This window comes from Arthrobacter melezitosi (assembly GCF_054511055.1).
The window spans coordinates 56453-112221 of sequence record NZ_JBTNDJ010000006.1 but is presented as its reverse complement, the minus strand read 5'-3'; the positions used below and the strand labels follow the sequence as shown (position 1 = coordinate 112221).

The 55769-nt window shown below is 69.7% G+C and carries 55 protein-coding genes and 2 tRNA genes (2 of these 57 running past the window's edge); 20 read left to right on the top strand and 37 right to left on the bottom strand.

Features of this window, described 5'->3' with window-relative positions; genetic code table 11:
• The 4 genes from dxr to ACX80W_RS08965 form a co-directional block, all read right to left on the bottom strand.
• Nucleotides 1-1200, bottom strand: partial view of a 1-deoxy-D-xylulose-5-phosphate reductoisomerase gene (gene dxr / locus ACX80W_RS08980; RefSeq protein ID WP_459282423.1) — the 5' portion only. Its footprint begins 96 nt before the window's first position; the window shows 1200 of its 1296 coding nt (coding positions 1-1200); the start codon lies at nt 1198-1200; its stop codon lies beyond the left edge, outside the window.
• 54 nt (nt 1201-1254) lie between these two features.
• Nucleotides 1255-1929, bottom strand: coding sequence for an SDR family oxidoreductase (locus ACX80W_RS08975; protein ID WP_459282421.1), 675 nt, complete (start codon nt 1927-1929; stop codon nt 1255-1257).
• A gap of 64 nt (nt 1930-1993) precedes the next feature.
• Nucleotides 1994-2434, bottom strand: coding sequence for a MarR family winged helix-turn-helix transcriptional regulator (locus ACX80W_RS08970; protein ID WP_459282419.1), 441 nt, complete (start codon nt 2432-2434; stop codon nt 1994-1996).
• Nucleotides 2431-2811: a hypothetical protein gene (locus tag ACX80W_RS08965; RefSeq protein WP_459282417.1), complete on the bottom strand. Its 381-nt coding sequence runs from the start codon at nt 2809-2811 to the stop codon at nt 2431-2433. The genes ACX80W_RS08970 and ACX80W_RS08965 overlap by 4 nt, the downstream gene beginning before the upstream one ends.
• 157 nt (nt 2812-2968) lie before the next feature.
• Between ACX80W_RS08965 and ACX80W_RS08960 the strand changes: the two genes are divergently transcribed.
• From ACX80W_RS08960 to ACX80W_RS08950, 3 genes are all read left to right on the top strand, one after another.
• Nucleotides 2969-4291, top strand: coding sequence for an HNH endonuclease signature motif containing protein (locus ACX80W_RS08960; RefSeq protein ID WP_459282415.1), 1323 nt, complete (start codon nt 2969-2971; stop codon nt 4289-4291).
• 260 nt (nt 4292-4551) lie between these two features.
• On the top strand, nt 4552-4860 hold the full coding sequence (locus ACX80W_RS08955; RefSeq protein WP_459282413.1) for a hypothetical protein: 309 nt from the start codon (nt 4552-4554) through the stop codon (nt 4858-4860).
• Nucleotides 4851-5693 carry an HTTM domain-containing protein gene (locus tag ACX80W_RS08950; protein ID WP_459282411.1) on the top strand — a complete coding sequence of 281 codons (843 nt, stop codon included), beginning with the start codon at nt 4851-4853 and terminating at the stop codon, nt 5691-5693. The genes ACX80W_RS08955 and ACX80W_RS08950 overlap by 10 nt, the downstream gene beginning before the upstream one ends.
• Before the next feature lie 116 nt (nt 5694-5809).
• On the opposite strand, the gene ACX80W_RS08945 is transcribed toward ACX80W_RS08950, so the two are convergent.
• The 7 genes from ACX80W_RS08945 to ACX80W_RS08915 are packed head-to-tail and all read right to left on the bottom strand — an operon-like array spanning nt 5810 to nt 13611.
• Nucleotides 5810-6631 (bottom strand): HpcH/HpaI aldolase/citrate lyase family protein, encoded by an 822-nt coding sequence (locus tag ACX80W_RS08945; RefSeq protein ID WP_459282409.1) that lies wholly within the window; start codon nt 6629-6631, stop codon nt 5810-5812.
• Nucleotides 6628-7200, bottom strand: a complete 573-nt coding sequence (locus ACX80W_RS08940; protein WP_459282408.1) for a MaoC family dehydratase — start codon at nt 7198-7200, stop codon at nt 6628-6630. Before ACX80W_RS08940 ends, ACX80W_RS08945 begins: the two co-directional genes overlap by 4 nt.
• Nucleotides 7193-7846, bottom strand: a complete 654-nt coding sequence (locus tag ACX80W_RS08935) for a CoA transferase subunit B (RefSeq protein ID WP_459282406.1) — start codon at nt 7844-7846, stop codon at nt 7193-7195. The genes ACX80W_RS08940 and ACX80W_RS08935 overlap by 8 nt, the downstream gene beginning before the upstream one ends.
• Before the next feature lie 4 nt (nt 7847-7850).
• On the bottom strand, nt 7851-8633 hold the full coding sequence (locus ACX80W_RS08930) for a CoA transferase subunit A (RefSeq protein WP_459282404.1): 783 nt from the start codon (nt 8631-8633) through the stop codon (nt 7851-7853).
• Between the two features lie 30 nt (nt 8634-8663).
• Complete coding sequence (locus ACX80W_RS08925) at nt 8664-9836, bottom strand: acyl-CoA dehydrogenase family protein (RefSeq protein WP_459282403.1); 1173 nt, start codon at nt 9834-9836, stop codon at nt 8664-8666.
• Nucleotides 9833-12001, bottom strand: a complete 2169-nt coding sequence (locus ACX80W_RS08920) for an acetyl/propionyl/methylcrotonyl-CoA carboxylase subunit alpha (RefSeq protein WP_459282402.1) — start codon at nt 11999-12001, stop codon at nt 9833-9835. Before ACX80W_RS08920 ends, ACX80W_RS08925 begins: the two co-directional genes overlap by 4 nt.
• 5 nt (nt 12002-12006) lie before the next feature.
• Nucleotides 12007-13611, bottom strand: a complete 1605-nt coding sequence (locus ACX80W_RS08915) for a carboxyl transferase domain-containing protein (RefSeq protein WP_459282400.1) — start codon at nt 13609-13611, stop codon at nt 12007-12009.
• A gap of 117 nt (nt 13612-13728) precedes the next feature.
• Here ACX80W_RS08915 and ACX80W_RS08910 point away from each other — a divergent pair, with 117 nt between their 5' ends.
• Both ACX80W_RS08910 and ACX80W_RS08905 read left to right on the top strand, forming a co-directional pair.
• Entirely contained in the window at nt 13729-14340 is a 612-nt protein-coding gene (locus ACX80W_RS08910) for a TetR/AcrR family transcriptional regulator (protein WP_459282399.1), read from the top strand.
• Nucleotides 14341-14417: 77 nt separating this feature from the next.
• On the top strand, nt 14418-14885 hold the full coding sequence (locus ACX80W_RS08905; protein ID WP_459282397.1) for a GNAT family N-acetyltransferase: 468 nt from the start codon (nt 14418-14420) through the stop codon (nt 14883-14885).
• A 73-nt stretch (nt 14886-14958) separates the two neighbouring features.
• Here ACX80W_RS08905 and ACX80W_RS08900 read toward each other — a convergent pair whose 3' ends face one another.
• A complete protein-coding gene (locus ACX80W_RS08900) occupies nt 14959-16236 on the bottom strand; it encodes an MFS transporter (protein WP_459282395.1) in 1278 nt (425 codons plus the stop codon).
• Between the two features lie 238 nt (nt 16237-16474).
• Between ACX80W_RS08900 and ACX80W_RS08895 the strand changes: the two genes are divergently transcribed.
• From ACX80W_RS08895 to ACX80W_RS08870, 6 genes are all read left to right on the top strand, one after another.
• Entirely contained in the window at nt 16475-17053 is a 579-nt protein-coding gene (locus tag ACX80W_RS08895; RefSeq protein ID WP_459282393.1) for a DinB family protein, read from the top strand.
• A 58-nt stretch (nt 17054-17111) separates the two neighbouring features.
• Nucleotides 17112-18425: a DUF2252 domain-containing protein gene (locus tag ACX80W_RS08890; protein WP_459282391.1), complete on the top strand. Its 1314-nt coding sequence runs from the start codon at nt 17112-17114 to the stop codon at nt 18423-18425.
• 75 nt (nt 18426-18500) lie between these two features.
• The gene (locus tag ACX80W_RS08885) at nt 18501-18872 is read left to right on the top strand and encodes a hypothetical protein (RefSeq protein WP_459282389.1); all 372 of its coding nucleotides are present in this window, start codon (nt 18501-18503) and stop codon (nt 18870-18872) included.
• Between the two features lie 185 nt (nt 18873-19057).
• Entirely contained in the window at nt 19058-19480 is a 423-nt protein-coding gene (locus tag ACX80W_RS08880) for a DUF6098 family protein (RefSeq protein ID WP_459282387.1), read from the top strand.
• Nucleotides 19481-19606: 126 nt separating this feature from the next.
• Nucleotides 19607-20224, top strand: a complete 618-nt coding sequence (locus ACX80W_RS08875) for an N-acetyltransferase (RefSeq protein ID WP_459282385.1) — start codon at nt 19607-19609, stop codon at nt 20222-20224.
• A 173-nt stretch (nt 20225-20397) separates the two neighbouring features.
• A complete protein-coding gene (locus ACX80W_RS08870) occupies nt 20398-20694 on the top strand; it encodes a hypothetical protein (protein ID WP_459282384.1) in 297 nt (98 codons plus the stop codon).
• Nucleotides 20695-20754: 60 nt separating this feature from the next.
• Here the strand turns inward: ACX80W_RS08870 and ACX80W_RS08865 are convergent, their stop codons facing one another.
• The 4 genes from ACX80W_RS08865 to pdhA all read right to left on the bottom strand — a co-directional run bounded on the left by ACX80W_RS08865 (nt 20755) and on the right by pdhA (nt 25593).
• Nucleotides 20755-21510, bottom strand: a complete 756-nt coding sequence (locus ACX80W_RS08865; RefSeq protein WP_459282620.1) for a GAF and ANTAR domain-containing protein — start codon at nt 21508-21510, stop codon at nt 20755-20757.
• Between the two features lie 386 nt (nt 21511-21896).
• The gene (locus ACX80W_RS08860) at nt 21897-23444 is read right to left on the bottom strand and encodes a dihydrolipoamide acetyltransferase family protein (protein ID WP_459282382.1); all 1548 of its coding nucleotides are present in this window, start codon (nt 23442-23444) and stop codon (nt 21897-21899) included.
• A gap of 8 nt (nt 23445-23452) precedes the next feature.
• Nucleotides 23453-24460 carry an alpha-ketoacid dehydrogenase subunit beta gene (locus ACX80W_RS08855; protein ID WP_459282380.1) on the bottom strand — a complete coding sequence of 336 codons (1008 nt, stop codon included), beginning with the start codon at nt 24458-24460 and terminating at the stop codon, nt 23453-23455.
• Nucleotides 24460-25593: a pyruvate dehydrogenase (acetyl-transferring) E1 component subunit alpha gene (pdhA, locus tag ACX80W_RS08850; RefSeq protein ID WP_459282619.1), complete on the bottom strand. Its 1134-nt coding sequence runs from the start codon at nt 25591-25593 to the stop codon at nt 24460-24462. Before pdhA ends, ACX80W_RS08855 begins: the two co-directional genes overlap by 1 nt.
• Before the next feature lie 193 nt (nt 25594-25786).
• Between pdhA and ACX80W_RS08845 the strand changes: the two genes are divergently transcribed.
• The gene (locus tag ACX80W_RS08845) at nt 25787-26263 is read left to right on the top strand and encodes an Lrp/AsnC family transcriptional regulator (RefSeq protein WP_133403273.1); all 477 of its coding nucleotides are present in this window, start codon (nt 25787-25789) and stop codon (nt 26261-26263) included.
• Nucleotides 26264-26436: 173 nt separating this feature from the next.
• Nucleotides 26437-26811 (top strand): hypothetical protein, encoded by a 375-nt coding sequence (locus ACX80W_RS08840; RefSeq protein ID WP_459282377.1) that lies wholly within the window; start codon nt 26437-26439, stop codon nt 26809-26811.
• 127 nt (nt 26812-26938) lie between these two features.
• Here the strand turns inward: ACX80W_RS08840 and ACX80W_RS08835 are convergent, their stop codons facing one another.
• On the bottom strand, nt 26939-28576 hold the full coding sequence (locus ACX80W_RS08835; protein WP_459282376.1) for a monocarboxylic acid transporter: 1638 nt from the start codon (nt 28574-28576) through the stop codon (nt 26939-26941).
• Nucleotides 28573-28971, bottom strand: coding sequence for a DUF485 domain-containing protein (locus tag ACX80W_RS08830; protein WP_459282617.1), 399 nt, complete (start codon nt 28969-28971; stop codon nt 28573-28575). Before ACX80W_RS08830 ends, ACX80W_RS08835 begins: the two co-directional genes overlap by 4 nt.
• Before the next feature lie 316 nt (nt 28972-29287).
• Between ACX80W_RS08830 and ACX80W_RS08825 the strand changes: the two genes are divergently transcribed.
• From ACX80W_RS08825 to ACX80W_RS08810, 4 genes are read left to right on the top strand one after another with little or no spacing between them, the layout of a single operon-like run.
• On the top strand, nt 29288-30475 hold the full coding sequence (locus ACX80W_RS08825) for a sensor histidine kinase (protein ID WP_459282615.1): 1188 nt from the start codon (nt 29288-29290) through the stop codon (nt 30473-30475).
• A gap of 15 nt (nt 30476-30490) precedes the next feature.
• A complete protein-coding gene (locus ACX80W_RS08820) occupies nt 30491-31210 on the top strand; it encodes a LytR/AlgR family response regulator transcription factor (protein ID WP_459282374.1) in 720 nt (239 codons plus the stop codon).
• Between the two features lie 10 nt (nt 31211-31220).
• Nucleotides 31221-31637, top strand: coding sequence for a DUF485 domain-containing protein (locus ACX80W_RS08815; protein WP_459282371.1), 417 nt, complete (start codon nt 31221-31223; stop codon nt 31635-31637).
• A 22-nt stretch (nt 31638-31659) separates the two neighbouring features.
• The gene (locus ACX80W_RS08810; RefSeq protein WP_459282613.1) at nt 31660-33126 is read left to right on the top strand and encodes a sodium/solute symporter; all 1467 of its coding nucleotides are present in this window, start codon (nt 31660-31662) and stop codon (nt 33124-33126) included.
• A 131-nt stretch (nt 33127-33257) separates the two neighbouring features.
• Here ACX80W_RS08810 and ACX80W_RS08805 read toward each other — a convergent pair whose 3' ends face one another.
• The 6 genes from ACX80W_RS08805 to rpsB all read right to left on the bottom strand — a co-directional run bounded on the left by ACX80W_RS08805 (nt 33258) and on the right by rpsB (nt 38448).
• Nucleotides 33258-33836, bottom strand: coding sequence for a DivIVA domain-containing protein (locus tag ACX80W_RS08805; RefSeq protein WP_459282369.1), 579 nt, complete (start codon nt 33834-33836; stop codon nt 33258-33260).
• Nucleotides 33837-33887: 51 nt separating this feature from the next.
• Entirely contained in the window at nt 33888-34775 is an 888-nt protein-coding gene (locus ACX80W_RS08800; protein WP_459282611.1) for a phosphatidate cytidylyltransferase, read from the bottom strand.
• 299 nt (nt 34776-35074) lie between these two features.
• Nucleotides 35075-35632 carry a ribosome recycling factor gene (frr, locus tag ACX80W_RS08795; protein WP_120166711.1) on the bottom strand — a complete coding sequence of 186 codons (558 nt, stop codon included), beginning with the start codon at nt 35630-35632 and terminating at the stop codon, nt 35075-35077.
• 97 nt (nt 35633-35729) lie between these two features.
• On the bottom strand, nt 35730-36470 hold the full coding sequence (gene pyrH / locus ACX80W_RS08790; RefSeq protein ID WP_459282368.1) for a UMP kinase: 741 nt from the start codon (nt 36468-36470) through the stop codon (nt 35730-35732).
• A 134-nt stretch (nt 36471-36604) separates the two neighbouring features.
• A complete protein-coding gene (gene tsf, locus ACX80W_RS08785; protein WP_459282366.1) occupies nt 36605-37441 on the bottom strand; it encodes a translation elongation factor Ts in 837 nt (278 codons plus the stop codon).
• Nucleotides 37442-37551: 110 nt separating this feature from the next.
• The gene (rpsB, locus tag ACX80W_RS08780; RefSeq protein WP_459282364.1) at nt 37552-38448 is read right to left on the bottom strand and encodes a 30S ribosomal protein S2; all 897 of its coding nucleotides are present in this window, start codon (nt 38446-38448) and stop codon (nt 37552-37554) included.
• A 1284-nt stretch (nt 38449-39732) separates the two neighbouring features.
• Here rpsB and ACX80W_RS08775 point away from each other — a divergent pair.
• Nucleotides 39733-40125, top strand: a complete 393-nt coding sequence (locus ACX80W_RS08775) for a M23 family metallopeptidase (RefSeq protein ID WP_459282363.1) — start codon at nt 39733-39735, stop codon at nt 40123-40125.
• A 59-nt stretch (nt 40126-40184) separates the two neighbouring features.
• On the opposite strand, the gene ACX80W_RS08770 is transcribed toward ACX80W_RS08775, so the two are convergent.
• The 6 genes from ACX80W_RS08770 to ACX80W_RS08745 form a co-directional block, all read right to left on the bottom strand.
• Nucleotides 40185-41375, bottom strand: a complete 1191-nt coding sequence (locus ACX80W_RS08770; RefSeq protein ID WP_459282361.1) for an acyl-CoA dehydrogenase family protein — start codon at nt 41373-41375, stop codon at nt 40185-40187.
• Between the two features lie 282 nt (nt 41376-41657).
• Nucleotides 41658-41731, bottom strand: a tRNA-Ile gene (locus ACX80W_RS08765).
• A 233-nt stretch (nt 41732-41964) separates the two neighbouring features.
• Nucleotides 41965-43164 carry a glycosyltransferase gene (locus tag ACX80W_RS08760; RefSeq protein ID WP_459282359.1) on the bottom strand — a complete coding sequence of 400 codons (1200 nt, stop codon included), beginning with the start codon at nt 43162-43164 and terminating at the stop codon, nt 41965-41967.
• 51 nt (nt 43165-43215) lie between these two features.
• Nucleotides 43216-44091, bottom strand: coding sequence for a DMT family transporter (locus ACX80W_RS08755; protein ID WP_459282357.1), 876 nt, complete (start codon nt 44089-44091; stop codon nt 43216-43218).
• A 72-nt stretch (nt 44092-44163) separates the two neighbouring features.
• A complete protein-coding gene (locus tag ACX80W_RS08750) occupies nt 44164-44769 on the bottom strand; it encodes a CDP-alcohol phosphatidyltransferase family protein (RefSeq protein WP_459282355.1) in 606 nt (201 codons plus the stop codon).
• 93 nt (nt 44770-44862) lie between these two features.
• On the bottom strand, nt 44863-45678 hold the full coding sequence (locus tag ACX80W_RS08745; RefSeq protein WP_459282354.1) for a phage holin family protein: 816 nt from the start codon (nt 45676-45678) through the stop codon (nt 44863-44865).
• A gap of 391 nt (nt 45679-46069) precedes the next feature.
• Between ACX80W_RS08745 and ACX80W_RS08740 the strand changes: the two genes are divergently transcribed.
• Nucleotides 46070-47293 carry a multidrug effflux MFS transporter gene (locus tag ACX80W_RS08740; protein WP_459282352.1) on the top strand — a complete coding sequence of 408 codons (1224 nt, stop codon included), beginning with the start codon at nt 46070-46072 and terminating at the stop codon, nt 47291-47293.
• A gap of 44 nt (nt 47294-47337) precedes the next feature.
• Here the strand turns inward: ACX80W_RS08740 and ACX80W_RS08735 are convergent, their stop codons facing one another.
• Both ACX80W_RS08735 and ACX80W_RS08730 read right to left on the bottom strand, forming a co-directional pair.
• Entirely contained in the window at nt 47338-48825 is a 1488-nt protein-coding gene (locus ACX80W_RS08735) for an SDR family oxidoreductase (protein WP_459282350.1), read from the bottom strand.
• Nucleotides 48826-48875: 50 nt separating this feature from the next.
• Complete coding sequence (locus ACX80W_RS08730) at nt 48876-49547, bottom strand: hemerythrin domain-containing protein (protein ID WP_459282348.1); 672 nt, start codon at nt 49545-49547, stop codon at nt 48876-48878.
• A gap of 124 nt (nt 49548-49671) precedes the next feature.
• On the opposite strand from ACX80W_RS08730, the gene ACX80W_RS08725 reads away from it, so the two are divergent.
• On the top strand, nt 49672-50319 hold the full coding sequence (locus ACX80W_RS08725) for a TetR family transcriptional regulator (protein ID WP_459282347.1): 648 nt from the start codon (nt 49672-49674) through the stop codon (nt 50317-50319).
• Between the two features lie 128 nt (nt 50320-50447).
• On the opposite strand, the gene ACX80W_RS08720 is transcribed toward ACX80W_RS08725, so the two are convergent.
• The 5 genes from ACX80W_RS08720 to ACX80W_RS08700 form a co-directional block, all read right to left on the bottom strand.
• Nucleotides 50448-50520, bottom strand: a tRNA-Asn gene (locus ACX80W_RS08720).
• A gap of 55 nt (nt 50521-50575) precedes the next feature.
• Complete coding sequence (gene dnaG / locus ACX80W_RS08715) at nt 50576-52636, bottom strand: DNA primase (protein ID WP_459282345.1); 2061 nt, start codon at nt 52634-52636, stop codon at nt 50576-50578.
• A gap of 92 nt (nt 52637-52728) precedes the next feature.
• Nucleotides 52729-54012 (bottom strand): deoxyguanosinetriphosphate triphosphohydrolase, encoded by a 1284-nt coding sequence (locus tag ACX80W_RS08710; RefSeq protein ID WP_459282343.1) that lies wholly within the window; start codon nt 54010-54012, stop codon nt 52729-52731.
• Nucleotides 54013-54069: 57 nt separating this feature from the next.
• The gene (gene dusB, locus ACX80W_RS08705; protein WP_459282609.1) at nt 54070-55200 is read right to left on the bottom strand and encodes a tRNA dihydrouridine synthase DusB; all 1131 of its coding nucleotides are present in this window, start codon (nt 55198-55200) and stop codon (nt 54070-54072) included.
• A gap of 247 nt (nt 55201-55447) precedes the next feature.
• Nucleotides 55448-55769, bottom strand: the final stretch of a protein-coding gene (locus tag ACX80W_RS08700) for a YibE/F family protein (protein ID WP_459282341.1). It continues 1175 nt past the right edge of the window; only the last 322 of its 1497 coding nucleotides appear in the window; its start codon lies off the right edge, out of view — the gene reads right to left on this strand; the stop codon is at nt 55448-55450.

The window sequence follows — 55769 nt, the reverse complement described above, 5'->3', positions numbered from 1 at the left end:
CCGTTGTTCGGCGTCGAGCACGTCCTCAAGGGTGACGGCGCCGGTGCCGGCGCCGCCCGCTGCGGCACCTGGCGAGCCAGTGCCACCGAGCTCGGCGAGAACCGCCGTAACCGTCCCGACGATGTCGGTGAAGCCGATGGCGCCCGCGTGGAAGGCCTCGACGGCCTCCTCGTTGGCGGCATTGAACACGGCCATCGAGGTTCCTCCGGCCGCGGCGGCGGCCTTCGCCAGGCGCACGGCGGGGAAGGCCTCCTCATCGAGCGGTTCGAAGGTCCAGGTCGCTGCCGTGCTCCAGTCGCACGCCGCGGCGGAACCCGGCACACGGTAGGGCCAGCCGATGCCGAGCGCGATGGGCAGGCGCATGTCGGGCGGCGAGGCCTGGGCGATGGTCGAGCCGTCCACGAACTGGACCATCGAGTGGATGACCGACTGGGGGTGCACCACGACGTCGATCCGCTCCAGCGGGATGTCGAAGAGCAGGTGCGCCTCGATGACCTCGAGGGCCTTGTTGACCATCGTGGCGGAGTTGGTGGTGACCACCCTGCCCATGGTCCAGGTGGGGTGGGCGAGCGCCTGGGCGGGGGTGACGGCGGTGAGGTCGGAGGCGGACATGCCGCGGAAGGGCCCGCCGGAGGCGGTGAGCACCAGCCGCTCCACCTCGTCCGGGAGGCCGGACCGGAGGGCCTGCGCGAGCGCCGAGTGCTCGGAGTCGACAGGCACGAGCTGCCCGGGCGCCGCGGCGTCCTTCACGAGCTGGCCTCCCACGATCAGCGATTCCTTATTGGCCAGGGCGAGCAGGTGCCCCGCCTTCAGTGCCGCGAGGGTGGGCGCCAGTCCGATCGACCCGGTGATGCCGTTGAGGACGACGTCGGCCTCCGGCCAGGCGGCCAGGCGCTGCGCGGCGTCCGGTCCGGCGACGATCTGCGGGGCGTACCCGTGCACGCCGGCGGCGTCCGCTGCCTTGCCGATGGCACGCTCAAGGTCGCTTTCGCTGCAGAGCGCAGCACCGACGGCGGCCGCGCGGGTTGCCACCGCCTGCTGTGCCAGCATTGCGGGATTGCGGCCCCCGGCGGCGAGCGCGGCGACACTGAACCGGTCCGGAGCCTGCGCGATCACCTCGAGCGCCTGGGTGCCGATCGACCCGGTGGAGCCCAGCAGGACGACGCGGCGGTGGCCGCGCGGAAGGTCGGTGAAGTCCATGGCTTCAGTATCCCGCACCGCGCGCCGTCAGCAGAAACGATCGGGCCGCCGGTGCTAGGCGAGCGCGGTGACGGCGTCGCGCACGGTTTCCTCCCCCGAGGTGAGTTCGAGGACGGCCGAGCGGCCGGTGTTGGCGACCAGCAGCGCGGCGAGGACGGAGGCGACGTCGGCGCGGGGAACGGTGCCGAAGCCCGTCTTGGCGGCGAGCTTCACCCGCCCGGTCCCGGGTTCGTCGGTCAATCCGCCCGGGCGCACGATCGTCCAGTTCAGGTGCTTCCGGGACTGCAGGTCCTGCTCCGCGGCGCGTTTGGCCACCAGGTAGGCGTAGAACACGTCGTCCATGCCGTCGGGCCGGGCGCCGCCGTCCACGGAGTCGGCCCCCATTGAGGAGATCTGGACGAAGCGTCCCACTCCGGCGAGTTCGGCGGCGTCGGCGAGGAGCACCGAGGCGGCGCGGTCGACGGTGTCCTTGCGGCCGGCACCGCTGCCCGGGCCTGCTCCGGCGGCGAAGACGACGGCATCGGCCTGGGCGGCGGAGAGGATGTCGGCCACCTGCCGGGCGGTGGCCGCCTCCAGGTCGAGGACCACCGGGTCGGCGCCGTCCTGCGTCAGGTCGGCGGCGTGGTCGGGGTTGCGGATCAACCCCGTGACGCTGTGGCCCTGTGCCACGAGTCGGCGGGTCAGTTCACGGGCGATCTTTCCATGGGCTCCTGCGATCACTGTTCTCATACCGGGCACAACGGTTGTGGCTCACGGCACATTCCCCCGCCCGCCCTGCGGACCAACAGCGGGGTCAGTCTTCCAATGCGTGGGACCGGGTGATCAGGTCCGTCATCGCCTGGTGGAAATCCCGGCGCCTGTGCTCGCTCCAGCCCTCGGTGAGGCGCTCGAAAACGCGTTCCTGCCACTCATGGGCCTGTTCCAGGAGGGCGTGCCCGCTTGGAGTGACGGTCACCTGGCGCCGGCGGCCGTCCGTCGTCGGTGCCTGGACGGCGAGGTACCCGGCCTCCGCTGCGCTTCCCACAAGTCGGGACGCTCCGCTCTGGTCGATGCCGATCTCACGGGCGATGGCGTTGACCGTTGGAGCGGATCCCCCTCGGACCAGGGAGTGGACCGCTTCGGTCACGAGCACGTGCCTTCCTCGCTCGGCGACCGCCTGGCCGCCCGGTGAGGACCGTCGGGACCAGTGCCGGACGAACTCGAACAGGACCTGTCCCGGCCCCGGGGCGCTCATTCGGTGGCGCCCATCTCGCGGCAGATCGCAGCCAGTTCCAGGGCCGCCTTCAGGTCGGGCAGCCGGAGGGCTGCTGTCACCTTCCCGCCGCGAACCCGGAAGACGGTAGCCACCCGGGTCGGGGATGCGCTCTCCGGCCAGGTGGCGTCCTCCTCGACGACCATCAGGTGCTCATCGATCGGATGCCACGAGCGTGGGACCAGCCGAATCTGCGACCGCTGCACCCACCCTGCGAACTCCTCCGGGGTGATGGCGGCTGCGCCCCGTGGGCCGAGGACGACGATCGGGTCACCGACGGCCCGCGCCGACCGCTCCGGGGAGCCTTCGTTGACGCTTTCGTGCCACTCGGAGATTGCTGTCTCAAGTGCTGAATCCATAACCCAATTATATGCGATATGCATACATAGATCGATTGCAGGTTCCCGCTACTGCCGGCCGGCGGCCGTAACAGCCGGAGGAGGGTCTCCCGATTCCGGGGCCCACCGCTGTTCACCGGCCGCCAGGAATGTCAGTGGCGGGTGACACAGTGGGGTTATGGAAGCAACGGCGAAGGCGCCCACGCCCCGGGGAAATGCACCCCGGCCAGGGGTCAGCGGTGCGATTGCGTTGCTCTCCCCCGAAGAACTCGATGGGCCCGGGCTTGTTGCGGCCCTGGGGTACCTTGAGTCACTGATCAGTTGGGCGCACGCCGGCCAGGCGCGGATCCTGCACCTGCTCGAACAGAACTTCCTCGACGCCGCCGCCCGGAATCCCGTCCCGGCAGCGATCGAAGCCGGCGGAACCGTGGGGGCCGCCCTGCGCCGGCTGGATGAGGATCTCGCGACAAGCCTTGCGGCCACCGAGGCGGCCTGCGCGCTCCGCATCCCTGAACGTACGGCCCTGGGAAAGCTGCGGACCGCCCGTCTCCTGTGCGAGGACTTTCCGGCAACCCTCACGGCCCTGCGCGACGGACAGCTCAATCACCGGCAGGCACAGACGATCGTTGACGAGGCACTCCTCCTGCCGGCGGGGGCCCGGACCGGTTTCGAGGAGCACCTCCTTGCCGGGGCACCCACCCAGACAACGGCAGAACTGGCCCGCACCAGCCGGCGCGAGAGGGAGAAGCATCACCCCGAGACGATCCTGCAGCGCGCACGGAAGGCAGCGTCCGACCGCAGGGTTTCCCTTGCGCCCGATCTCGACGGAATGTGCTGGTTCTCCGCCTACCTGCCCGCGGACGCGGCGACGGCCGCCTATCACCGCCTCACCTCACTGGCGAAGGCGGTGCAGGGGCCGAACGAGCCGCGGACCCTGACGCAGCTGCGGGCGGACGTTTTCGCCGATCTCCTGACCAGGACGGGCTCCCCGGCGGGTGGGCCCGACCATGCCGCGTCAGCCGATGTCCTGATCACCATGGATGTCTCCACCCTCCTCGGCGTCACCGACCATCCCGCCGAGCTCGAGGGATACGGGCCCATCTCCCCGGAAACAGCGAGGGAGCTCGCGGCCCTGTCCGGCAGCTTCCTCCCTCTGCTGACCTCCGAGGGCCGGAACGTGCTCGCCCTGGGCCGGAAGGTCCGGCTGCCGTCGACGACGCTGCGGCGGTGGCTCCGGTACCGCGACGCGACCTGCCGCTTCCCCGGGTGTGGCCGCTCGGCGGCGCACTCCGAGATCGACCACAGCATTCCCTGGTCGAGGGGCGGTCCGACCGACCACGGGAACCTCGCCCATCTCTGCCGCAAGCACCACATGTACAAGTCGGTCACCTGCTGGAACCTGCTGGAGAACGACTGCGGCACCCTGAAATGGAAATCACCCACCGGCCGCCACTACACCACGGCGCCACCGGGACAGCTGGCCGAGCCGCCCCCGTTCTGAGCGTCGCAGCACGCGTCGCGGTATGCACTCCCGGATCCGCCGCCAACCCCACGACGGCACACACCCGCTCATCCCCCGCCAACCCCACCACGGAACGCATAATGGTCGATATGTCGATGGGGGACGCGGCCGTGCCGCCGCACCAGCCTGGCTCGGAGGACGAGCAGGGGCCCCGGCACGGGCCCGGGCAGCGAAGCGGGCCCGTGCCACAAGGGGAACCTGGAGGTCGGCGGCTCCTGGGAGCCCGGCGCCTGCCGGGCGTGGCGGAGCGCGCCATCGCCCTCGCGATCCTGCTGCAGGTTGCCGTGCCTGCCGTCGCACTGTTCGGTGACCTGCCGACCCGCTTTGGTTTCCAGATGTACTCCGCGCAGGGCGGCGTCGTCGTCGAGGCGCTCGACGACGACGGGAAGCCGGTCGAGGTTGATCTCTCCCGGATCCTCCCTGGTGCGCTCCGGGCCGAACTTGACTGGACGAAGGTGCTGCCGGAGGAAATCTGCGCGGCCGAACCGCACGCCGCACGGGTCACCGTGACCCAATCCGGGCGGGAGCGAACCCTTCGATGCGCCTGACGGAGATCGAGGTCGACGCCCGGCCGATCGCCCTGGCCCGTATCGGGCTGGGCATAGCAACCCTTTTGAACACCGGGGAGATGTTCGCCCTGCTGCGCTCCGTCGCCGACGGCCGGCTCGCGCTGCCGGTCCACGGGGCTATTCCCTCCCCGACGTCCGGAGGGGTTCTCCTCTATACGGTGCTCGCGGGGGCCGCAGCGGTGGCCCTGATCTTGGGATGGCGGGCTTCCGGAGCCGCGGCCCTGTCGACGGCCCTGAATATCTGGGTGTTCCTCTGGGACCAGCAGACCTACAGTGGCCACCGCTTCCTTGCCACGCTTCTGGTGGCCTACCTGATCTTCGCCCGGTCGGACCGGGCGTTGTCATTGCCGCGGTGGTTCAGGTCGCGGGTGGCGGCCTCATCGGCACCGGAGCCCCCGGCTGGGTCGCAGCCCGGGCAGGTTCCGTGGTGGCCGCAACTCCTGATGATGACCCAGCTCTCCGTCTGCTACTTCTTTGCGGCGGTCAGCAAGCTCAACACCGAATACCTCTCGGGCGCGCCGCTCGCGCAGTGGATCTGGCTCCCGATGCCCTGGTGGCTGTTCACCCTGACCGCATGCGCCAGCATCGCGGTCGAACTCATTCTCGCTGTGGGTCTGTGGCGTCGATCCACCCGACGGGAAGCGGCGGTACTCGGTACCCTGCTGCATCTGTCGATTCTGGTCCTCATGAAGGAGCAGACCCTGCCGCTGATTGCGTTCGCCCTCACGTGCCTGTCGTTGTACGGCTTGTTTTTCCACCGTCCGCCGCTCCCAGCCGGACGCAGCCGTGCGGGTTCGAGCCACTACGCCTGAGCGCAGGGTGGTGGCTTCGGAACCTGCGCCGGGACGCCGGACCAGGGCGAACCTCTATGAGGAGGCTCCACCGGCGTCGGGCTGACTGGACGTTCCGCAGACTCAGCCCCGGAATGTCAGTCGCGCGCCCGCGCGAGCACCTGTTCGGCGTGCCGCAGGATCGGGCCGTCGATCATGCGCCCCTGGTACTGGAAGACGCCGCCCCGGCCCGCGGCCTCCCGCAGCAGCTCGCGGGCCTGCTCGACCTCCTTCTCGTTCGGCGCATAGGCACGGCGTACCGGCTCGGCCTGGCTGGGGTGGATGCAGGCCTTGGCGAAGAAACCCGATGCCGCCGCGTCCTCGGCCTCCGCCGCGAGACCGTCGAGATCGGGGATGTCCAGGTACACGGCGTCGATGGCGGGAATTCCGGCGGCACCCGCCGCGAGGAGCACCTGCGAGCGCGCGTGGGCGGCCACTCCGCGGTAGGCGCCATCCCTGCCGCGGCTCGAGGTCCCGCCGAGCGAGGCGACGAGGTCCTCGGCGCCCCACATCAACGCCGAGACGTTGGGCTGGATCGCAATGTGCGGCGCCTTGAGGATTCCCGCGGCCGTCTCGCACAGCGCGATCACGTCATAGGACGGCAGGTGCAGGCCGACGTCGCGGAGGTCGCCGCCCGAACCGGCCTTGGCGAGCATGATCGTGCGGTAGGAGGTGCGGCGCAGCGCCGCACAGTCACGCAGGAAGTCCCCCGTCGGCACCGGGTTGATGCGCACGATCGTGCGCTCCGGATCCAGCGCACTGTCGACGAGCGCTTCCCGCGCGGCTTCCTTGTTCTCCGGCGCGACGGCGTCTTCGAGGTCGAGGATGACGGCGTCGGCCCGCTCCGCGGCCTTGCGGTACCGTTCCGGCCGGTCCGCCGGACAGAACAGCAGCGACGGGCCCATCGTGAAACCACTCATGAGTCCTCCCCTTCAGGTTCGAGCGGCTCAGGGCGTGCAGCCTCATGATCTGCCGCCTCATGGCCGGCCTTCGACCACATCAGCACCGAACGCTCCGCGGACGCCACGACCACGCCGTCCTGGTTCCGGCCGGTGTGCACCATGGTGACGATGCCCTGCCCGGGGCGGGAGGATGATTCCCGCACCCCGGTGATCTCCGTTTCGGTGTACAGGGTGTCGCCATGGAAGAGCGGATGGGGAAACCGGATGTCCGTCAGCCCAAGCTGCGCCACGATGGTGCCCTGGGTGAGCTGGCTGACCGACTGGCCCACGAGCGTTGCCAGGGTCAGCATCGAGTTGACGAGCCGCTGCCCGAAGGGCTGGCCCTGCGACCAGGCGGCGTCAAGGTGAAGGCCCTGCGTGTTCATCGTCAGGGTCGTGAAGAGCACGTTGTCGGCCTCGGTCAGGGTGCGGCCGGGGCGGTGCGCGTACCTCACCCCGGTCCTCAGCTCATCGAAGTACAGCCCCCGCTGGATAACCACCCCGCCCTGCGTCGGCTCCTGCAGCCCACCCATCGACGCCTCACCCATCGATGCGGACCTCAAGGGGAGCACCGGTCCGAGCGATCACTTCCTCAACGCCCACCCCCGGTGCCGTCTCCCGCAGCACAAGCGTTCCGCCGCCGCGCGTGGGGTCGACGTCGATCACTGCGAGGTCGGTGATGATCCGGTCGACGCAGCCCCTGCCCGTCAGCGGCAGCGAACAGCGTTCGACGATCTTCGGGTTCCCGGCGCGGTCGACGTGCTCCATCATCACGATCAGCCGCTTGGCGCCGAACACCAGGTCCATCGCGCCGCCCATGCCCTTGACCATCTTTCCGGGGATCACCCAGTTGGCAAGGTCTCCATTGGCTGCGACCTCCATGGCGCCGAGCACCGCAAGGTCGACGTGCCCTCCGCGGACCATGCCGAAGGACGCCGAGGAGTCGAAGAAGGACGCCCCGGCATTGGCCGTGACCGTCTCCTTGCCCGCGTTGATGAGGTCCGGATCGAGCCGGTCCTCGGTCGGATACGGCCCGACGCCGAGGATGCCGTTCTCCGAGTGCAGCACGACCTCGACTGAATCGGGGATGTAGTTGGGGATCAGCGTCGGCATGCCAATGCCGAGGTTGACGTACTGGCCGTTCTCGAGCTCCTGGGCCACCCGGGCCGCGAGTTCGTTCCGTGACAGTGCCATAACCTCAGGCCTCCTTCGCTGGAGTTGGTTCGGTGGCGGTCAGCGACACCGTGCGCTTCTCGATCCGCTTTTCGACGTCGGGGGCGTGGACGACCCTCTGCACGAAGATCCCGGGCAGGTGGATGTGTTCGGGATCGAGCTCGCCCGGCTCCACCAGCTCCTCCACCTCGGCGATGGTGATCCGGCCGGCCTGGGCGCACAGCGGGTTGAAGTTCATCGCCGTCGCGTGGAAGACGAGGTTGCCGTGGCGGTCTCCCTTCCAGGCGTGGACCAGCGCGAAGTCGGGGCGCACCGACTCCTCGAGCACGTACTCGACGCCGTCGAAGGTGCGCACCTCCTTCGGCTTCGAGGACACGAGCACGTTCCCCTCGGCGTCGTACTTCTGCGGCAGCCCGCCCTCGCTCACCAGCGTGCCGACCCCGGCGGTGGTGTAGAACGCGGGGATGCCGGCGCCGCCGGCGCGCAGCTTCTCGGCGAGCGTGCCCTGGGGGGTCAGCTCGACCTCGAGTTCACCCGACAGGTACTGGCGGGCGAACTCCTTGTTCTCCCCCACGTAGGAGCTGATGGTGCGGCGGATCCGGTGGTCCATCAGCAGGACCCCGAGCCCCCACTCGTCGACCCCGCAGTTGTTGCTGATGGTCTCCAGGTTCCCGGTCCCCTGCGCATGCAGGGCGTCGATCAGCACCGAGGGAATCCCGCACAGGCCGAACCCGCCGACGGCGAGGCTTGCGCCGTCGGGGATGTCGGCGACGGCCTCCGCCGCGCTTGCCACAACTTTGTCGATCACTGCGTCTCCTTCAACTCCGTTGTTGGCAGGTTACAGGCCCAGCTCGCGCGCGATCAGCATCAGCTGAACCTCGGTGGTGCCCTCGCCGATTTCGAGGATCTTCGAATCCCGGTAGTGCCGGGAGACGGTGAACTCGTTGATGAAACCGTACCCGCCGAAGATCTGGGTTGCGTCCCGCGCATTGTCCATCGCGGCCTCACCCGCGACCAGCTTGGCGATTGAGGCCTGGGTCTTGAACGGCTTCCCGGCGAGCATCCGGGAGGCGGCGTCGTAGTAGGCGAGGCGCGCGGTGTGCGCGCGGGCCTGCATGCGGGCGATCTTGAACTGGATGGACTGGTAGGACCCGATGTTCGTCCCGAACGCCTGGCGTTCCTTGGCGTACTTCAGCGACTGCTCGACACACCCCTGGGCCGCCCCGGTGGCAAGTGCCGCGATGGCGATCCGGCCCTCGTCGAGGATCTGCAGGAAGTTCGCGTAGCCCCGGCCGCGGGTGCCCAGCAGGTTCGCCTCGGGTACCCGCACATCGCGCAGGGTCAGCGGGTGGGTGTCGGAGGCGTTCCAGCCGACCTTGTTGTAGGCCTTCTCGGCGGTGAAGCCCGGGGTGTCCGAGGGCACGAGGATTGTCGAGATCTCCTTCTTCACCGTGCCGTCGGGGCCCTCGGAGGTACCGGTCACCGCGGTGACGGTGACCAGGCTGGTGATGTCGGTCCCCGAGTTGGTGATGAACTCCTTGGTGCCGTTGATGACCCATTCGCGGCCGTTGGGACCGTCCTCGAGCCGGGCGGTGGTGCGGGTGCCGGAGGCGTCCGATCCGGCCTCGGATTCGGTCAGGCCGAACCCGCCCAGCGCCTTGCCGGAGGCCAGGGACGGCAGCCACTGCTGCTTCTGTTCCTCGGTGCCGAACCTGAACACCGGCATGGCGCCGAGCGAGACCCCCGCCTCCAGGGTGATGGCCACCGACTGGTCGACCCGGGCGAGCTGCTCGAGCGCGAGGCACAGCGCGAAGTAGTCCCCGCCCATTCCGCCGTACTCCTCGGGAAACGGCAGGCCGAACAGGCCCATGTCCGCCATCTGCTTGACGACGTCGTAGGGGAAGCTGTGCTCCTCGTCGTGCTTGGCGGAGACCGGCGCGACGACCTCGTCGGCGAATTCACGCACAGTGTCCACGAGGTCCTGGTATTCCTCGGTCAGTTCAAAGTTCATCGTGCTGATACTTCCTTCGCTGTTGGTTCCTGCGCTGGTGTTTCCGGGCCGGCCGCTTCGAACCCGGCACGGTCGGCTGCCTCGATGTGGATGCTGGCGACGACCTGGTCGGCCTTCACGAGGTCGCCGGGTTTCAGGGTGAGGTGGACGGTGCCGGCGACCGCGGCGCGGAGCTGGTGCTCCATCTTCATCGCCTCGACGGCGAGGAGCACCTGGCCCTCCTCGACGGCGTCGCCGTCCTCGACCGACACCGACACGACGGTGCCGGGCATGGGGCTGCGGACGAGCGGATCGGCGGTTCCGGCGGCGCGTGCCACCAGCGCGAGCTGGGCCTGCAGGCGGGCGCTCCGGCTGAGCCTGCGCACCGCAACCGACCAGCCGTCCTCCCCCAGCCAGGACACGCCGCCGGCGTGCACCACCGCGGCCCCGGTACGCAGCCCGTCGACGACGGCGCCTCCTGCGGCATCGAGCCGGACGGTCATTTCCTGCCCGCCGTCGACGGAGACCGTGAAGGTCCCGTCGGGTCCTCCGGCGGAGTCCGGCAGGACCGCGATCTCCCGGATGTCGTTCGGTCCAACCTCCAGGTGCACCCGGCGGGGCTTTGCTCCGCCGAGGCGGAAGCCGTCCCGGCGCTGCCAGGGCCGGAGTTCGGTCCGCGCGCCGACCTCACCCGCATGCGGCGCACCGGCCCAGCCGTCGGGCCGTCCGGCCACGTCGGCGGGCGGATCGGACGCGAGCATCCCGGCGGCGAGGACGGCCAGTTCGGCGTCGGTGACGGTCCGAAAGGCGAGCTCGGGCAGTTTGCGCTCGATCAGGGTGGTGTCGAGCCGGGCGGCCCGGACGTCGTCGTCCTCGATCAGCAGGCGCAGGTATTCGAGGTTCGTGTCGATGCCAAGCACCACGGTGGAGGCGAGCGCCGCGTCGAGCCGCTCAAGGGCCTCGGCGCGGTCGGCGCCCCAGGCGATCACCTTGGAGAGCATCGGATCGTAGGCGGCGGGGATCGCCAGGCCGGGCAGGAGCGAGCTGTCCACCCGGATGCCCTCACCCGCCGGTTCCGCCAGGCGCAGCACGGTCCCCGAGGAGGGCAGGAACCCGGCCTCCGGGTTCTCCGCGTAGACGCGCGCCTCGACGGCGTGCCCGGTGAGCACGACGTCGTCCTGCCCGAAGGTGAGCGCCTCCCCTCCGGCGATGCGCACCTGCCACTCGACGAGGTCGACGCCGGTGACCAGTTCGGTCACCGGGTGCTCCACCTGCAGGCGCGTGTTCATCTCCATGAAGAAGAACTCATCCGGTGAGGCGTCCGAGACGAGGAACTCGACGGTGCCCGCCCCGGTGTAGTCCACGCTGCGGGCGGCATTGCAGGCCGCCTCGCCGATGCGGGCGCGGGTGGCCTCGGTGAGCAGGGCCGACGGCGCCTCCTCGATGACCTTCTGGTGCCGGCGCTGCAGGGAGCACTCGCGCTCCCCCAGATGGACGACGTTTCCATGCGAATCGGCCAGCACCTGGACCTCGATGTGGCGCGGGGTGGGGATGAGCCGTTCGAGGAACAGGGTGTCGTCGCCGAACGCGGAGGCGGCAACGCGCCGGGCGGTCAGCAGCACCGCCGGCAGGTCCTCCGGCTCGTACACGGCGTGCATCCCCTTGCCGCCGCCGCCGGCCGAGGGCTTGATGAGCAGCGGGTAGCCGATGTGTTCGGCCGCCTCGATCAGCTGTTTATCCGTCAACCCCGGCTCGGCGAGCCCCGGGACGACGGGCACGCCGTGACCGGCCACGTGGTTCTTCGAGCGGATCTTGTCACCCATGACATTCAGGGCGTGCACTCCGGGGCCGATGAAGACGATGCCCTCCTCGGCGAGCGCCCGGGCGAACCCGGCGTTTTCGCTGAGGAACCCGTAGCCGGGGTGGACCGCCTCGGCTCCGGTCCGGCGGCAGGCGGCGAGGATCGCCTCGGCGTTGAGGTAGCTTTCGGCGGCGGAGGCGGGGCCGATCCGCACCGCGGTATCGGCCTCCCGGACGTGGCGGGCCCCGGCGTCGGCGTCGCTGTAGACGGCGACGGAGCGGATGCCCAGGGAGCGCAGGGTGCGGATGACGCGGCAGGCGATCTCGCCGCGGTTGGCGACGAGCACAGTCGTGAAGGGCGGCCGCTGGGGGGCTGGTGGAGTCATGGTTCTCACATCCGGAAGAGGCCGAAGGAGGTCTCCGGCAGCGGGGTGTTGGAGCACACGTCAAGGGCGAGCCCGAGGACGGTGCGGGTGTCGGCCGGGTCGATGATGCCGTCGTCCCACAGCCGCGCCGTCGAATAGTAGGGGCTGCCCTGGGCCTCGTACTGCTCCCGGATCGGGGCGGTGAACGCCGCCTCCTCCTCGGCGCTCCAGGTTTCCCCGCGGGCCTCGAGCTGGTCGCGCTTGACGGTGCTGAGCACCGAGGAGGCCTGGTTGCCGCCCATCACGGAGATGCGGCTCGCCGGCCACATCCAGAGGAAGCGCGGGGAGTACGCCCGGCCGCACATCGAGTAGTTGCCGGCCCCGAAGGAGCCGCCGATCACCACCGTGAGCTTGGGCACCCTGCAGGTCGCCACGGCGGTGACCATCTTGGCGCCGTTCTTGGCGATGCCGCCGGCCTCGGAGTCCCTGCCGACCATGAACCCGGAGATGTTCTGCAGGAAGATCAGCGGAATGCCGCGCTGGTCGCACAGTTCGATGAAGTGGGCGCCCTTGAGCGCCGATTCGCTGAACAGCACGCCGTTGTTGGCGACGATGCCGACCTGATGGCCGTGCAGGGTGGCGAAGCCGGTGACCAGGGTCGTGCCGTAGTCGCGCTTGAACTCGTGGAAGAGGCTTCCGTCGACGAGGCGCGCGATGACCTCGCGTACGTCGTAGGAGGCGTTGACGTCGACCGGCACGGCGCCGTAGAGCTCCTCCGGGTCCACCGCGGGTGGCTGCACCGGCACTGTCTGCTCCGCGGGGCGCTGGACCGGGAGCGTCGAGATGATGTCACGCACGATCTCGAGGGCGTGGTGGTCGTTCTCCGCAAGGTGGTCGGTGACCCCCGAAACGCGCGAGTGCAGCTCGCCGCCGCCGAGTTCCTCCGCGGTGACGACCTCACCGATGGCCGCCTTCACCAACGGCGGTCCACCGAGGAAGATGGTGCCCTGGTTCCGGACGATCACCGTTTCGTCGCTCATGGCGGGGACGTACGCGCCGCCGGCCGTGCAGGAGCCCAGCACCGCGGCGATCTGCGGGATCTTCCGCGCCGAGAGGGTTGCCTGGTTGTAGAAGATGCGGCCGAAGTGCTCCCGGTCCGGGAAGACCTCGTCCTGCTTCGGCAGGTACGCACCGCCCGAATCCACGAGGTACACGCACGGCAGGTTGTTCTCGAGGGCGATCTCCTGGGCCCGCAGGTGCTTCTTCACCGTCAGCGGGTAGTAGGTGCCGCCCTTGACCGTTGCGTCGTTGGAGATGACCAGGACGTGCCGCCCGTGGACCAGGCCGATGCCCGCGATCACGCCGGCGCCGGGTGATTCGTCGTCGTACATCCCGTTGGCCGCCAAGGGGGCGATTTCGAGGAAGGGGCTGCCGTCGTCGAGCAGGAAGTCGATGCGTTCCCGCGGCAGGAGCTTCCCGCGCGCCACATGGCGCTCGCGCGACCGCGGCGGCCCGCCCAGGGCGGTCTCCGCGAGACGGTCGCGCAGTTCACCGGCCAGGCGGCGCTGCGCCTCGTCGTTCTCCAAGAAATCCAGCGAGGTGGTGTCCACCTTCGACGTCAGCGTCTCCATCGACTCTTCCCTCAAACGACTTAAGTTAGTAAGCGCTAACCGAGTTTAGGTTAGTGGCTATTAACCGGCCTGTCCACCACAATAAGAGCACACACACCAGCCGCGAAGGATACTTTCATGGAATCACCGCCCACCGTCGACCGGGTCACGGGCCGCAGCCTGGCCAAGGCCTCGCGGCGTGCCGCCCTCCTGGGCGCGGCGGCCCAGCTCTTCGCCGAGCGCGGGTATAACGGTGTCTCCATCGAGGATCTCGGCGCCGCCGCCGGCGTCAGCGGGCCGGCGGTCTACCGGCACTTCAGCGGCAAGCCCGCGGTGCTGTCGGCGCTGCTGACCGGGGTCAGCGAGGATCTCCTCGAAGGGGGCCGGGCGGTCCTCGAGAACTCCGCCGACGCCGACAGTGCGCTGCGCGGCCTCATCGAGTTCCAGGTCGACTTCGCCCTCAGCAACGCCAACGTCATCCGGGTCCAGGACCGGGACCTGAGCAGTCTCTCCCGGGAGGACGCCCAGGTGGTGAGGTCACTGCAGCGCCGCTACCTGGAGGTATGGGTCGAGGCCATGGCCGACCGCACCCCGGGAGCCGACCTCGTGCAGCTGCGGCGCAAGGCCCACGCGGTGTTCGGGCTCATCAACTCCACTCCGCACACCACCCAGGGCAGCAGGAGCAGCAGGGATCTCGGGGGGCTGCGGCTCCTGCTGGAGAATATGGCCTGGGCTGCCCTGAACGCCTAAGACCGGCATCCGCGGCCCCCGCAGGTACGCTGGTTCCTTACCGATTTCCACCGCACCGCCTAACCGAAAGTTCCGCTGTGATTGAACTCCGCCCCGTTGAAGCCGCCGACCTGGACAAGTTCTTCACTCATCAGCTGGACCCGAGCGCCAACCACATGGCGGGTTTCGCGGCGAAGAATCCGGCCGACCGCGGGGTGTTCGACCACCACTGGCAGGACATCCTCAATAACCCGCGGATCACCGTGCGGACGATCGTTGCGGACGGCGAAGTCGTCGGCAGCATCCTCGCCTACAAGGACGAGGAGACGCCGGAAATCAGCTACTGGGTCGACAAGGCCCACTGGGGCCAGGGCATCACGACGGCGGCGGTGGGCCAGTTCCTCGACGAGGTGACCGAACGCCCCCTGCGCGCCCGGGCCGTGGTCGACAACGTCAGCTCCATCCGCATCCTCGAGCGCTGGGGATTCCAGCGGGTGGGCGAGGCCCAGGGCTTTGCCAACGCCCGCGGCGCGGTCGTCAAGGAACTGATCCTCGAACTGCCCTGAGCCGGCCGGGGGCAGCCGATTAGGACCTGACAGCCGGTCCGGCGGCCCCCTCTTCGACGTTGCGGACGGCCGTTCAGGCGCCTTCGGCGTCGCGCTCCGCGGCCTCGATGGCCGGCTCGGTCACCACCCGCATGCCCAGCAGCAGTGCGAGCGACACGATCCCCATGATGGCGAACACCGTCGTCAGTCCGAAGAACTGGGCAAGGAGACCGCCGGCGGCGGCACCGGCCGGAATCGTTCCCCAGGCCAGCAGGCGGTAGGCGCTGTTGACCCGTCCCAGCAGCCGGTCCGGGGTGATCCGCTGCCGCAGCGACACCGAGATGACGTTCCAGACGGCGATGGCCGCCCCTCCCACGAAGAAGGCGGGGCCCACGAGCAGCGGGTCGGCGGTCACGGCCGGGATACCGATCAGGGGGACGCTGGCCAGGATCGCCACGACCAGGGACCGGGAGCGGCCCAGACGCTTTTCGACCGCCTCGGCGACGAGCGAGCCGAGGAGGCTGCCGACGGCGACGGAGGTCAGCAGGATCCCGAACCCCGGCTCCGAGAGCCCCATGGCCGAACCGGGGCCGACGGCGAAGAGCACGAAGACGGTGAACGCCGCGTTCGAGGCGAAGTTGAATCCCCCGACCATCACCGCAAGCGTCCGAAGCAGCGGCCGGCTCCACAGGAAGCGCAGGCCCTCGGCGATGTCGGCGCGCATCGAGGAGGAGACCGCCCGCTCCACCCGGAAGTTGCCGCGCACCAACAGCAGTGCCCCCACCGCACACGCCCACAGGGCGGCCGGGATGGTGAGGGCCAGGGTGGCGCCCACGACCAGGAGCGCGCCGCCAAGCGGCGGCCCGATGAACTGGTTGGCCGTGAGCTCCGCCGCGAAGAGCCGGCCGTTCGCCCGGGAGAGCACGGGGCGGGGCACCACCTGCGGCAGGATCGACTGGGCGGAGGTGTCGTAGGCCGTCTCCGAGCAGCCGATGCCGAAGGCGACGAGGTAGAGCGCCCAGAGCGGTTCGGCGCCGGACAGCAGGGCCGCGACGAGGGCGAGGAGGAGCACCGCGCGGGCGGTGTTGGCCGTGAGCATGATCCGCCGCCTGTCGTTCCGGTCGGCGAGCGCGCCGGCCGGAAGGGCGAAGAGCAGCCAGGGGATCGACAGCGCGATACCGAGCCCTGCGATCAGGGCGGGAGAATCGGTGAAGCGCAGGGCCAGGAGGGGCAGCGCGACCTTGAGGATGCCGTCGGCGAGGTTGGACAGGCCGGAGGCGGTCCAGAGGGTCCAGAACGCGGCACCAAGCGGCCGCCGTTCGTCGTCGTCCGCCGCGTCCCCGGGCGGGATCTGCTCCCCATGCTCCGCCACCACTGTCCCCCATCCGCCTGTTTCCAAGGCGTGCCGGGCCGGTCTTTCCGGCCGTCGCGTCCAACCCGTCGAGAATGCCATCCGCTCCCGCCCCGTTCAATCGATGTCCACCAGGCACTCCGCCGCGCCGGGGACACCGCCGTCGGAGAACGGCGCTGATCGACGATAGCGCTGATTGGTTCGAGTGCCGCTGTGGCGCGCCAGGGCGCCGTGAGGCCCGGTTCGATAGAGTGCCCCCATGGACGAAAAGGCGACGTTGCTGCGGTACCTGCGCACCTGCCGCGGCAACCTCCTGGGGAAACTCGAGGGCCTCGACGAATACGACGCGCGGCGGCCCCTGACCCCCACAGGCACCAACCTGCTCGGCCTCGTCAAGCACGTGGCGAGCGTCGAACTCGGCTACTTCGGGGAGGTCTTCGGCCGCCCCAGCGGGCTCGGCCTGCCCTGGCTGGCCGGGGACGCCGAGCCGGACGCCGACATGTGGGCTGCCGCCGGTGAGAGCCGCGCCGACATCGTTGAGCTTCACCACTTCTCCGCCCGGCACAGCGACGCGACGATCGAGGCCCTCCCCCTCACCGCCGGGGGCGAGGTGCCGTGGTGGCCGCCGCAACGCCGCCGGGTCACCCTCCACTCGATCCTTGTGCACATGTGCGTCGAGACGGCCCGGCACGCCGGTCACGCCGACATCCTCAGGGAGTCGATCGATGGAGCGGCCGGCAACAGTCCCGATGACCCCAACGTGACGCGGCGGACCGCCGAGGAGTGGGCGCGGCACCGCGGGCGGATCGAGTCGGCGGCCCGCGGCGCGGCTGGCTGACGCGGCACGGAAACCCGCCGCACGGGCAGTCCGGCTCACGCACCGGTAGTCTGGCCCAATGGTCGACTCCGCGCGCCGCCAACAGCACATCATCGACATCCTCGTCGAGGCCCACGAGGCGCTCATGAACGCGGACCCGCACGCTTTCCGCGCCCGGTTCCGGAAGATGGCCGCCGACCCGTACGCCTTCTACCGCGGGAGTGCGGCCCTGTTCTACGCCGACATGGCGGACCTGGATGACCGCTGGGCCGATGAGCGCACCAGCCGCGTCTGGATCCACGGCGACCTGCACGCCGCGAACTTCGGCACCTACATGAACAATGAGGGACGCCTCACCTTCGACGTCAATGACTTCGACGAGGCCTACGTTGGCCACTTCTCCTGGGACCTGCGCCGCTTCGCGGCCTCCCTGGCCCTGATGTGCTGGCAGAAGGCCCTGCCCACCCGGGCCGTGCGCGACCTCGCACGGGTCTATCTGGAGGGATACCTCAACCGGGTGCGCGAGTATGTGACGGCCGGGGATTCCGATTTCGCCTTCGGACTGTCGAACACCGACGGCGCGATCCGGGCCATCCTCCAGGAGGCCCGGGCCTCGAAGCGCACCCGGCTCCTGGAGTCGCTGACCCGGATCGAGGACTACGAACGGCACTTCCGCGAGGACGGCTCGATCCGCGCCCTGGATGAGCCGGAGTACCGGAAGGTGAATGCGGCATTCGAGGAATACCTGGGCACCATCCCCGACAGCGAACGCTCCCGGCGCCGCGTGTTCTACCGGGTCAAGGGAATCGTCGGCAAGAAGGGCTTCGGCATCGGCAGCGCGGGGCTGCCCGCCTACAACGTCCTCATCGAAGGGTTCGATGAAGCCCAGGAGAACGACATCATCCTGGCCATGAAGCAGTCGAATGTCGCCGCGCCAAGCCGGATCGTCTCCGATGAGCGGGTGCGCTCCTACTTCATCGATGACGGCCACCGTGCGGTCATCAGCCAGCGCTCCCTTCAGACCCACACCGATCCCTTCCTCGGTTACACCACGATCGACGGAGTGTCCTTCGTGGTCTCCGAACTTTCCCCCTACAAGCGGGACCTGGACTGGGAGGACCTCACCGAGCCGTCCCAGATGGAGCCCGTGTTGGCGAGTCTGGGCCAGGCGACCGCCAAGATCCACTGTTCCAGTGATGAGGACAGCGACCACGACCTCGTGCCCTTCCGCACCGAAACCGCGATCATGGAACTGTTGGAGGGACGGGAGGAGGACTTCATCGAGGACATCATCGACTTCGCAACCGCCTACGCCGCGGAGGTCCGTGAGGATCATTCGCTGTTCGTCGACGCCTTCCGCGAAGGAAAGATTTCGGCGGTCCCGGCAACCTGAGCCCTGTGTGGAACCACGGAGCTTGTCCCCCGGCCCCACCCCTTCGAGCATGCACAGAACCAAGGAGCACCACTCATGAGCACCGATACCCGAAACCACGTCCGGCGCCCGCTGCGCGCCGTCCTGCTTGCCGTGTCGCTGACAGCGTTGCTGGGCGGCTGCGCCCAGGTGGAGGACACCGCCCGGGACGCCGTGTCCTCGGCCGCAACCGCCGCGGCGGGCGAAGTGAAGGAACAGATCTGCGCGGTGACCGAGGACGGCCTCGTCAGCGCACGGGACAGGGAACTCCTCGGCGCCCTGATTCCGCCGGCCAGGAGCGCCGGAGTGCCGGAGGAGGTCCTGGCCCCGGCGGACCGCCTCGCGGAGGCGGGCGACTCAGTACCGGATGACGCCCTGACCGAACTGCGTGGCGCATGCGGGCAGGAACCGGCCCCCTCTGCAAGCTGAACCTGACCGCCGCGCGGATCCTTGACCCCGGCAGCCGTCACTACGATCCTTGAATCTAGTAAGTATGCTTACGGATTCGGGGGTCTCCCGGGCCAATGCACCGGCCCGGTCCGCCGGTGCCAGCGGGTGCGGCCACAGCGATGGCGCGCCCGGGAGCGTACCGGGCGCGGACAGGAAAGGCGGCAATGGCAGCCACACCGGACGGAATCCTACTCAGGGACCTGGCGGAACTCGAGCGGCTCGTGGCAGCGGCGGACGACGTCTACCTCCGCTATTCCAAGGGATACGAGGCCGATGCCGGTTCCCAGAGCACGGATACCGAGAGCGGACTGGCGCTGCCCGGCCTCTCGGTGAACCCCCTCACGCCGGAGGCATGGTGGACCCGCCCCTTGAAGGATTGGCTGGCGCGCCAGATCTGCCAGTACAAGCATCTGGGCGAGAGGCAGGACCGCCACGCCTGGGTCCTGACGGGAACCTGCGCCGGCCGCGGGCCCGACTGCGAACCCCTCCTGACCGACATCCGCCCACTCGGGCGGCTCGATGCCGCAGTGCTCGAGGAGGCCAAGAACATCTACGAGGAGCGGTTCGAGGCCCGGAAGGGACCGTAAGGGAGTCCCGCCGGGACGCCGGGACGAGGTAATAAGCCTCCTGACCTTTCACTTTTCGAGCCTCCCGTCTAGACTGGGGTAACCGGTCGAGCAGGAGGCCTGTGGCCCCTCGACCATGGAGTTCCAGTGAACAATCTCCTGCATGTCCACTCCCCTGCTTCCGACCTTGACGCGCGCCCGTTATTTTGGGGACACTCCCCCAACCCGGCACCTCCGCACGCCTCACCGGGGGGCGAGGTCCCGTTCCCCACGGACCTCACGGCCCTGTCCACGCGGCAGCTGCGCACGATGTGCAACCAGACCTACCAGCTCATGGACACCCCCTACCCTCCCCTCGAGGTCCGCGAACGCTACGAAGCGCTCGTTGAGGAACTGGAAGCCAGAGAGCACACGGCCCAACTTCCGGCCCAGCCCGAACCGCCGGGCCAGCGGGGCACCTTCAGGGACAACGTGCTGTACTCACGGTTCGAGCTCTACCGGGAAGGGCTCATGGCCGGCTACGTCAAATACGAACTGCGCGGTGGTGAGGTCCTGCTGATCCAGGCGGTCATCGACCGGCGGTTCCGTTCGATGGGACTGGAGCCGGTGCTCATGCAGTCGGTCCTGATGAACGCCCACCGCCGACGCCTCGATATCGCACCCTATTGCGCCGAAGCGCAGGAATTCCTGCGCGAGAATCCCCAGTTCCTGCGCCTGCTCCTGCCTCACCAGCGCATCAGGTTCCAGGCGGTCCTTGAAGGCTGACGGGAGCGGCACGGTTTCTTGAGGCAAACCACAGGTTTCCAAACGGGACTCCTTGAGGTGGCGGGCACACAATAGGAGGGAACGGAAAGCAGGCATTCCTAGCCGCGGGTGGGGCGGACCCCGACGGGGGCGCAGGCCGCTTTCGCCGCCAACTCACCCGAGGGACGAAGCCCATGCAGCACCAGCGCACCTACGACGCCCTCGAGTGTTCGGGCCTGTCGCTCGGTGAGGTCGTTCAGCACTACCTCAACATGGGCGGCTCGTTGGATGGGTTTGAGGTCGATGCCTACCTGCATGGGCTGATCCAGCTGCCCTTCCAGGAGCGCGACTGCATCTCGCAGGCCGTCAACGAGCTCATCGACGATATGTTCACCGGAGGCAGCTTCCACTGCTGCCGCGCCCCCTACAGTGCGGAGCACCACAGCGCCAGCCGGCGCCGGCACTTCCCCCGGTTCCGTCTGGCCAACTAGGGCCCGCACCCCTGTTTGCGCCGCGGGTCGGCGGCCTGTTTGCCCGCCCGGCAGCGCCGCTCAACGTTTGGCCGCCGTCTGTGCGGGACCGTTCCCCCGAATGTTGATGTCGCCGCTGCTGGCCAGCCGTTCGGCGATGACCTGCAGCTTCGTGTTCGTCGTCGAGCTGACCGCCGACAGCAGCACGAAGGCCTGCGGGGCGGTGATCTTGAACCGTTCCATGAGGATCCCCTTGGCCTGTCCGATCACATCCCGGCTCACCAGGGCCCGGTTGAGCTGGCTGATTTCGCGGGCATCGGCGAAGGCGACAGCCGCATGGGCGGCGACCAGCAGCCCGATCTGTTCACTCTCCTCGTCGAAGACACCCACCTCCGCGCCGTACAGGTTCAGCGCACCGAGGGTGTCGCCCTGAACAAACAGCTGGAACGAAAGCATGCTCCGCGCACCCAGGTCCCAGGCCCGCTGGGCGAAATCGGGCCAGCGGGTTTCGGTGCTCAGGTCTGGAACCCGGACAACCTGCTCCTCGTACGCGGCGTCGAGGCACGGGCCCTGGCCCGTCTCGCTCTGGACGGCATCGACCCTGCGTGGCAGCTCGCCGGAGGCGGCCCGGGAGATCACCGACCGGCGCGCCCGCACCATGCTGACCGACCCGTGGGCGACCGCGGGGATCAAGCGGATGGCGGCGCGGACGATATCTTCGAGGATCGCCTCGGTGTCCTGTTCCTTCTGCATCTGGCGGGCGAGCGTGCCCAACTGGTGGGCAAGGTCGTCCAAGCTCCGCCGCTGCCTTCCCGGCTGCGATTCGTGCTCCGTCATCGAACTCACCCCGCCCTGCCTCTAGCTCTTCAGCGATTCGCCGTCGCCGCTGTTTTTTCGCGTCGCCGACCTGCACTCCACCGGATTCATGGGACGGCGGGGTCGCATCCGATACCCGGGCCACCGTCGTTCATCCAGCGCGGACCGCGCACGTGCGCACAGAAGCACCGCAGGCCTCCGGCCGATCCCCTGTCCGGTGTGTCTTCGACTCTACTCCGCGCTGTCGAGCCCCCCACCGGGATGGTGCGGATTTTTCCCCGCATTTCGTCCACCGGTGCGGATTCGCGGCTCCCGGTGGACGCCGGGAGTCCCCGCCCCGTGGAACGGGCGCTCGGCCGACCGCGGGAGCGCCTGAGGCTCGGGCGCCGCTGGAGCAGCAGCCGTCGTCACACCATGGTGAGGACCATCCCCGGGTCGGACAGGACCGCACCGACGTCGGCGAGGAACCGTGAACCCTGTTCGCCGTCGACCAGCCGGTGGTCGAACGAAAGGCTCAGGGTCATCACCGAGCGCAGCGCGATCTGGCCCTCGAACTCCCAGGGCATGCGGCGGACCGCGCCCATGGCGAGGATCGCCGCTTCCCCGGGGTTGAGGATCGGCGTACCGGCGTCGATGCCGAAGACCCCGATGTTCGTGATGGAGATGGTCCCACCCGACAGGTCGGCCGGGCCGGTCTTGCCGGCACGCGCCCGCTCGGTGAGGCCGGTCAGCGCATCGGCCAGCTCACGAAGGCCCAACTGCTGCGCGTCCTTGATATTGGGCACCAGCAGTCCGCGGGGTGTGGCGGCGGCGATGCCGAGGTTGACGTAGTTGAACTGCACGATTTCGCCGGCGGCCTCGTCCCAGCGGGAGTTGAGAGTCGGGTGGCGCCGCAGGGCGATGCACAGGGCCTTCGCCACGATGGTCAGCGGGGTGATCCGCACACCGGCGAACGCCTTCGATTCCCGGACCCGGCCGATGAGTTCCATCGTGGGCGTGACGTCGACGGTCAGGAACTCGGTGACGTGGGGCGCGGTGAACGCGCTGGCCACCATGGCCGCCGCGGTGTGCTTCCGCATGCCCTTGATGGGCGAACGGGTCTCGCGTCCCGCGTCCTGCGCGACGGCCGGGGCGTCGGGGACCGCGGGAAGCGTGCCGTTGCCGCGCTCGGCCCCTGCGCCGAAGCCCGCTCCGGCGGCGGACCCGGCGGCACGCAGGATGTCGTCGCGGGTGATCAGCCCACCGGGCCCGGTGCCGTGGACTGCCTCAAGGCCCACACCGAGATCCCGCGCCAGCTTCCGCACGGGCGGGGTGGACCGAGGACGCTCCTGCGTCGCGGCCGCAGGATGCGCCGCCGGCTTCGGTGGAGCGGTGCCCGGGCCGGCACCCGGGCCCGGGACCGCACCCGCAGGCGCGGCAGCAGGAGCACCCGCGGCGGGTGCGGTCGCGGCAGGTGCGGGGGCGACGGCGTCGGGCGCGGTCGCGACAGCCATAGGGGCGATAGTCACAGGCGCGACGGCGCGACCGGACAGGCCTCCTCCGTCCGACGCAAGGCCGGACGTGGAAACGGCGACGCGGCGGGCCCGCCGCTCGGGCCGGCCGCCCTTCTCCACTGCGGCACCGTACCCGACGAGGTTCGGCTCCCGCCGGGCGGGCGCTGCGCTCTCCTGGGACGCCTCCGCGGCGCCTACGGGTGCCGGCGCTCCGCCCGCGGGCCCGGGCACCTCGAAGGACACCAGCGGCGCTCCGACCTCGACGACCGTGCCGGGCTGTTCGTGCAGTTCGGCGATCACGCCGGCGTAGGGCGAGGGCAGTTCGACGACGGCCTTGGCGGTCTCCACGTCGGCAATGATCTGGTTGAGCTCCACGGTGTCCCCCACCGCCACGTGCCAGTTGACGATTTCAGACTCAGTGAGGCCCTCACCGAGGTCGGGAAGCCGGAACTCCTTGATCACGCCTGCCACTACCTTTCGAGTCCGCTCAGTGAGTTGGGCCGGCCAAGCACCCGGTCGACGCCGTCGAGGATGCGGTCGAGGTCCGGCAGATGGTGGAATTCAAGCTTCGAGTACGGGTAGGGAATATCGAACCCCGTCACGCGGACCGGGGCGTGCTCCAGGTGGTAGAAACACCGCTCGGTGATGCTCGCGGCGATCTCGGCCCCGAGCCCGCCGGACTGGGCGGCCTCGTGCGTGATGACAAGGCGCCCGGTCTTCCGCACCGAGGCTTCGACGGTTTCGAAGTCGATCGGCGCCAGGGAGCGCAGGTCGATGACCTCGATGGAGACGCCGTCGTCGCCCGCGGCCACGGCGGCGTCGCGCGCCGTGGGCACCAGCGGCCCGTAGGTGACGAGGGTGACGTCGGAGCCTTCGGTGACGACGCGGGCCTTTTCCATGCTCGACGCCGCCGGGTCGGAGGCCTCATCCACCTCCCCCTTGACGTGGTAGCGGCGCTTCGGTTCGAAGTACAGCACGGGGTCGTCGGAGCTGATCGCCTGCTGGATCATCGTGTACGCGTCCTGTGGATTCGACGGGCTGATGACGCGCAGGCCGGAGGTGTGGGTGAAGTAGGCCTCCGGTGATTCCGAGTGGTGCTCCGGGGACCCGATGCCGCCGCCGAAGGGGACGCGGATGGTGATGGGCATCTTCACGGCGCCCTGAGTCCGGTAGTGGATCTTCGCGACCTGGCACACGATCTGGTCGAACGCCGGGTAGATGAAGCCGTCGAACTGGATTTCGACGACGGGCCGGTAGCCGCGGTAGGCCATGCCGACGGCCGTGCCCATGATGCCGGACTCCGCGAGCGGGGTGTCCAGGACCCGGTGCGGCCCAAAGTCCTTCTGCAGTCCGTCCGTGATGCGGAAGACGCCGCCGAGCTTGCCGATGTCCTCGCCCAGGAGGATCACCTTGGGATCGTTGTCCAGGGCCCGACGCAGGCCCGCGTTGATCGCGCGGCCGAAGGTAAGAGTGGACATCAGGAGCTCCCGTCGGAGGATGCGCTGTCGGCGAAGGTTGAGAGGTACCGCTCGTAGTGGTCCTGCTGGCGGTCGAGCCAGGAGTTCGGTGTGGAGTAGACGTGCTTGAACACATCGCCCGGGGCCGGTTCCGGCATCCCGAGGCAGCCGGCGCGCAGCTCGGCGGCGACGGCGTCGGCCTTGGCCTTCACCGAGGTGGTGAAGGCTTCGTCGAAGAGCCGGAGGGATGCCAGGTGGGCCTCGAGGCGCTTCAGCGGGTCCTTCGCCGCCCAGTCCTCGAGCTCGTTGGCGTCCCGGTACCGGGTGGGGTCGTCCGCCGTGGTGTGCGGGCCCATCCGGTAGGTGACCGCCTCGATAAAGGTGGGCCCTCCGCCGGAGCGCGCCCGGGCGAGGGCCTGGCGGGTGACGGCGAGGCAGGCGAGGACGTCGTTGCCGTCGACGCGCACCGAGGGGATGCCGAAGCCGGGCGCCCGGTTCGCGATCGGCACGTGGGCCTGCAGGCCGACCGGCTCGGAGATGGCCCAGTGGTTGTTCTGGCAGAAGAAGATCACCGGCGCCTGGAAGCTCGCCGCGAAGACCATCGCCTCGTTGACGTCGCCCTGGCTGGTGGCGCCGTCGCCGAAGTAGGTGACCGCGACGGCGTCGTCACCGTCGTTGAGGATGCCCATCGCGTAGCCGGTTGCGTGGAGGGTCTGCGCCCCGATGATGACCTGGGGGGTTGCCATATTGATGGCGTAGGGATCCCAGCCGGAGGAGGCGTTGCCGCGCCAGACGCGCAGGATGTCGGTGAGGTCGACGCCTCGGCAGTAGGCCACGGCGTTCTCCCGGTAGCTCGAGAAGACGAAGTCGTCCCGGCGCAGGGCCCGGCCCGAGCCGATCTGCGCCGCCTCCTGGCCGAGCAGCGGCGGCCACAGGGCCAGTTCGCCCTGGCGCTGGAGGGCCGTGGCTTCGGAGTCGATCCTGCGCACGACGACCATGTCCTCGTAGAGGCCCTGGAGCGCGGCGCCGTCGATATCGGCGACGAGCCGGTCGTAGGTCGGCTCCGGCACGCGGACGCCGTCGGCGGTGATCAGCTGGACGAGTCCGGACGACTGCTTTCCCGGGCCGCCGGGAACGGATTCGATGTTTTTCAGGGCCACGATGCACTTCGCCTTCACTGTCAGGCCGGTCCGTCCGCGGCGCCGAAACGCCTCCGGGACACTCCGGGCGCCATTGCCCGAAGTACCTGTGACACTACTCACACCCCACAGGTGGCACAACTGAAATGTTATTCATTGAGCATTATGCTCTATTCCTGGCACTTGAGGCGTGTTAGCGTTGCGCAGTATGCAACCCCTTGATGGCACCGACCTCCGCCTGCTCCTCGCGATGGCCAAGGACCCCCGGCGGACCGTCGTCGCCCTAGCCGAGAAACTGGGCCTCTCGCGCAATACGGTGCAGGCCCGCATGACCCGGCTTGAGCAGAAATCGGTCTTCCTCTCCTTTGAGCGGCGCATCAATCCCGCCGCCCTCGGCTACCCGCTGATGGCCTTCATCCACGTCCACGTCCAGCAGCAGAAACTCGCCGAAATCACCGCCCGGATCAGCGAGATCCCTGAGGTGATCGAGGCGTACGGCCTCAGCGGGCAGGCCGACATCCTGGTGCGGGTGGTCTCGGCCGATGCCGAGGACCTCTTCCGGGTTAACGGGAAAATCCTCGCCTGCGACGGCGTCGAACGCTGCGACACCTCGCTCGCGATGGGAGAGCTCGTCCCCTTCCGGGTGGAACCCCTGCTCCACCGCGGCCCCCGCCCGCCCTCCTAGCACTGCCGCGCACCGTGGAGCGACGGATCCCTACCGCGGATCGGCTCCGGTGGCACGCCGCTTCTTTCCCTTTTGGTTCACCGCGGCGCGGGGCTAGGGTCAAAGCACCGCCGGGCGCCGCGGCGCAACCGCGGCACCGTACAGGTCGACCCACGCCTGCAAAGGAGTACACGATGGCCCCCGAATCCGAAGAACCATCAAGCCCGGTCCGTGACGGGCTCACCCAGGCGGCCAACCCGGTGCCCCGGGAGAACATCGCCGAAACGGCGTCCGACGACGCCGGCACCGGCGGAACGGACGGCGGCGGAACGGACGACGCCCCTCACAGCGGTGAAGGCGGGGAGCCCGGAACCACCGACAGTGCCGGCGGGATCGCCCCCCGGCCCGACCGGCAGGCGCCCGGCCCCGACGATCCCGACTCCGAGGGTGGCGGTGACGGAGAGCCGGAGGAGGCGCCCGGGCTGAACATCGCGGCGGGCCCGGCCGAGGAGGCCGACCGCGAGTCCGGCGGGCAGGAACTGCCCACCGATATCAGCCCCAGCGACTGAGGCTGAACATCGCGGCGGGCTCCACCGTGCCCTCCACGCCAAGGGGCCCGCAGCACCGGTCCGGTGCTGCGGGCCCCTCGTCGTCTGCACCCGGGTCGATCCGCCCGGGTGGTGGCGGCCGCCGCCCCTAGTGGTCGATGGCCTTCTCGGCTCCGACGCCGGTCAGGGAGCGGACCTCCATTTCGGCCTGGGTGAGCGGATCCTCAATCTTCTTCGACAGCGTCGTGCCCAGCCAGCCCAGGAAGAAGGCCAGCGGAATCGACACGATGCCGGGGTTGTTCAGCGGGAAGATCGAAAAGTCGGCGCCCTTGATCATCGACGTCTCGGCCCCGGAGACCACCGGGGACAGCGCGATCAGCAGGATGGCCGAGCCGAGCCCGCCGTACATGCTCCACATGGCGCCCTGGGTGTTGAACTTCCGCCAGAACAGCGAGTAGAGGATCGTCGGCAGGTTGGCGCTGGCGGCGACGGCGAAGGCCAGGGCCACCAGGAAGGCGACATTCTGGCCGGAGGCCCCGATGCCGCCGAGGATGGAGAGCAGCCCGATGACGACGACCGTGCGCCGGGCCACCTTGACCTCCCCGTCCGGATCCACCTTCCCGCGGCGGATCACGTTCGCGTAGATGTCATGGGCGAACGACGCTGCGGCGGTGATCGTCAGCCCGGCCACCACGGCGAGGATCGTGGCGAACGCGACCGCCGAGATCAGGCCCAGCAGCAGCGGACCGCCGAGCTCGAAGGCCAGCAGCGGCGCAGCCGAGTTGACCCCGCCCGGAGCCGCGACGATCCGGTCGGCACCGATCAGGGCGCTGGCGCCGTAACCCAGGACGAGGGTGAAGAGGTAGAACGCACCGATGAGCCAGATCGCCCACACCACGGAGCGGCGGGCCTCCTTCGCCGTCGGCACCGTGTAGAAGCGCATGAGCACGTGCGGCAGGGCCGCCGTGCCCAGCACCAGGGCGAGGGCCAGGGAGACGAAGTCGAGCCGGGTGGTGCCGGTCAGGCCGTACTGCAGGCCGGGGCTGGTGATCGCAGCGTTGCCCGAGGTTTCGATCGCGGCGCCGAGCAGGGCCGAGAAGTTGAAGTTGTGGATCGCCAGGACCCACACCGTCATGATGAACGCACCGACGATGAGCAGGAAGGCCTTGATGATCTGCACCCAGGTGGTGCCCTTCATGCCGCCGATCAGGACGTAGAGGATCATCAGGATCCCGACGACGGCGATCACCAGCGACTGGCCGAGGCGGTCGTCGATGCCCAGCAGCAGGGAGACGAGGCCGCCGGCGCCGGCCATCTGGGCCAGCAGGTAGAAGAAGCAGACGGCGAGCGTGGTGATGGCCGCCGCGATCCGGACCGGGCGCTGCTGGAGGCGGAAGGAGAGGACGTCGGCCATGGTGAACTTGCCGGTGTTGCGCAGCAGTTCCGCCACGAGCAGCAGGGCCACCAGCCAGGCGACGAGGAAGCCGATCGAGTAGAGGAACCCGTCGTAGCCGTTGATGGCGATGGCGCCGACGATGCCAAGGAAGGAGGCCGCCGAAAGGTAGTCCCCCGCGATCGCGGTGCCGTTCTGCGGGCCCGTGAAGGAGCGGCCGGCGGCGTAGTAGTCGGCGGCGGTCTTGTTGTTGCGGCTGGCCCGCAGCACGATCACCAGGGTGATCGCGACGAACAGGCCGAAGATGGTGATGTTGAGCCAGGGCTCGCCGACGCGCGTCGCCGCGCCGGTCTGCAGGGGCAGGAACGGGCCCGCGGTGAGGATCGGTGTCATTTCGTCCCGCCTGTCGGATCACTGAATGCTTCGGGGGCGGCGGCCTCGAGCTCGTGCCGGAGGTCCGCCGCGATGGGGTCGAGCCGCCGGTTGGCGTAGCTGACGTACCACATGGTGATGGCGAACGTGCTGACGAACTGCGCCAGCCCGAGGAGGATGCCGATGTTCACGTTGCCGAAGACCGGGGTGGCCATGAACTCGTGGGCGTAGTCGGCCAGCAGCACGTAGGCGAAATACCACAGCAGGAAAACCACGGCCATGGGGAAGACGAAGCTGCGGTGCCGTTTGCGCAGTTCGCGGAACTGCTCCGTCTCCTGGACCTCGGTGAAGTCGACCGGGGGCCGGTCGACCGCGCCGGCGCTGTGCGCGCCGGACGCCGACGGCGCCCGGTCCACCGGGGCGCCCTCCGTCCGCCCGGTGCCCGGGGTTCCGCCGTCGTGAGCCGGCGACCCCCCGCCCGGTTCGATAGGGTGCGAACCCATTGTTCCTCCTCTGCTTGGACTGTTCCCTGCCTGCCGGCGGCAGTGCCGGGCAGGGTCGACCTGGGATGTGACTGTCATCACTCTCACCCACCCCGCCGCGCTTTTCCAGAAATCCGCCTCCGCCCCGCGCCCAACGGGCGGCGCCCTGCGCCGAACGGTCGCAGACGGGCCCTTCCCGCCGGACCGCCCGGGCGCGGCCGGGAGCAGGGGCAGGCACTACTGTGGAGCCATGGTCAGCCCCGCCGTCGACACCGCCCTGGTGTTCGCCGTCGCCGCCATCACCCTCGCGGTGGTGGGGTCGGTCGGGTTCCGGCTGTCCCGCTCCTTCCGGGACCTGGGCTCCGACGCCGACCGGGCCACCTACACCACCCTGCACACCGCCGCCCTCGCGTCCGAACACCTGCGGGAGGGGCTGACGCCCGCGGGTGCGGCCAGGGCCAGCCGCCACCTGAAGGGCCTGCTCCGGTGTGACACCCTGATGATCACCGACGAGGCGGCAGTGCTCGGGTGGGACGGTGCGCGCACCATACCCCCGGGGGTGATGGCGGCCATCGGGGAGTCGCTGGCCAACGGCCGCACCCAGATCCTCCGCCGGCCCCAGCTCGAGCAGGCAGGCATCACCGGGCTCGGCGAACTCGTCGTCGCACCGGTCCGGGTGGACCGCCGGGTCGTCGGGACCGTCGGCGCCTTCGCCGCCGAGGCCAATGCCGGCCTGGTGCGCGCCACCAACGAACTGGCGGGCTGGGTGTCGACGCAGGTCGAGCTCGCCGAGCTCGACTCCTCCCGCCGCCTGCTGATCGAGGCCGAGGTGCGCGCCCTGCGCGCCCAGATCAGTCCGCACTTCATCTACAACTCGCTCAACGCGATCGCCTCGTTCATCAACACCGACCCGCAGCGGGCCCGGGACCTCGTCGTCGAGTTCGCCGACTTCACCCGCTACTCCTTCCGCCGCCACGGCGACTTCACCACGGTGGCCGAGGAACTGCGGAGCATCGACCGGTACCTGCTCCTCGAACGCGCCCGGTTCGGCGAGCGCCTCAAGGTGCGGCTGGAGATCGGCCCCGAGGTGCTCGGCACGGTCATCCCGTTCCTGAGCCTGCAGCCGCTCGTCGAGAACGCGGTGCGCCACGGCCTGGAGTCCAAGGACGGAACCGGGCACATCACCATCACCGCACGCGACGCCGGCCCCTACGCGGAGGTCACCGTGGAGGACGACGGCGTCGGCATCGAACCGGAGCACCTGCGCTCGGTGCTGGCGGGACACACCGACGGCGTCCACGTGGGCCTGCGCAACGTGGATTCCCGGCTGCGCCAGGTGTACGGCGACGACCACGGCCTGATCATCGACACCGCCCCCGGCGCGGGAACCCTGATCACGCTGCGCGTCCCCAAATTCCAGCCCGGGAACCGCGCCTGAGCGTACGCTAGGGGCATGGTGAACGTGGTCATCGCGGACGATGAACTCCCCGCAGTCGACGAACTTGCCTTCCTGCTCGCCCAGGACCGCCGGGTCCGGACCATCCACCGCGCCTCCAGCGGTGCCGAGGTGATGGCCACCCTCGCGCACTTCGACGTCGACGCCCTGTTCCTTGATATCCACATGCCGGCCGTCTCCGGGCTCGAGGTCGCACGCTCGATCGCGGGCCTCGCCCGCCCGCCCGCCGTCGTCTTCGTCACCGCCGACGAGGACCGGGCGCTTGAGGCCTTCGACCTGCGCGCCGTCGACTACCTGCTCAAGCCGGTACGCCGGGAGCGGCTGTCCGAATCGGTCCGGCGGATCTGCGAGCTCGCCGAGGCCGGCACCCCGGCGCCCGAAGTCATCACCGTGGACCAGGGCGGGATCAGCCGGCGGATCCGCCGGGACGAGATCCGGTACGTCCAGGCCCAGGGCGATTACGCCCGGCTCCACACCGCCGAGTCAAGCTACCTGATCCGCATCCCCCTCAACGACCTTGAACGGCAGTGGGCCGACGCCGGATTCCTGCGCACCCACCGGTCCTACCTCGTCGCGATGGACCAGGTCCGCATGGTGCGCCTGGGCGCGGGCCGCCCGAGCGTGACCGTCGGCAACGTCGAGCTGCCGGTCAGCCGCCGGCACCTGCCGGGGGTCCGCGAGAAGCTCGAGGCGACGCGCCTGCGGCCGGGCCAGTAGGCCGCCCGCCGTGACCACTCCCCCGCCCCACCCGCTGCCCCCTGCCCGGGAGCCGTCCGCCGCCCCCGCCCGGGTGAGGGTGACGGCGCCCCGCACGAGTGCCCGGCCCAGCCCCGGGGCCTACCCGGTGACCCGGGAGATGGCCGAACACTCGGCGGTCGGCGAGGTCTTCGTCGCCTCGCTCATCCGGTCCCAGCTGCGCCTTGCGCTCGTCGTGGCCGGCGGCTTCCTGATCATCCTGACCGGCATCCCGGTCCTGCTCGCGGTGTTTCCCTCGATCCGCGAGGTCACCCTCCTCACCGTCCCGGTCCCCTGGCTGCTGCTCGGGCTCGGGGTCTACCCGCTGTCCATCGCCTGCGCGGCCCTCTACGTGCGCAGCGCCTCCCGCAACGAGAAGCGCTTCCAGGACCTGATCGATGAGGGCTGACGAGCTGGGCGGCGCCTTCGGGCTGAACCCCGCCGTCGGCTACACCGCGCTGCTGCTCGTGGCGCTCACGACGCTCCTCATCGGGGTCTACGGGCTGCGCATCTCGCGGACCACCGGGGATTTCTACGTGGCCTCCCGCACGGTGCGGCCCTGGTGGAACGCCTCGGCCATCGGCGGGGAGTACCTCTCGGCCGCGAGCTTCCTCGGCGTCGCCGGGCTGATCCTCGTCTCCGGGGCCGACGCCCTCTGGTTCCCCATCGGCTACACCGCCGGGTACCTCATGCTGCTGCTGTTCGTGGCGGCGCCCCTGCGCCGATCCGGGGCCTACACGATTCCGGACTTCGCCCAGGCCCGGCTCGAATCCCTTCCGGCCCGCCGGGTCACCAGCCTGCTGGTGATCGTCGTCGGCTGGCTCTACATCGTGCCGCAGCTGCACGGGGCGGCCCTCACCGTGAGCATCACGACGGGGCTGCCGGGCTGGGTGGGTCCGCTCGCCGTCGTGCTCGTGGTGTGCGCGGGGGTGATGGGCGGCGGGATGCGCTCAATCACCTTCGTGCAGGCCTTCCAGTACTGGCTCAAGCTGACGGCACTGGCCGTCCCCGCCGTGTTCATCCTGCTGCGCCTGGGGATGGACGGTGCCCCGGTGACCGCCGGCGGCGCCGCCTTCACGGACGGGCTGAACACCACCGCCGGGGCCTCCTTCTACACCACCGCCTCGCTGGTGGTGGCGCTGCTCTTCGGCACGCTCGGGCTGCCCCACGTGCTCGTGCGCTTCTACACGAACCCGGACGGGGCCTCCGCCCGCCGCACCACGCTGATCGTGCTGGCCCTGCTCTCGGTGTTCTACCTCTTCCCCACCCTCTACGGCATCCTCGGCCGGATCTACACCCCGGACCTGGCGGACTCCGGGACCGCGGACGCTACAGTGCTGATGCTGCCGGGCAGGATCTTCGACGGCGCCGCCGGGGACCTGCTCACGGCATTCGTGACGGCCGGGGCGTTCGCCGCGTTCCTCTCAACCTCGAGCGGCCTCGTCGTGTCGCTGGCCGGCGTGGTCAGCCAGGAGTTCTTCCAGGGCAGCGTGCGCGGGTTCCGCCGGGCCGCCGTCCTGTCGACCCTCGTGCCGCTGGTCCTGGCGCTGATGACGGACTCCATGGCGCTGGCCGGCAGCGTCGGATCGGTGTTCGCCTTCACCGCCTCCACCCTGTGTCCCCTGCTGCTGCTCGGTATCTGGTGGCGCGGGCTGACCGACGCCGGGGCGGTGGCCGGCATGCTCGCCGGGGCGGTGCTGTGCGGCGGGTCGATCCTCGCCGCCGCGCTCCTCGGCCCGGAGGCGGCGGCGTCCTTCGACTGGATGCGGCAGCCTGCCCTGTGGAGCGTTCCGGCCGCGTTCCTCGTCATGATCGCCGTGTCCCGGGCCACCCGGGGCAGACGCCCGGCGGGGACCTCCCGGGTACTGGCGCGGCTGCACACCCCCGAGACGCCCTGAGCCAGGGCTCCTCCCGGGACTCCAGTAGCTCCCGGCCGGCCGGCCGGTCAGTCGTTCGGTCGTTCGGTCGTTCGGTCGGTCGGTCGGTCAGTCTGTCAGTCTGTCAGTCTGTCAGTCTGTCAGTCGGTTTATCAGTCGATCGACGCCATCAGTTCGACGACCCGGTCCAGGAACGCGTCGACCTGGTTCTCCTCGTATCCCGCGGCACCCACGGCTTCCCGGAAGACGGCCCGGCGCACGACGTCGACGCTGAGCGGCAGGTCCTGCTCGAAGTACCGGAGCAGTTGGTCGCAGAGGGCGTCGACGTCCTCGGTGTTGTAGCTCATCGCCTTCTTGGCGGAGGGCCGGCGGAAACGTTCGCCGGGAGGCCGGTGGAGCCGGCCGCGCAGGACCGCCGAGGCGCGCCCGATCTGCATCAGCCAGGCCTCCTCGCCCTTGGCTTCGATCAACTGGTCGCGTTCCCGCTGCGCAAAGGCGTCCTCAAGCCGGTCGAGCGCGGCATCGACGTCCTGCGGCTCGTAACCGCCCCGGGCCGGCTCGAAGACGATTGCGCGCACCTGGGTGCTGGTGATGGCCCCGTCGGCCGAGGTGCCCGAATTGTAGAAGTTGCGGGCCCGGACCAGGAAGCGGTCCACCTGCCGGGTGTTGTAGCCGTAGCTGCGCCTGCCGACGCGCGCGAAAGGTGAGCTGCCCTGGCGAGCATCGTCCATGGTGCCTTTGTCCTTCTGCTGAGACCGAAAGGCTGGCGGAATCCCCGTCCGCTAGATCAGCCCTGGTACCAATGTAGCGGACAGCAGGAACGCCATCGGCGAGGCGAAGACGACCGAGTCGAGCCGGTCCATCACACCCCCGTGACCGGGCAGCAGCGTGCCCATGTCCTTCACGCCGAGTTCGCGCTTGATCATCGATTCGGCGAGGTCCCCGGCGGTGGCGGCGGCGACGATCGCCACCGCGAGGACGAGTCCCACCCAGAACGGCTGGTCGAGCAGGAACACCGAGCACAGCACGCCGATTACCATGGCGCCACCGACCGAGCCGCCGAAGCCCTCCCACGACTTCTTCGGGCTGATCTTCGGCGCCATCGGATGCTTCCCGAACAGCACCCCGATCAGGTAGCCAAAGGTGTCATTGGCCACCACCAGCAGCAGCAGCGTCGCAATGAGCAGGTAGCCTCCCGACACCTGCAGCAGCAGCATGGCGAAGCTGAGCATGAAGGGCACCCACAGGAGGGTGAAGGCGCCGGCCATGACGGCCCGCGGCGCTCCCGGGGCAGGGTCCAGGGACCGCCACAGCAGCAGGGCAAGGAACGAGAAGACCGACGCGAAGGCGAGGCTTTCCGCGCCGCCGAAGTACGCGGCGAAGGGCAGCGCAACGCTCGCGGCGACCGCCGGCACAACGGGCATGCCGATGCGGCGGACCTTCAGGGCGCGCGAGACCTCGAGGACACCGACGACGCCGAGGACCGTCACCAGGGCGACGAAGGCCAGCGGGAAGAAGAAGAGGCCGGCGAGGACCGGGATCATCAGGCCCGCCCCGACACCGATGGCTGCGGGCAGATTCCGGCCGGCGCGCGACGGCGCTCCCGGCTCGCGGGGCGGGCGCGGCGTGCGGCGGAACAGGCGCGGGCCGCGCTTGCGTGCCTCGCGCAGTTCCCTGCGGGTGACCGGGCCGGCCGGCGCCGTCGTTGAGGAAACCGGCGCCCCGGAGCCCTCGGCATGCACCGCGGCGGCGGGTACCGGTTCGGGGGTCACCGCCCCGCCGGCAGCGCTCCGGGCGGAGACCGGGCCGGCATCCGCGAGGCGGGCGGGCTGCGCGGCACCGGCCGTCCCGGCGGCCTGCGCGACGGTTCGGGCAACTGACGGGCGGGGCGCTGTCACTGAGGTGGTGTCCCGGGCGGCGCCGTCACCCAACGGGGCATTGCCGCCCGCTCGGGGCTGAGGAACATGCATCAGACTTCGAGGAGCTCGGCTTCCTTACGCTTGAGCATGTCGTCGATGGTGTCGGTGTGGGACTTCGTCAGGGCGTCGAGTTCCTTCTCGCCGCGCGAGCCCTCGTCCTCCCCTGCGTCGCCGTCCTTGACCGCCTTGTCGAGCCCGTCCTTGGCCTTGCGGCGGATATTCCGCATTGAGATCTTCGCGTCCTCGGCCTTGGTCCGCACCAGCTTGACGTACTCCTTGCGGCGTTCCTGGGTGAGCTCGGGAAGCACCACCCGGATGACATTGCCGTCGTTTGAGGGGTTGGCCCCAAGGTCGGAGTCCCGCAGGGCGCGCTCGATGTCATTGAGCGCGGCCCGGTCGAACGGTGTGATCAGCAGGGTGCGCGCTTCGGGGTTCTGGAAGGAGGCGAGCTGCTGGAGCGGCGTCGGGGCACCGTAGTAGCTGACCATGACCTTGGAGAACATCGCAGGGTTGGCCCGCCCGGTCCGCACAGTCGCGAAATCGACTTTCGCCGCTTCGACGGCCTTGTCCATCTTCTCGGTGGCCTCTAGCAAGATCTCTTCGATCACGGTGTCTCCTTAGCTCTGCGTTCAGTTGCACGGCAACCGGTCCAGTGTTCAATCCTAGTTCACGGGCCGGACGCCGGGGCGCGGATTCCGGGCGGGCCTAGTTGGTGACCCGGGTGCCCAGTTTTTCGCCGCGGATGGCGCGGGTGACGTTGCCCTCGCCCTCCATGCCGAACACGACCATCTCAAGGTCGTTGTCCTTGCACATGGTCATGGCGGTCTGGTCCATCACGCGGATGTCGCGGCGCAGCGCTTCGTCGTAGGAGAGGGTGATCAGCTTCTCGGCGGAGGCGTCCTTGTGCGGATCGGCCGTGTAGACGCCGTCGACACCGCTCTTGGCCATCAGGACCTCATCGGCGTGGACCTCGAGCGCCCGCTGGGCGGCAACGGTGTCGGTGGAGAAGTACGGCAGGCCGGCGCCGGCGCCGAAGATGACCACGCGGCCCTTCTCCAGGTGGCGGATGGCACGCCGCGGGATGTATGCCTCGGCGACCTGGCCCATGGTGATGGCGCTCTGCACGCGCGTCTCGACGCCGGCCTGCTCGAGGAAGTCCTGCAGCGCGAGGCAGTTCATCACCGTGCCGAGCATGCCCATGTAGTCGGCGCGGGAGCGGTCCATCCCGCTCTGGGAGAGCTCCGCGCCGCGGAAGAAGTTGCCGCCGCCGACGACGATCGCCACCTCGACCTCCCCGACGGTCGCCGCGATCTGCTTGGCCACGGCCCGCACGGTCTCCGGATCGACGCCGAGCTTGCCGCCGCCGAACACTTCGCCCGAGAGCTTCAGGAGCACCCGCCGTCGTCCGTTCTTCCCACCAGTGATTGCGGGTTCAAGGTTGTCCATGGTGCCTCCCGAGGCGTAATGCTGTGTGTTCTGCACAATCTGTAAAAGAATACGGTGCGCCGGCCGGGCGCGAGAAAGGGTGGCCACCAGCGGCGGCCACCCTTTCCATTGTTACAGCGATCCGGCGTTGAAGCCTACGCGCCGACGCGGAAGCGGGCGAAGGCCGTGGCCTTCACGCCTGCGTCGCCGAGGACCTGGGCGATCGACTTCTTGGTGTCCTTCGAGAAGGGCTGGTCGACCAGCACGGCGTCCTTGAAGAAGCCGGTCAGGCGGCCTTCGACGATCTTGGTGAGCGCTGCCTCGGGCTTGCCCTCGGCGCGGGCGGTCTCCTCGGCGATGCGGCGCTCCGACTCGACGAGATCCGCGGGGACCTCGTCGCGGGTCAGGTAGGTCGGGGTGTACGCGGCGATGTGGAGCGCGACGTCGTGCGCGGCCTGGACCGCAGCGGCGCCTTCGCCCTCGACGGCGAACAGGACGCCGACCTGCGCGGGGAGGTCCTTGGAGGTGCGGTGAAGGTAGGCGTCGACGACGGCACCTTCAACGCGGGCCACGCGGCGGATGTCGACCTTCTCGCCCAGCAGCGCGCCGGCCTCGATGAGGTGCTCGGACATGGCGCGGCCGTCGACCTCGAAGGCCACGAGGGATTCGACGTCGGTGGCGCCGGAGGCGATGGCGGCGTCGAGGACCTTGTTGGAGAAGTCAATGAAGGGTCCGGCCTTGGCGACGAAGTCGGTTTCGCAGTTGACCTCGACCATAACGCCGACGGTGCCGTCGACGCGTGCGGCGACGAGGCCCTCGGCGGTCGAGCGTCCCTCGCGCTTGGTGGCGCCCTTCAGGCCCTTGATGCGGATGACCTCGAGGGCCTTTTCCGGATCGCCGTTGGCCTCCTCGAGGGCCTTCTTGACGTCCAGCATGCCTGCGCCGGTGCGCTCACGGAGGGCCTTGATATCAGCGACGGTGTAATTCGCCATGGAAAACTCCTAAGTTCTGGTTGATCTACGAAGAGGATCCCTGCCGGCGCTCAGCCGGTGGAACATGCGGAAGGGGCGCGGAATCACCCACACCCCTTACGCAAGAGAAACTACTTGGTGTCTGCTGCGGCGTCCTCGGCGGGAGCTTCCTCAGCGGCAGGAGCTTCGGCGGCGGGGGCCTCGGCAGCAGGAGCTGCCTCAGCGGCGGGAGCCTCGGCGGCGGGAGCCTCGGCGTTGGCCTCGGCGGCACCGAGCAGTTCGCGCTCCCACTCGGCGAGGGGCTCGGCCGCTGCGGCGTCCGTGCCGCTGGCGCGGTTGTTGCGGGCGATGAGGCCCTCGGCAACGGCGTCGGCGACAACGCGGGTCAGCAGGTTGACGGCGCGGATGGCGTCGTCGTTGCCCGGGATCGGGAAGTCGACCTCGTCGGGGTCGCAGTTGGTGTCCAGGATCGCGACGACGGGGATGTTGAGCTTCTTGGCCTCGTCGATGGCGAGGTGTTCCTTCTTGGTGTCGACAACCCAGATGACCGAGGGGGCCTTCGTGAGGTTGCGGATACCGCCGAGGTTGCTCTGGAGCTTGGTGAGCTCACGCTTGAGGAGGAGGAGTTCCTTCTTGGTGTGGCCCGAACCGGCGACGTCGTCGAAGTCGATCTCTTCGAGTTCCTTCATGCGCTCGATGCGCTTGGAAACCGTCTGGAAGTTGGTGAGCATGCCACCGAGCCAGCGCTGGTTGACGTAGGGCTGGCCGACGCGGGTCGCCTGGTCGGCGATCGCTTCCTGGGCCTGCTTCTTGGTGCCGACGAACAGGACGGTTCCGCCGTGGGCGACGGTGGCCTTGACGAACTCGTAGGCGCGGTCGATGTAGGACAGCGACTGCTGCAGGTCAATGATGTAGATGCCGTTGCGCTCGGTGAAGATGAAGCGCTTCATCTTCGGGTTCCAGCGACGGGTCTGGTGGCCGAAGTGGACGCCGCTGTCGAGCAGCTGGCGCATGGTTACAACTGGCATGGGATGCCTTTCGTTTCAGCAGGACATGCGCGCACACGGCGCTTCTCCTGCTTTGTTGACGGTTATTAGCGTTCCGCCCGGGCTGGGCGTTACTCCTGGTGCCTGGTCGTTGTAGGAACCCACTCCCCCAACCGGATCGCTCCGGACCGCTGGGAGAGCATCCCGCACGTCGTCGAGACGAAGGCGGGTCGCAGGCACGCGTAGTCAGCCGGCCGGATTTCTTACGGTTTGGTGGTGTTCCAAGACGCCGGGAAAACGGCAGACTGCTCCGACAAGTGTACTACAGCGGTGTTATGCCTCAGGACGGGCGGAGGGGGGCCCGGAGCGGGTCCCGGAACGGCGCCGGGGCGCGGGGCGCGGCGGTCCGCGTCGGCGCCGACGGAGGAAAGGCGCTGTGGGAGGCCTCCTGCGGTGGCGCACGGCAGAGCGGCCCCGGAGCCCGAAGTCTTCCGCACCGCCCAATGCGCCCGAAAACGACAATCGGACCCGGAATATCGGCCCCGGCTGTCGCTTTCGGGTGCGCCGGTCGCTTTTGGGCGCGTCGGTCACTCCGGCACGGCGTCGGCCGCTATCGGAGGCCTTCCTGCGGTGGTGCACGGCGAAGCGACCTCGGAGCCCGAAAACGACGATCGGACCCGAAATACCGGCCCCGGCGGTCGCATTCGGGTGCGCCGGTCGCATTCGGGTGCGGCTGTCGCTTCGGGGTGCGTCGGCCGCTGCCGGGGTATCGCATCCTAAGAGGCCGACCACCGGACGCGGGGCGGCACCGGGCATCCGACTTTCCACATAGCGCCCCCGGGGAACCACGGCGTCGACGGGCGGCGCATAGTCGAGGTCATGAGGAGGCCAACCGAGTCCGCCGCATGCCGATCGAAGCATTCCCCCGGCATCCAGCATTCCGCAGCGCAATGGGAGGACGCTCCCCCGGTTCCCTCTGCGGGCCGCGCCGTACGTCAGCACCCAGGGAGGGCCAGGGCGGACCGGATTCGCCGAGGGAACCTGCCCGCGACCGGCGAGCGGTCCGTGCGGAGACCCTTGACGGCCCTCCTCCTGGCAGCAACGCTGGCTGCTCCGACAGGCCCGATGGCCCCGCCCGGCCCGGCAAGCCCGGCATGGCCAACCAGTCCGGCAACCCCGCCCGGCCCGGCATGGTCAACCGGTCCGGCAGGCCCGGCAGGTCCGCCCGGCCCGGCATGGCCAACCAGTCCGGCAGGCCCGGAATGGCCGACCAGTCCGGCACCGGGAGAACAGTACGAACCGCCGTGGTCGTGGCCGCTGGCCCCGGTGCCGACGGTCACCCGGCACTTTCTCCCGCCGCCCGAACCGTGGAAGGCGGGCCACCGCGGCGTTGACCTCGCGGTCGGCCCGGGCGGAGACGTCCTCAGCCCCGCCGACGGGATCGTCACCTTCGTGGGGAATGTCGCGGGACGGCCGGTGCTCAGCATCGGCCACGAGGGCGGCCTCGTGAGCAGCTTCGAACCGGTGCGGAGCCCCCTCACCAGGGGTGCGAGGGTGCAGCGGGGCCAGACCGTGGGAACCCTTGCCGGGCCGCCGCATTGCCCCTTCAGTTGCGTCCATTGGGGCGTCCGCCTCGAAGGGAAGTACGTCAACCCGCTCAACTACGTTACGGATCGGCGCCCTTCCGTCCTGCTCCCCCTCCCGCAGGACCCGCAATGACCCCGGAACGCCGAAGGCCCCCGGGACCGGACCGGTCCACGGGGGCCTTCGGGCGGCCGTCAAACGAAGGCGGCGATGCCGGTGATCGAGCGCCCGGCCACGAGCGTGTTGATCTCCTGGGTTCCCTCGTAGGAGTAGATCGCCTCGGCGTCGGAGAAGATCTTGGCCATCTCGTAGTCGGTGACGATGCCGTTGCCACCCAGGATGTTCCGTCCGGCGGCGACGCTTTCGCGCATGCGCGCCGTCGTGAAGGCCTTGGCCAGGGCCGAGTGCTCATCCTTGGCCTGGCCCAGGTCCTCGAGCTGGGAGAGCCGGACCATCATGCCCATGGAGCTCATGGCATTGCCGAGGATCTGCACCAGCTGCTGCTGCACCAGCTGGAAGGACGCGAGCGGCCGGCCGAACTGCTGGCGCTCCACCGCATACCGGCGGGCGACGTCGAACGCGGCCATCTGCTGGCCCACGGCCTGCCAGCCGACGGACAGCCTCGTCACCTTGAGCACCTTGTTGGTGTCGCGGAAACTGTTGGCGCCCTTGAGGTGGAACTCATCGGGGACGACGACGTTGTCGAGGACGATGTCGGCATTCTCCACCGACCGCAGGGCGATCTTGTTCTCGATCTTCGTCGCGGAGTACCCAGGGAGGCTTGTGTCGACCATAAAGCCCTTAACCTGGTTGTCCTCGACGTCGCGGGCGTAGATGACGACCCAGTCGGAAAACGTCGCATTGCCGATCCAGCGCTTGGCTCCGTTGAGGATCCAGTTGGCGCCGTCCCGCCGCGCGGTGGTCCGGGTGCCGCCGGCGACGTCGGAACCGCCGAGGGGTTCGGTGAGCCCGAACGCCCCGATCTTGCGGAAGGCGTAGATGTCCGGCAGCCACTCCTCCTGCTGTTCCTTGGAGGCGAGGGCTTCGATGGAGCCGGTGAACAGGCCGTCATGGACGCCCATGAACGTCGCGATCGAGGTGTCGGCCCTGGTGAACTCGGAGTGGACGATGCCGGCGAAGAGGTTCGAGTAGCCCTGGCGGCGGATGGGGCTCACGACGTCGAGCTCGGCGAGCCGGGGAATGATGCCTCGGGGGAACACGCCCTCGTTCCACCAGGTGACGGCGTTCGGGCGGACCTCGGCGTCCAGCCAGGTCCGGATTTCGGCGAGCCGGGAACGTTCCTTGTCGGTGAGCAGCGCCTCGAAGGCGAGGAAGTCGCCGTCGGCGTAGGGCAGGTTGTTGAGGTCGATCTGGTGCTTGCTCATAGGGGTTCCTTCGCCCTGATCCTCGATGATCAGGAATGTCGGCCGGCCGGTGCTGGGGGCGCACAGGGCGCCCGTCCACCCAAGGTTACCCGTCGGTAACATAGTGCGCCAGTGGGAACCGGTTCCGTGTCCGCTCCGATCAGCTCCGGTCCCGTCCGGACCCTTCCAACCCGGAGGCGGCGGCCATGGCCGCCGGGGTGCCCCCGGGCCCTCCCCGCACGGGCGCGACGCTTTCAAACAGAAGATCCCCGGAACCAGGGGGTTCCGGGGATCTTCTGCGTGTAGGGCTGCTGGGGCTTGAACCCAGGACAAACGGATTATGAGTCCGCTGCTCTAACCAGCTGAGCTACAGCCCCAAGTGCGGGGCACCGACGGCGCCCGGTGGCCGCCACGCCGGCGGCACGGTTCATTGTATCCGCTCGGCCGGAGCCTCCCGCCGACCCCGGACGCACCGCACGGGCCGCACTCCCGGACGCACCGCAGGGGCAGCCCTTCGCACGCGGCGGGCCGGGCACAGGCCGGACCTTCGGACGCGGCGGAGCGGGCACGAACCGGCGCGGGCCGGACCCTGCCGGGAGCGAAACCGGGACTACGCGGGCTCGACGTCCACGCTGAGGCCGTTGTAGAGCCGCTCGAAGGTCTCCAGGGTCGCATCGATGCTGTGCTTCTCCACGAGGGAACGGCTCGCCTTGCCCATGCGCTCCCGGTCGGCCTCGGGGAGCAGGACCAGTTCGGTGATGCGCCGTCCCAGTTCGTCGCTGTCGTGCGGGGTGAAGAGGTAGCCGTTCTCGCCGTCGGCCACGAGGTGCGGCAGCGCCATCGCGTTGGCCAGCAGCACCGGGGTCGACGCCGACATGGCCTCGAGGGTGACCAGCGACTGCAGCTCGGCCGTGCCGGGCTGGCAGAAGATGTCAGCCCGGAGGTAGGCGAGGCGGAGCTCCTCGTCGCTGACCAGGCCGAGGAACTTCACCCGGTTGGCGATCCCCAGGCGCGCCGCCTGGGCCTGCAGCGCCCGCTTCACCTCGCCGCCGCCGATGACCTCGAGGTGGACGTTCAGTTCGGCGGGGGTCTTCGCGACGGCGTCGATCAGCACGTCCACGTGCTTCTCCTCGGCCAGGCGCCCGACGAAGAGCACCGTCGGGTGTTCCCGGGCCGGCAGCTGCTCGCCGGGGCGCGGTTCGTAGGCCGCGGCGTCGATGCCGTTCGAGATGGGCAGCACCTGGCGCAGGAAGGCGTGCTCGTGCATCGCCTTGGCCGCCAGCGGGGTCGGCGTGGTGACGGCGTCGGCCTTGCCCATCACGCGGCCCATGTCGCGCCAGGAGTTCTTGGCGACGATGCGCTTGAACCACTCGGGGAAGGGCAGGAACGGGTTGAGGTTTTCGGGCATGAAGTGGTTGGTGGCGACCACCCGGATGCCGCGCTTCACCGCTTCGTACAGCGTGTACTCCCCGACCATGTAGTGGCACTGGATGTGCACGACGTCGGGCTGGATGCGGTCGAAGAGCATGCTGATGTCCCGCTTGATCTCCCACGGGAGGCAGATGCGCCAGTACTCGTGGGTGGGGACGCTGTGCGACTTCAGGCGGTGCACGGTCCACGCCCCGTCCGGCTCCTCGGTGTAGCTGCGGCCGTTGGCCGGGTTCGGCGCCAGCACGTGCACCGCGTGGCCGCGGGCGGCCATCCCCTTGGCCAGCCGGTAGCCGAACTGCGCCGCGCCGTTGACGTTCGGCGGATAGGTGTCTGCGGCAATCAGGACGGTCAGTGGCTTGGTGCCAGCCGGATAACTCACTGTGGATCCCCCAGGTAGGTGTATCGGAAGCGGCAGATCGTGCCGTCGTCGTCAGCGCCGCCGCCTTACAACATCAGGATGATGGCGCGACAACGCAACCACTCCAACGATAGCAATCAATGCGGCCCCCGCCATTCCAATGGCCGTCACCGTGGGAACGTCTGGTTTCAGCTCCCCCAAAATGGTAATGCCGACGGCGATTCCCACGATCGGGTCGATGACCGTCAGGCCTGCGATCACGAGGTCCGGCGGCCCGGTGGCGTAGGCGCTCTGCACGAACCAGGACCCGAGCAGGGCCGCCGCGACCAGGGCGGCGAGGCTGTACCAGGGCACGTTCAGCAGGAACCGTCCGTTTGGGTCAAGCAGGTGGGTGGCGATGATCTTGGTCAGCACTGCGACGAAGCCGAAGAGGACCCCTGCGCCGAGGATGTAGGCGAAGGCGTTGAGCCGCCGCCGGGCGGCGAGGCCGAGCGATCCGAAGACGGTGACGGCGAGGACGAGCAGGAGCACCGCCGACAGTTCCTGGCCCACGCCGACCCGGTGGTCCACCCGGGTGACGTTCACCGCGAGCAGCACGAACAGGGCGCTGCCGGTGACGCAGGCGGTGATGGCGGCGACCGTGGCCCGGTTGAGCCGGATGCCCTGGTCCTTCGAATTGATCACCGTGGTGATCACGAGGGCGATGGCTCCGATGGGCTGGACGACGGTAAGGGTCGCCAGGGCCAGGGCGACGACGTTCATCGCCATGCCGGCCACCAGCAGTGCGAGCCCGAGGACCCACCGGGGGCTGCGGATCAGGCGCAGAACGGCGGAGGAGCCGAGCGCCAGCCCTCCGGTGTTCGCCCGGACGGCGCTGCCCTGCCGCTGCGCGCCGAGGGCGAGGCAGGCGGCCCCCAGCAGGGCCAGGACGATGGCGAGGAGCGTCATGGGCGCTCCGGTCGCCGCCGCGGCGCGGGGCCTCCGCGGGACCTGCGTCCGCGAAGGGTCGGCCGCGGCGGATCAGCCCTCACGCGCCGTCTCTGCCGCCGGCTGGGGCAGGTGATGTCCGGCCGCCAGCTCGGCGCGGTGGAGGCGGTGCGCCGCCGTGAAGTATCCGTAGAAGGCGATCAGGTGGCCGACGCATCCGGCGATGAGGAGCACATGGGCCGTCACCAGGATCGACGGATCGCCATAGCCCGGCACGCGGTGCAGCAGCAGCAGCGGCGATCCGAGCAGCAGCAGGGCCGTGCGGATCTTCCCGACGACGCTGACCCGGAGCCGAAGCCGGTTCCCGAAGAGGATCAGGGCGTTGGCGATCAGGATGGCATCGGGGATGACGATCGACCAGACAAGCCACGCCGGGGCGACGCCGTCGACGACGAAGGTGACGGCTACGATGATGAGTGCCGTGCGGTCGGCGACGGGGTCAAGCCACTGCCCCACCGAGGACACCTGGTTGAGGCGCCGGGCGATGTATCCGTCGACCCAGTCGGTCGAGCCCAGGAGCACCAGAGTGAGGACCGCCGGGCCGTACTGGTTGGTGACGATGAACCAGACGAACAGCGGCACCCCGAGGAACCGCACCAGGGTGACGGCGTTGGGCAGGGTCCACGGGGTTGCCAGCACTGGGCCTTCTCCCCCGGGACGCGCGCCGGCGCCAATAAGTCGAATCACTAAGTGCCTCCCCTGCCATTATGCAGGCAGGTGCGGGGCAATCCGCTATTTGGCAACCAGGCGGCGCACCAGCACGGCCAGCGTCACGAGCGAGGCCGCCATGACGCTCAGCGGCTGCCAGCGGTCCTTGAGCTCGATGGTGTGCGGAACGGGCTTCTCGACGGCGGTCGCGGCGACCGGGGTGCCCTTCCGGCCGGCCCGGTCGGCACGGGCCCGCGCGGCGCGCGCCTTGGCCTTCGCACGGGTCTCGGCGACGCGGCCCTTGACGTCGAGGCGGGTCCCCAGCGAATCCCGGGCCTCCGCCAGGTGGATCCGGCGTTCCCCGGAGCGTCCGCGCAGTTCCTGGTACGACGGAGTGGGCGCCTTGGGCTTGCGCTCCTTGGCCTTGTCTGCGTCCTCCTGCTCGTCCTTGGGCTTCTTGACGTCGAGCGTTGCCGGGTCGAAGCTCCGGCCCTCCCGCAGGACGCCGATGTCGTACCGGACGCCGCGGATGGCGTCCTCGGGCAGCAGGGGCAGGGCCTTCTTGAAGCGCGAGACGCCGATCAGGCCGATGATCGCGGCGAGCACGAGGAACAGCGCGGCGACCAGCAGTGCGGCGAGCCAGGGCGGCATGATCGTGGCAAGGCCCAGAATGCCCGCGACGAGCAGGGAGATCGCGAAGGCGGCGATGAACACCGCAGCGACGGCGAGGAACGCGGCCGCGACGCCGGCTTTCATTCCCTTCTGCTTCATCTGCTCCAGGGCCAGCGAGTATTCGTCGCTGAGCTGGCGCGGGGTGAGCCGCGCGAAGAGCCGAAGAATTCCAAAGAGGGAAAGCGAGCCGGTTGACCGCTTGCCGCGTGTACTAGCCGAGCTGCTCATACGCCCTGCCTCCATTCGTGATTCTGCTGCTTGAGAGATGCTGACCCTAAAATTACCACCGGTGGCAGGAGGGTCATCCGTAAATTGTTTCCTCTGCGTACCTGTGGACGGGGCCCGCTCCGGCTGAAGCGGTCCACCGCCGCATTCCCAACACACTACGTCAGTGCGAAGCCTGCTTAGCACCCATTTCCCCGGGAGACGTTCTAAGATATCCCTGACACTGGTTCGTTTCAGCAACTAAACGGCGGCCGGATGCGGCCGCGACGGGCGGCCCACGTCATGAAACGGTGCAGCGCGGCGCCACCCTACCGTTCGGGGCCCCGGTGGAATAGCGTTGCTGACGACCGGGGCCGCCCGACCCAGCCGACCCACAAATCCCGATAGGCAGCTCTTGACTACCCCGATTTCCCCCGGTGACACCCTCTCCCGCAGGGAGAAACTCGTCTACGTCGGCATCCTCGGCGCCCTGACGGCCCTCGGACCGTTCACCATCGACCTCTACCTTCCGGCCTTCCCCTCCCTGCAGCGGCAATTCAACGTGACCGAAGCGGCCGTCCAGCTGACGCTCACGGGCACGATCATCGGCCTGGCGGTGGGCCAGCTGATCGTCGGCCCGCTCAGCGACAAGGTCGGCCGGCGGGTGCCGCTGATCCTTGCCACCTCCCTCCATGTCGGAGCGTCGATCGGCGTCGCCTTCTCCACCGACATCAGCATGCTCATGTTCTTCCGCGTCCTGCAGGGGGTCGGCGCCGCGGGCGGCGGCGTCGTCGCGCAGGCCACCGTGCGTGACCTGTTCAGCGGGTACGCGCTGGTGCGGATGTTCTCCTACCTGGCCCTCGTCAACGGCATGGCGCCGATCTTCGCCCCGGTGATCGGCTCCCAGCTGCTCCTGGTCGTTGACTGGCCGGGGATCTTCTGGTTCCTTGCCGTCTACGGGATCCTCGTGATCATCGCGGTATCGATCTTCATCATGGAGACGCTGCCGCGGGAGCGCCGCAGGAGCTCCGGCGCGACCGCCCTCCAGCGCTACCGCGCCGTCCTCACCGACAGGATCTTCCTCGGCGTGCTGCTGGTCGGCGGCATGAACTTCTCGGGGCTGTTTTCCTACCTCTCGGCGTCCCCGTTCCTCTTCCAAAACCTGTACGGGCTCAACGAGCAGGAGTACGGCCTGCTCTTCGGGGTCAACTCCCTTGGCATCGTCGCCGGGGTCCAGATCAGCTCCCGCGTGCTGCGGCGGGTGGGACCGCAGTGGGTGATCGCCGCAGCCACCGTCGTCATGCTCGTGATGTCGCTGCTGATCGTCGCCTTCGACCAGCTCGGCCTGGGCCTGTGGGGAACCGCCGTCCCGTTGTGGTTCTACATCATGGCCGCGGGCTTCGTCTTCCCCTGCGTCCAGGTGCTGGCCCTGTTCAACCACGGCGCGCAGGCGGGCACCGCCGCGTCGATCCTGGGGGCCGTGACCTTCGGCCTGGCCGGAGCCGTTTCGCCGATCGTGGGCATTCTCGGCATCGACAGCGCCACCCCCATGGCGGGGGTCATGGCCGCGTGCATCGCGCTTGCCATCGTGGCCCTGTGGACGGTCGTGCGGCCGCGCAGCGTTCCCGCCCTGGCCTGACCACCCCCGGGCCCCCGCGGGCGGCCAGGCTTCCCGGTGCGTCCTCAGCCCGCGGTGCGTGCCGCCTGGGCCTCGGCGGCGCGGGCGATATTGCGGGCCATGGGCTTGAAGATGAAGTTGTGGAAGGGCAGCACCGCGAGCCAGTAGAGGCGTCCCGAGAGACCGCGGGGGAAGAACACGGCGCGCTGGCGGTAGGTGCTTCCCGTGCCGTCCGGCTCCACGCTCAGTTCGAGCCAGGCCCGGCCCGGCACCTTCATTTCGGCCCGCAGGCGGAGCCGCTCCCCCCGGACCAGTTCCTCGACCCGCCAGAAGTCGAGCGCCTCGCCGGTCAGGAGCTCGTCGGCGTCCCGGCGTCCGCGGCGGAGGCCCACCCCGCCGACGAGCTTGTCCATCCAGCCCCGCGCGGCCCAGGCGACGGGCCAGGAGTACCACCCGTTTTCGCCGCCGATCCCCTCGACGACATTCCACAGCGCGGCCGCCGGGGCCGAGGAGCGGTAGGTCTGCAGGTCCGTGAACACCGTGTGGCCGGCCCACTGCGGGTCGGACGGCAGCGGATCGGCCACGGCGTCGGAGCTCGACGCGCCCGCCCAGCTCGTTTCGACCTCGCCGCCGCGCATCCTGCCCAGCGCGAGGTCGACGGCCGTCCGGTAGCCCGTCAGGCCGCCCGCGGGCAGGGGGATGAATTCGTCGATGTCGTGTTCGGCGGTGATGGCGTCGTGCTGCAGCGATTCGATCAGCGGCATGGCCATCACCCGCGGGATCGGCGTCACGAAATTCACCCAGTGCCCGGCGAGCCGCGGGGTGAGCACCGGCAGGGCCAGGATGGTCCGGCGCGGCAGGCCGGCCGCCTCCGCGTACTGGTTCATCATTTCGGCGTAGGTCAGCACCTCGCGTGAGCCGATGTCGAACGGGCGGTTGATGCCCTCGGGAAGATTCAGTGCCCCGATGAGGTAGGCGATGACGTCCCGGACGGCGATGGGCTCGATCCGGTTCAGCACCCACTTGGGCGCCGGCATCACCGGCAGGACGTCGGCGAGGTGGCGGATCATCTCGAACGAGGCCGAGCCGGAGCCGATGACGACCCCCGCCTGGAAGGCGATCGTCGGGGTGCCCGACTCGAGCAGGATGCGCCCGACCTCGGAGCGCGACCGCATGTGCGTCGAGAGGGCCACGCCCTCGGGGTGCAGCCCGCCGAGGTAGATGATGCGCCCCACCCCGGCGGACGTCGCCGCGGAGGCGACGGTGGCGGCAATGGAGGACTCGCGGCGTTCGAAGCCCCGGCCCGAGCCCATTGAGTGAACCAGGTAGTAGAGGGCCCTGACGCCCGCGCAGGCGGCCTTCATGGTCTCGGGGTCCTGGAGGTCGCCCTGGACGATGTCGACGCGGTCCGCCCAGGGGACGTCCTTGAGCTTTTCGGGCGTGCGCACGACCACCCGGACCGTGTGGCCCTCGTTCAGGAGGCGGGAGACGAGCCGTCCGCCGATGTAGCCGGTGGCGCCCGTGACGAGGATGACACTGCCTTCGCTGTTCATGGCTCAACCCTACGCCCGGCCCGCCCTTCCACCGCAGGGTCGAATCCGGATCAGGCCCGGATGGCGCTGACGTACCTGCCGTACATTCGGATGCCGACCAGCTTCCACAGCAGGCGGGCGGGAGCGGGAAGTTCGTTCAGGAACCACGCCCGCTCGCGGTCGTCCGCGCTTTCAAGGACCATTCCGGCCAGCATCAGGCGGGAGCGGAGGTCCTTGGGCATGTTCGCCGCCGCGTCCTTCACCGGCGCATCCCATTCGGCCACCGTCAGGTTTTCGTGGATCAGCGGCAGCACGCTCTCCTCCTCGGCATCCAGGTGCTCCCCCAGGGCGGCATCGAGGCGGGTGAGGAGGGGGACGATGCGGTCGCGGTTTCCGGCCAACGCCTCCGTGCGCCAGTGCGCCAATTCGGCTTCGAGGGAGGCAATGAGGTCGGCCACCACGGTGTGCTGGGCCTCCATCGCCTCCACCAGGCCCTGCTCGAGGGGGACCCGCTGCTCGAGGACCGGCCAGAGCAGGCGGTCCTCGCTCTCGTGGTGCTCATGGAGGAACCGCAGGGTGAGCCGGGCGTGGTCGGCGACGACGCCGGCGCGGTGCGTGTCGCGGTCCGGCACCCTCCCGACGATTCCGGGGAGCAGGGCGAACTCGCGGCGCAGCGCCTTGTGGATGACGACCATCTGCTGCGTTTCCGGTTTGTTCGTTGGGGCCGAGGGATCGATCTGCATGAGAGCTCCTTGGGGAAGGGATGGGAAGCCCCGGGATCCATGGCTGCCTGCTCCGTGGAAGGGTCCGCACGGTCAATTGGGGTTACATTGATTCTATCGAATACGTGGGAGGTAGGGTGCTTTTGTGAGCGATCTCCCAGCCCCCTCGGAGCCCGGCAGGAGCGGCAAGCGCTCCTACACCTCCCCTTCGCGGGAGCGGGCCGCCGCCGAAACGAGGGCGGCCATCCTGCGGCAGGCCTCGGTGCTGTTCGCGGAACGCGGGTACGCCCGGGTCACGGTGGCCGACATCGCCGCGGCGGCAGGGGTCGCGGCGAAGACGGTCTACGCCAGCGTCGGCGCCAAGGCGGCAATCCTCGATGAAGTCGTCGACCGGGCCGTGGCCGAATCGCCCGGCACCGCGACGGTCGAGGTTGTGCTCGGACTCCGGGACCTCGAAGGCGTCCTGCGCGAAGTCTCCCGTGGCACCCGAAGGGGCAACGAGACCCAGGCCGTACCCCTCGAAGCGGTCTACAAGGCGCTTCCGGTCCACGAGGAGGGTGAGGCCCTGTGGCGGCGCACGACCGCCTCCTACTTCGAGCTGCTGACCCAGGTGGCGGAGCACCTGCACTCGATCGGAGCGCTGCGTCCCGGGCTTTCCACCGGGGAGGCCGCCGACCTCCTGTGGCTGTGGTTCGGGCCTGCGGCGTGGCGCACCCTGGTCATCGAGCGCCGGTGGAGCTGGGACCGGGCCGAGGCGGCGCTGTACCGCTCCGCGCTTGCCTCCCTGCGGTAGCCGGACACCGCCGCCCACCGGGCCGGGCACTTGCGGGTGCTCCGGTGCGACCCCGGGGAGCTCCGTCGACAAGCAGCCAATGAAAAAGGGCCGTTGACGGGGATAAATCCCGTCAACGGCCCTCGTTGCTCCTCCGACTGGACTTGAACCAGTAACCCTTCGATTAACAGTCGAATGCTCTGCCAATTGAGCTACGGAGGAAAGCGGCAGATACAACTTTACATACGAAACCGGGTGAAGTGAAATTGGCGCCGGATCAGTCGGGCCGCAGCTGCCGGCGCTGCATCTCGAGGTCCATCAACTCGCGCTGGAGCTGGTTGTACAGGGCCGGGTCGGAGGCCGGGTCCATGCGCTGCAGCTGACCGAGTTTCTCGGCCTTCTGCTGGGTGATCCGCAGTTCGGTCAACCGGTTCAGGATGTCGCGGCAGTACACGGCCATCGCGTCGGCGTCCTTGGCCGGCAGCGGACGCACCGCAAGTTCACTCACCAGCGGGCGCAGCACATCGGGCACCTCGCGGCGCACCCGTTCGACCCACTGGGCCGCATCGGTGCCCGCGGCCCCGGCGGCGAGGACGGCGGTGTGCAGCGCCGCGTACACGGGTACCGAGAACGGCGCGGTGCCGAACCGTTCCCACTGGGTGGCGTCGAGGAGCCCGGGCTGCTGCAGCACCACCTCGAGGGCCTCGCGCTCCATCCGCGCCAGCGGATCGCGTGGATCCGGCCGGGAGAACTGCGGCTGGTCCAAAACTCCCTCCGCGGGTCCGTCGGAGCCCGCGGGGGCGAAACCGGCCGTGCCCGCTCCCCCGGCGCCCGGAGCGCCTCCGCCGGGAGCCGGCCCGCCCGGGCCGCCGTAACCGGCCCGGTCCGCGCCGGCGCGGCCGGAGGGGCCCGCACCGGCCTGGCCGGGGCGGGCGGACCCGCCGTAGCCGGATGGCGCCGGGGAGGTTCCGCCGGCCGCCGGCGCCGCGCCCTCCCGGCGCGCCGCAGCGGCCACCGCCCGGCCCACCTGGTCCTCCCCCACGAACTGCATGCCCAGCCAGCGCGAGAGCTCCCGGGTGTAGGTCGAACGCAGGGACACGTCGCGGATCCGCGCCACGATGGGCGCCGCGTGGCGCAGCGCCTTGACCTGGCCCTCGCCGGTGGTCAGGTCGAAGTTCGCAAAGGATGCCTTGATGGCGAATTCGAAAAGGGGCCGGCGGTCGGCGATGAGGCTCCGGACCGCCTCGTCGCCGCGGGTCTGACGCAGGTCGCACGGATCGGCGCCCGAGGGCTCGACGGCGACGTAGGTCTGCGCGATGAACCGCTGGTCCTCCTCGAAGGCCCGCAGGGCCGCCTTCTGGCCTGCGGCATCGCCGTCGAAGGTGAAGACCACCTCGCCGCCCGTCCCGTCGTCGGAGAGCAGCCGGCGGGCGATCTTGATGTGGTCGGCCCCGAACGCCGTGCCGCAGGTTGCGACGGCGGTGCCCACCCCGGCGAGGTGGCATGCCATCACGTCGGTGTACCCCTCGACGACGACAAGCTGGCGGGTCCTGGCGATGTCCTTCTTGGCGAGGTCGATGCCGTAGAGCACCGATGACTTCTTGTAGAGGGAGGTCTCGGGGGTGTTCAGGTACTTCGGCCCCTGGTCCTCCTCGTACAGCTTCCGGGCCCCGAACCCGACGGTGTCGCCGGTGATGTCGCGGATGGGCCAGATGAGCCGGCCGCGGAACCGGTCGTAGAGGCGGGAGGCGTTCGTCGAGGAGACGCTGAACATGCCGGTGAGCTTCAGCTCATCGAAGGTGAAGCCGCGCCCGGTGAGGTGGTTCAGCAGCCCGTCCCAGCCCTGGGGTGCGTAGCCGACCCCGAAGTGGGCTGCGGCGTCCCGGTCGAAGCCGCGTTCCTGGAGGAACTGCCGGCCCGCCGCCGCCCCCGGGGTCAGCAGCTGGTCCCGGTAGAACTCGGCGGCGATCTTGTGCGCGTCGAGGAGGCGCTGGCGCCGGCCGACGTCCTCCCGGCGGGGCCCGGTGCCGCCGTCCTCGTAGCGGAGCTCGAGGCCCAGGCGCGCGGCGAGTTTCTCCACCGTCTCGGTGAACGAGGTGTGGTCGAGCTTCTGGAGGAAGGAGATGACGTCGCCGCCCTCGCCGCAGCCGAAGCAGTGGTAGGACCCCAGCTGGGGGCGCACGTGGAAGGACGGCGAGCGTTCGTCATGGAAGGGGCACAGCCCCTTGTAGGAGCCCACGCCGGCCGACTTGAGCGTCACGTAGCCGTCGACGATCTCCTTGATATCGGTGCGCTGGCGTACCTCATCGATGTCTTCACGCTTGATGAGTCCGGCCATGACAACAGTTTAGGCCCCGCCACTGACAGCTTAGGCTGCGCCACCGACAGCGCGCCGCCGGCGCCGCCCGCCGCCGGGGCCCGGGATCCGCGCTACCAGAGGGCAGGGACGGGCCCGACGATCCTCTCGTGCAGGGCGAGCGCCGAGGCGTCGGTGAGGGACGCCACCTGGTCGATCACCACGCGGAGCCGCCCGTCGTCGTCCCCGGCGGCCTGCCAGTCGGCCGCGAAGGACTGTTCGAGGTAGCGGTCCCCGTTGGCGGCCATCTGTGCCACCAGGGAGGAAAGCACCTCCCGCTGGCGTTCGTAGAGCGGCTGCCGGTGGTCGGTGGTCATCACGTAGGTGGTGGCCAGGCCCTTCATCACCGCGATCTCCAGCAGCGTCTCCTCGGGCACGACCATCTGCGCGGCGTACCGGGTGAGCGGATCGGTGCCGTAGATGGCACGGGTCGCCTCAAGGGCGCTGAGGCAGAACCGGCCGATCAGCTGGCTCGTCATGTTCTTCAGCGCCGCCATCGAGCGGCGGCTGCCGTCGGCGTCGCGCACCCACACGGCGGTCTTCTCAAGGCGTGCCAGGGCCGCGTCGACGGCGGCCGGGTCGCTGCCGGGCAGGTACCACTGCTGGGTGTAGCCCACGACGCGGGCCCGCGCGTCGGGGCTGTCCATCCAGCGCAGCTGCAGGTGCCCGGCGACGATCGCGTCCTCGACGTCGTGGACGGAGTAGGAGATGTCGTCGGCCAGGTCCATCACCTGGGCCTCCAGGCAGGAGCGCCCGGCCGGGGCCCCGGAGCGCAGCCACGAAAAGACCGGCAGGTCGTCGTCGTAGGCGCCGAACTTTGAGGTGCGGTGGCCCTGGATGAGCGGGGCGTCCGCGGCAGTCCACGGGTATTTGCAGGCCGCGTCGAGGCTGGCCCGGGTGAGGTTCAGGCCCGCGGAGGTGCCGTCGGGGCGGATTACCTTCGGTTCAAGGCGCGTGAGCAGCCTCAGGGTCTGGGCGTTGCCCTCGAAGCCGCCGATGCCGTGGGCTATCTCGTTCAGCGCGGTCTCGCCGTTGTGCCCGAAGGGGGGATGGCCGAGGTCGTGGGCGAGGCAGGCGGCGTCGACGATGTCGGGGTCGCAGCCCAGCGAGCGGCCGAGTTCGCGGCCCACCTGGGCGACCTCGAGGCTGTGGGTGAGGCGGGTCCGCACGAAGTCGTCGGTGTCGGGGGCGACGACCTGGGTCTTCGCCCCCAGGCGGCGCAGCGCCGAGGAGTGCAGGACGCGGGCCCGGTCGCGTTCGAAGTCGGACCGGTGGGTGCTCTTGGCGGGCTCGTCAACCCACCGGTGCAGGTCCTCGGCGGCGTAGCCGGCCGTCAGTGGTGCGGAGGGGAAGCTCATGGGCCCTTCCTGCCTTTCGGCCGGTGGTGGGGAACGGCGCGGTGCCCGGCGGAGCGCTCAGCCACCGGAGACATCCAGTTCCGCGGCGGAGATGTCGGCCTGCTGGGCCTCGTTCAGGCGCCGGGACTGCAGCCAGTTCTCCGGCAGCGAGGTCTTCTTCGGTGAACCGGCCCGGCCGCGGGGGCCCTCGGCGTCGGCCCCCGGGTAGGGGGAATCGGCGTCGAGCTCGGCGAGCAGGCCCCGCAGCACCTCAAGGGTGGGCACCGTCGCCAGCTTCGCGCGCAGCTCCCCGCCGACGACGTACCCCTTGAAGTACCAGGCCATGTGCTTGCGGATGTCCCGCAGCCCCATCATCTCGCTGCCGAAGGCGTCGACCAGGAGTTCGGCGTGGCGGTACACGGTCTCGGCCACCTGCCCGAGGCCCGGCTGGTGACGTGCGGCGCTTCCCTCGAAGGCGTTCATGAGGTCGCCGAAGAGCCAGGGCCGGCCCTGGCAGCCACGGCCAATGACGACGCCGTCGACGCCGGTCTCGCGCACCATCCGCACGGCGTCCTCGGCGCTCCAGATGTCGCCGTTGCCCAGCACCGGGATATCGGGCAGGGCGTTGCGCAGTTCGGCGATGGCCGACCAGTCGGCCTGCCCCGAGTAGTACTGGGAGGCGGTGCGGCCGTGGAGGGCGACGGCGGCCACTCCGCTGTCGCGGGCGATCCGCCCGGCCTCGAGGAAGGTGAGGTGGTCCTCGTCGATGCCCTTGCGCATCTTGATGGTCAGCGGGATGCCTCCCTTGGAGGCCTCGCGGACGGCGGTCTGGACGATGCCGGTGAACAGGTCGAGCTTCCACGGCAGCGCCGCTCCGCCGCCGCGCCGGGTCACCTTGGGGACGGGGCAGCCGAAGTTCAGGTCGATGTGGTCCGCGCGGTCCTCCTCCACGAGGAGGCGCACCGCGGCGCCGACGGTGACCGGGTCCACCCCGTACAGCTGCACCGACCGCACCGACTCGTCCTCGTCGTGGGAGATGATCCGCAGGGATTCGGGGCTGCGCTCGACCAGGGCGCGGGAGGTCACCATCTCCGAGACGTACAGTCCGCCGCCGTACTCGCGGCACAGCCGGCGGAACGCCTTGTTGGTGATCCCGGCCATTGGGGCAAGGATCACGGGGGTGTCGACGGTGATGGGGCCCAGGCGCAGCGGGGGGAGGTCGAGCCGGGTGGCGGCATCGGCGGATCCGGCAGCGGTCGCTGCGGTGCCGGCCGCGGGCGCGGCGACGGCGGGGGCGGCGGAACGGGAGGCGGGCCCGGCGGTCCGGGTGGATACGGCAGTCACCCCTCCATTGTCGCAAGTGCGGGCAAATCGGGCACATCGGGGCCCCGGCGGCTGTCGGAGCGGCAGCCGCCCCGGGGCTGCCGCGGCCCTTGCGGGTCTGCCGCGGTCCCGCCTAGTGGGATTTCGCCTCCCGGCGGGCCCGACGGGAGGACGCCGGCGCGTCCGGCTCCGCGCCGGGTCCGTCTCCGGCCAGGGGGCGGGCCTCCCGGCCGGCGTCCTGCGGGGTCAACTGCCGGGCCGGTTCCCGAACGCCGGACGGTTCCACCGGCGCGCCGGGAAGCGGACCCGCGTTCCTGCCCCGGTGTGCCGGTGCGCCGCCGGCACCCTCGGTGCCACCCGGGCCCACCGGAACGGTGGCGGGCACCGGCGCGGCACCCGTTCCGCGCCCGCCGACGGCCTTCACGACGGCGACCGCGATCACCGTGGTCACCGGG

Coding starts and splice junctions, on each gene's coding strand:
- ACX80W_RS08820 (WP_459282374.1), top strand. CDS start 30,491: ATGGTGAACGTGGTCATCGCGGACGATGAACTCCCCGCAGTCGACGAA.
- ACX80W_RS08835 (WP_459282376.1), bottom strand. CDS start 28,576: ATGACACCGATCCTCACCGCGGGCCCGTTCCTGCCCCTGCAGACCGGC.
- ACX80W_RS08920 (WP_459282402.1), bottom strand. CDS start 12,001: ATGACTCCACCAGCCCCCCAGCGGCCGCCCTTCACGACTGTGCTCGTC.
- ACX80W_RS08730 (WP_459282348.1), bottom strand. CDS start 49,547: ATGCAGATCGATCCCTCGGCCCCAACGAACAAACCGGAAACGCAGCAG.
- ACX80W_RS08960 (WP_459282415.1), top strand. CDS start 2,969: ATGGAAGCAACGGCGAAGGCGCCCACGCCCCGGGGAAATGCACCCCGG.
- ACX80W_RS08885 (WP_459282389.1), top strand. CDS start 18,501: ATGAGCACCGATACCCGAAACCACGTCCGGCGCCCGCTGCGCGCCGTC.
- ACX80W_RS08880 (WP_459282387.1), top strand. CDS start 19,058: ATGGCAGCCACACCGGACGGAATCCTACTCAGGGACCTGGCGGAACTC.
- dnaG (WP_459282345.1), bottom strand. CDS start 52,636: ATGGCCGGACTCATCAAGCGTGAAGACATCGATGAGGTACGCCAGCGC.
- ACX80W_RS08710 (WP_459282343.1), bottom strand. CDS start 54,012: ATGAGCTTCCCCTCCGCACCACTGACGGCCGGCTACGCCGCCGAGGAC.
- ACX80W_RS08855 (WP_459282380.1), bottom strand. CDS start 24,460: ATGTCCACTCTTACCTTCGGCCGCGCGATCAACGCGGGCCTGCGTCGG.
- ACX80W_RS08935 (WP_459282406.1), bottom strand. CDS start 7,846: ATGGCACTGTCACGGAACGAACTCGCGGCCCGGGTGGCCCAGGAGCTC.
- ACX80W_RS08895 (WP_459282393.1), top strand. CDS start 16,475: ATGGACGAAAAGGCGACGTTGCTGCGGTACCTGCGCACCTGCCGCGGC.
- ACX80W_RS08770 (WP_459282361.1), bottom strand. CDS start 41,375: ATGAGCAAGCACCAGATCGACCTCAACAACCTGCCCTACGCCGACGGC.
- ACX80W_RS08965 (WP_459282417.1), bottom strand. CDS start 2,811: ATGGATTCAGCACTTGAGACAGCAATCTCCGAGTGGCACGAAAGCGTC.
- ACX80W_RS08915 (WP_459282400.1), bottom strand. CDS start 13,611: ATGGAGACGCTGACGTCGAAGGTGGACACCACCTCGCTGGATTTCTTG.
- ACX80W_RS08870 (WP_459282384.1), top strand. CDS start 20,398: ATGCAGCACCAGCGCACCTACGACGCCCTCGAGTGTTCGGGCCTGTCG.
- ACX80W_RS08745 (WP_459282354.1), bottom strand. CDS start 45,678: ATGAGCAGCTCGGCTAGTACACGCGGCAAGCGGTCAACCGGCTCGCTT.
- ACX80W_RS08840 (WP_459282377.1), top strand. CDS start 26,437: ATGGCCCCCGAATCCGAAGAACCATCAAGCCCGGTCCGTGACGGGCTC.
- ACX80W_RS08845 (WP_133403273.1), top strand. CDS start 25,787: ATGCAACCCCTTGATGGCACCGACCTCCGCCTGCTCCTCGCGATGGCC.
- ACX80W_RS08925 (WP_459282403.1), bottom strand. CDS start 9,836: ATGAACTTTGAACTGACCGAGGAATACCAGGACCTCGTGGACACTGTG.
- ACX80W_RS08975 (WP_459282421.1), bottom strand. CDS start 1,929: ATGAGAACAGTGATCGCAGGAGCCCATGGAAAGATCGCCCGTGAACTG.
- ACX80W_RS08945 (WP_459282409.1), bottom strand. CDS start 6,631: ATGAGTGGTTTCACGATGGGCCCGTCGCTGCTGTTCTGTCCGGCGGAC.
- ACX80W_RS08735 (WP_459282350.1), bottom strand. CDS start 48,825: ATGAACAGCGAAGGCAGTGTCATCCTCGTCACGGGCGCCACCGGCTAC.
- ACX80W_RS08890 (WP_459282391.1), top strand. CDS start 17,112: ATGGTCGACTCCGCGCGCCGCCAACAGCACATCATCGACATCCTCGTC.
- ACX80W_RS08910 (WP_459282399.1), top strand. CDS start 13,729: ATGGAATCACCGCCCACCGTCGACCGGGTCACGGGCCGCAGCCTGGCC.
- ACX80W_RS08970 (WP_459282419.1), bottom strand. CDS start 2,434: ATGAGCGCCCCGGGGCCGGGACAGGTCCTGTTCGAGTTCGTCCGGCAC.
- ACX80W_RS08805 (WP_459282369.1), bottom strand. CDS start 33,836: ATGGACGATGCTCGCCAGGGCAGCTCACCTTTCGCGCGCGTCGGCAGG.
- rpsB (WP_459282364.1), bottom strand. CDS start 38,448: ATGCCAGTTGTAACCATGCGCCAGCTGCTCGACAGCGGCGTCCACTTC.
- ACX80W_RS08755 (WP_459282357.1), bottom strand. CDS start 44,091: ATGACGCTCCTCGCCATCGTCCTGGCCCTGCTGGGGGCCGCCTGCCTC.
- ACX80W_RS08940 (WP_459282408.1), bottom strand. CDS start 7,200: ATGGGTGAGGCGTCGATGGGTGGGCTGCAGGAGCCGACGCAGGGCGGG.
- ACX80W_RS08865 (WP_459282620.1), bottom strand. CDS start 21,510: ATGACGGAGCACGAATCGCAGCCGGGAAGGCAGCGGCGGAGCTTGGAC.
- pyrH (WP_459282368.1), bottom strand. CDS start 36,470: ATGGACAACCTTGAACCCGCAATCACTGGTGGGAAGAACGGACGACGG.
- ACX80W_RS08950 (WP_459282411.1), top strand. CDS start 4,851: ATGCGCCTGACGGAGATCGAGGTCGACGCCCGGCCGATCGCCCTGGCC.
- tsf (WP_459282366.1), bottom strand. CDS start 37,441: ATGGCGAATTACACCGTCGCTGATATCAAGGCCCTCCGTGAGCGCACC.
- ACX80W_RS08825 (WP_459282615.1), top strand. CDS start 29,288: ATGGTCAGCCCCGCCGTCGACACCGCCCTGGTGTTCGCCGTCGCCGCC.